The sequence below is a fragment of the Paraburkholderia sediminicola genome (genome assembly GCF_046027825.1).
Taxonomy (GTDB): Bacteria; Pseudomonadota; Gammaproteobacteria; order Burkholderiales; family Burkholderiaceae; genus Paraburkholderia; species Paraburkholderia sediminicola_D.
This window is the reverse complement of the sequence record NZ_JAQQDU010000041.1, coordinates 1-57671: the sequence shown is the minus strand read 5'-3', so window position 1 is coordinate 57671 and position 57671 is coordinate 1. Positions and strand designations below refer to the sequence as shown.

The window sequence follows — 57671 nt, the reverse complement described above, 5'->3', positions numbered from 1 at the left end:
ACGATAAACACCCGGCTGCTATCGATCTTGCCTTCGAAATACTGCTGCACCGCCTGCGCCCGTTGCTGCGCGAGCTGACGCAAACTGGCGTCGTCGATCGGCGCATTGGCGGCCATCGCGCTCTTCATCTCGTCGTCCGGCAGGCTCTTGGTCAAGCCGACAAAATTGCGCGGCTTCTTGAAGTCGGCTGCCTTGTAGGCCTTGGTCAGGTACTTGTCGTATTCCTTCGGATCAACGGTGACGGTTGACAGATCGACGCTCTCGCCGTTGCCCACCACGTCCTTGATCTTCTGCTGCTTGACCTCACGCTCGACGTATTGGGCACGCAGGCCCGGTCCGTCGACCGCCGGATCGACGCGGCCAATCAGATCGATCCGGATCGAACTCTTGTCGGCCAGCGCCTTCACAATGGTGTCGAGCTTCTTGTCGGCGGCATCCGAAAGCTTCGCTGAACCCGGGTCGAACTCAACATAGCCCAATTCCTCACCCCCGCCGCCGAATGCATTGGCGATCAGCGAGAACGGCGCGGTCACGGCCTTCTCCAGGAGGTTGAGCACGGCATGCCAGATGAGCCCGCCGATGCTGAACTCGGGATTCGACAACGAGCCCGACACCGGCAGATTCACATCGATTTCACCTTTTGAGTTCTTCAAGAGCGAGATCGCGAGACGCACCGGCAGCTTGGTCGCCGTATTGTTCTCGACGTGATCGCCGAACGTGAGCTGGTCGATGAAAATATGATTGTTCGCGTTCAACTGATCGTTATCGAGCTTGTAGTGCAGATCGACGTTCAGCTTGCCCTTGGTGATCGGATAGCCAGCGTATTTCGCCGAATAGGGCGTGAGGTTGGTGAGTTCGATATCGTGCGCGCTCGCGGTCAAATCAAGTGCCGGTTTCGCGATCAGCGGGTTGACCGTACCGCGAATCGACAGCGGACCATTGGCCGCCAGTTTCGCGGCGATGTCCACAGGCGCAGACGTGGTCGATTGCGTGCCGAACGCGCCGACCGTGCCTTGAATGCTGACCAGGTCCGCGGTGAAGTTCGGCTTGATAAAGTTATCGGTGTAGGTCACGCGGCCCTGTTGCAGCACCAGTTGACCGAAGTGCAGTTTGACGGGGCTTTGCGGCGGCGTAGCGGCCGTCACCGTCGCAGGCGTAGCGGACGACGCCGGCACCGGCGCGGACGCCACCTGGGGTGCCGATGCAGCTTGCGGCGTCAGCGGCACAGGTTCAGCGCCGCTCTTGTCGCGTGTCAGCGATTGTGCGGCGCCGCTTTCATGCGCGACCACGTCCTTGAGATTCAGCTTGCCTTGCGCGTCGAGCAGCACACGCCCATAGAACTTCGTGAACGTGACGCGGCCCGCGTCGACCACCGTGCCGTGTTCGTCGTAGTCGGCCTTCAGGTTGGTCAGCGCGAGTGAGCCCCAACCCGCGAACGGGTCAGACGTCGCCTTGTCGAGCATCCGCACGTCGACGAGCGCCACGTCGCCGCGGTATGTCGCTTTGAGCGCCTTCGTCTGACTCAGCGCGAGGTCGCCGTTCGCATTGAGCAACGCGCTCGCGATCAGCGCATTCAGCTTGCTGCCGAAGTACGGTTCGAAGGCCGCCGCATCCAGGCGGTTCGCGTTCACCTTGACGGCCACCTTGAGCGGCGTCGCCGTAACGTCGCCTTTTATGCCGAGGGTGCCCTTCTTGTTGAGCGTGGCTTGCAGATCGACCGGCAGCGGCTTACTCAAATCGTCGCTGATCTGCTGCACCTTCAGTTGCAGCGGCGTCACGCTCAGCTTCACGGGGTGCGGCGTGGTGTTGTCAGTGAAATTGGCGGTCGCGTCTTTCAGGTTGAGTTCGCCAATCCTGTAGTGCCACGCGGGCCCTTCCGCCTGCGCCTTCTTGACCGCGTGGATCGCCGTACGCTGCTGCTCGGTCTGGTGCGGACCGGCGAGCGCGGCGAGGTCGATGCTGCCGTCTTTCAGACGCTGCGCATTGATCACCAGGCCGGTCGTGTCGACGCCGGTGATATCGGCTGTGCGTCCCACGACGTCCACCTGCTTGACCGTCACCTGGCCTTGCGCGAGCGAAACCACCTGCGTCTTGCTGCCGCGCGCCGCGAGCTTGAGCGATTCGAGATCGAGTTGGGTGTCGGTGACCATCACAGCGGTCGGCGACTTCGACCAGTTCGCATCGACGTTCGCGTTGGCGGACAACGCGCCATCGACGACTTGCGCCGCGGTCGCGGTGTCAAGATACGGTTGCAGCAGCGGCAACTTCAATGACTTCAGATCGAGCTTTGCGGTGGCGGTCTTCGCGACAAGGCCGAACGCGCCGGCTACGCCGAGCGAGCCGCCGGCGTCCTTGAAGTCGCTATTGATCGTGTAATGCGCGGGGGCCGTAGCGAGCGTCGAGAAATCGGTCAGCGTGACGGCCAGTTTCTCCAGGCCAGCGTCGACCGGACGCGAAGCGGCTTCGTCGTGAACGTTGACGGTGCCGTCGTTAAGCGCGAAACGCTTGATCGACAGGTCCAGAGGCTGTGCGGTCTTTTCCGTGGCGGTTGCGCCGGATGCCGCCGCGGGTGCGCTCGCCGCGTTTTCAGCCGTTGTGGCCGCCGACGCGGCCGCAGGGGACGCCGGTGTGGATGCAGAAGCCTCCGCCGCGGGCGCAGTCGAGAACATCCGCTCGACACTCAACACGCCGTCTTTATCACGCGCGAGATTGGCGGTTGGCGCGTCAATGCGGATATCGTCGAAGTGATACAGGCTCTTCAACGGCTCCAGCGTCGCGGCAGCCACATGCACCGCGCGCGCCGCGAAGAACGGCGCCTTGCTCTGATCGCGCACGTCCACATCGTTCAAATCGACGGTGCCCGCCACGCGCAATGACGGCGCGTCGTTGGACATCACGAAGTTGAGCTTGAGATCGGTGGACAGCTTGCCGCTCTGCACAATCACGGGCAGCTTGGCCGGCGCGTAGGACAAGAGCTGGGGCACGTCGAGCCCGTCGAAGCGCAGCGACACTTCCGATTCGCGCGACGCAGCAAACGGCTTGGTCTTGCCGTCAATGGCAAGCGGACTGCCGTCGATGCGCGCACGCAGCAACGGCTCCACGAAGATATCGGTTTTCGAAGGCAGCGTGGCGATAAACGGAATGCCGAGCTTCCATTGATCGATCACGTGGGTTGCGCCGAGCAATTTGTCGTCGAACGTGATCTGACCGTTTTCCAGACGAATGTTCGACACCGAGAATAACGTCGGCTTGCTATCGGGCTTGGCCGGCTGCTTCGAGAACTTCTCGATCAGGTCGGTAAAATTAAAGCGCTGCGCATCGTAGCGAACGATATGAAAACGTGGCGAATCGAGTTGCACCTCGTCGATAATCGGCGCCCCGCGAAACAGCGAGCTCCATGACGGCTTCACAATAAGCCGCGCTATATCGACAAAATCGCCCGCACCGCCCCGCTCGCCGATATGCACGCTATCGGCTTCGAGTTTGAGCGTGTAGGGATTAAGCGCAATGCGGCCGATCGTGGCAGGCCGGTCGAGTTGCTTGCTGAGTTGCTGCTCGGCAATGTGGCGAATCAACGGCGGCGCCGCGAAAAAGCCCAGCAGACCGAACAATACGAGGAAAATCAGCAGACCCGTGATGACACGCCGGGTGCGGCGTGACTGCGCGACGTCGCGCACGGTCTGCATGGAAGAGGCGATTGATGCTTTATTGAGGCTTGCCATGCTCGGTCTTGGGTAATGCGGCGGCAAGCCCGCCGCGAAACGAAAATCCCGCAAGCGGCAGTATAAGTGGTGAATCTTACGCGGGATATAAATGTCAGTCGCGACTTACACATTGTTTCACGCTACAGCGCCCGATGTCCGCCAGCATGAAGCGGCGGACATGGGCTGATTTATGCGTGACTCATGTTTTGCTGTCACAGCAGTGACGCATATTACTCATGCGCTTTACAGGTGCACTTTACTGAAGCATTTCATTGGCGGACTTTACTGACGGATCACCGCCGGCGGTTGCCAGCTGCCATCGGTCGCTTCCGGCTTCGGTGCGTACAGACGCAGCATCAGTTGCAGATCGGTACGCGGCGCCGGCAACCAGTTGCCGCTCTTGCCGCGCGTCGACGACACCGTCACATCGAGCGAGCCATCGCGATTGCGGCGCGCGCCGTTACGATCGCCGACCGCCAGACGCGCTGGCGCGCTTTCCCCTAACGCGCCGTCTTTCGTATAAGCGGTGATCGACCAGAAGCCGCGCACCGGCGGCAACTGGTTCGGCGCGAAGTGAATCACGTAGCGGTTTGCGCCGTTGAGCGCATGACCGTCGCTGTCCTGGGTGACAACCGCGCGCACTTCATCGTCCTTCGTGCCGATGCCCGGTTGGGTCGCGGCGGCGTAAGCGCGCATTGCGTAGTCAGGACCGTAGCTGCCCACGCCGTCGCCGAACCAGCTCCAGCCGTTGCCGCTCAGCAGATTGGACGGCGGCGTGACGACACGCTGGTGGCCGTCTGCAAGACCCGCGGCGATCGCCTCGGGCGCGCTCGGCAGCTTCACCGGATCGCCAGGCGTCACGCCGAAGTCAGACAGGATTTTCAGTGCATGCGGATCGGCGGGCGTCGGCGGATTGTCCGGCAACGCCTGCGCGAGGCGGCTGAAGAAGTCATTCGCGTCGAGCGCGGCGACTCGCGCGGCCGGCGTGCCGGAAGCAGCCGCGGCGGCATCGGCGGCATTGCTGCGCGGCGGTGTAATCGATGCCGAGCGCGTGTCGCCGACAAAGACGCTCAGCGGCGCGACGCGGATAGCGTGCTGCAGTTTGCGCACCGCTGTCAGGTCGCGGGTGCCGTTCGACTGGATGCGCACGCTCACCCACGCGTTGCGGGTCGGCACGTCGACGCGCTTCACGCCCTTGGGCAGATCGCCCTGCCAGCCGGGGCCGACGAAGGCAATCGTTTGCGCTTTGATGCCCACTGCGCGGGTGGCGAACTGTGAGCTGATCGACCAGACGACATTGGTCCACATGTCGAGCACGCGGGCGTCGACGTAGCGGCCATGCGAGTCGGGCAGCGACACGATCACCGGCTCGCTGCCGACGTCCAGCCAGCCGGTCGAGTCGAACGTGTCGAGACTCGGTTGGAGCGGATTGGCTGCGCCGATCGGCGGCAAGGCCTGCGCGTGACGCAGTGTATTGATCGGCGCCTGGCCCGGATCCGTGCCGACCGCCGCGTCGCGCGCGACGCCCATCAGCACCAGCGGATAGCCGAACACATACGAATCGGCGACTTCGTCTTTGATCCAACCGGTGGTTTTTTGCGTCGTGGACGGTGTCGACGCGCAACCAGCCAGAAATGCGAGGCCTGCGAGCGATGCGCAGGTCCAGTGAAGCGAAAACAGTTCTTGGCGATTTTTTATCATTCGTTCAGGTGGCAGAACGTGCGGTCCCAGGGAAAACGTCGGTGCGCAGCGAAACCTGGTTGCGTGGCCTCCCTAAGCCGGGCGCAACCAGTCTGCGGCTCGCGATGCCGACAACATCGGGTTGTATCGTATCCTTGCTCACCAGGCAAGCGCAAAGGCAGGAATAGCGCGTTGTAGTGAGCGTACGGACACCATTTGCAGTACGGTTGGCGATTTTGATCCTTCGCGCGCGGGTTCTTGCCTTGCTGGCCGCCCTTCCCGATCACTCACCGCCCTTTTGTATCCGGAGCGTTTTATGTATATGCCCGCCCATTTTGAAGAGAACCGTCCAGAGGTTCTCCACCGACTGATCGCCGAGCAGCCGTTCGGCGCGCTGATTACCCACGGGCCGCATGGGCTCGATGCGAATCATTTGCCGTTCGAGTTCGACGCGAAGCCAGTCCCCGGAGCGGGCGACGCGAAGGCCGTGCATTCGCACGGCATCCTCCGCGCCCACGTCGCCCGGGCCAACCCTGTCTGGCAGGAAGTCGCCGCCAACCCGGAAACCCTCGTCATTTTCCAGGGCCCGGCCGCCTACATCTCGCCGACCTGGTATCCGAGCAAACACGAGACGCATCGTCAGGTGCCGACTTATAACTATATGGTGGTGCACGCGCACGGCCGGATCGTCGTGCGCGACGACGAGGCGTTCGTGCGCGGCCTGGTCGCACGGCTCACGCGCAAGATGGAAGCGGGCGAACCGGTGCCGTGGAAGATGGGCGACGCGCCGGCCGACTATATCGCCCAGATGCTAGGGGCGATCGTCGGGCTCGAGATCGAGGTCACGCGACTGGTCGGCAAGTGGAAACTCGGCCAGAACAAGGAAGCCGCCGACCGGCGCGGCGCGGCCGAAGCGCTGCTGGCGCGCTCCAGCGACGAACAGCAGGCAGTCGGCCAGGCCATGCTGGACGCGCCGCCGGCGTTCTGAGCCGGATTGCTCGACGGATTGCTCAACAACCGTAGCGTGTCACAAAAACATCCTTGACCTTCCCATCATGGGAAGGTCAATACTCGGTTCATGATGCGGCCCAATGCCGTTACGAGCCTTGCCTACCATGACCGAACTTGCCACGCCGCTGCGTCCCGCGGACGCTACGCCCCCCATAACCACCGAACTCGACATCGGCGGGATGACCTGCGCCTCGTGCGCGATGCGCGTCGAAAAGGCGCTGGCCAAAGTGCAGGGCGTCACGCGCGCGTCGGTCAATCTCGCCACCGAAAAAGCCAGCATCGACAGCGACGCTGCCGTCGACCGCGAAACGCTCGTCAACGCTGTACGCAAGGCGGGCTACGAAGCCACGCCTTCGGCGCGCCCGGACGTCCCGCCAGCGCAAACGTCGCACGCCACGGAACTCGCGATCGGCGGAATGACCTGCGCCTCCTGCGCGATGCGCGTGGAGAAGGCGCTCGCGAAGGTGCCGGGTGTCGCGAGCGTGTCGGTGAATCTGGCGACCGAAACGGCAACGGTCAATCCAGGAGACGCGGCCTCGGGTGCAGGCGCCGACACCGACGCGCTGATCGCAGCGGTCAAGAAGGCCGGTTACGAAGCGACGCTGATAGCGCCCCCGGACGCACCGGCGTCCGTCTCCGATACTGCCGCCCTGGCCACCGCCGCAGACAGCAAACGCAACCAGACCCGCCGCGAACTGGCGGCCGTCCTCGCCTCCGCCGTGCTGACGCTGCCGCTCGTCCTGCCGATGGTCGGTGAATGGTTCGGCTTGCACACAATGCTTGCACCGTGGCTACAGTTCGTTCTCGCCTCGATCGTGCAGTTCGTGTTCGGCGCGCGCTTCTATCGCGCGGCCTACCGTGCCGTGCGGGCCGGCGCCGGGAACATGGACTTGCTGGTGGCGCTCGGCACGTCGGCGGCTTATGGCATCAGCGTCTATGAACTGGCGAGCCATCCGGGCGACATGATGCATCTGTATTTCGAAGCGTCGGCGGTGGTGATTACGCTGGTGCGCTTCGGCAAATGGCTCGAGGCGCGCGCCAAGCGCCAGACCACGGATGCGATCCGCGCACTCAACGCGCTGCGTCCCGACCGCGCACGAATTCGCATCGGCGCGGACGAACGCGAAGTCCCGCTCGCGCAAGTGCGAGTCGGCACGGTGGTGATCGTGCGCCCCGGCGAACGCGTGCCGGTCGACGGCGCGGTGCTCGAAGGCCGCACTCATATCGACGAATCGCTGATTACCGGCGAGAGCCTGCCGGTAGCGAAGCAGGCAGCCGATCCGGTCACCGCCGGTTCGATCAACGGCGAAGGCGCGATTGCGGTAACGACCACTGCGACTGGCGCGGAAACGACCCTCGCACGAATCATCCGCCTGGTGGAAAGCGCGCAGGCCGAGAAGGCGCCGATCCAACGTCTGGTCGACCGCGTCAGCGAGATCTTCGTGCCCGCGATTCTGGCGATTGCCGCGCTCACGCTGGTGGGCTGGCTGATTGCCGGCGCGGGTGGCGAAACGGCCATTCTGAATGCGGTCGCCGTGCTGGTGATCGCCTGCCCGTGCGCGCTCGGACTGGCGACGCCCGCGGCCATCATGGCGGGCACCGGCGTCGCCGCGCGGCGCGGTGTGCTGATCAAGGACGCCGAGGCGCTGGAAACCGCGCATCGGGTGACTATCGTCGCGTTCGATAAGACCGGCACGCTGACGCTCGGGCAACCGTCGGTGACGGCTTTCGAGGCAATCGGCGACATCGGGCGCGATGAGGCCCTGGCGCTCGCCGCGGCCGTCCAGCGGCATAGTGATCATCCGTTGGCGCGGGCCGTGGTAAGGGCGTATAAAGCGGCACAAACGGGCAACCTTGGAGACGACACCGCAGTTGCGGACTCGTCGGCGAATGGCGGGATTGAAACGCTGGGGGAAAGCACGCCGGGCGCTTCAGCTTCAGCTTCAGCTGCAGTAGCGAAGGTTGCGACACTTGCAGCAAGCGCCGCCCGCGCGGTACCGGGGCGCGGCGTGGAAGCCGACGCGAATGGCCGTACCCTGGCGCTCGGCAGCACGCGCTGGCTCAACGAACTCGGCATTCAGTTATCGCCGCAACTCGCCGAGCGCGCAAAAGAACTCGAAGCGGCCGGCAACACGGTTTCCTGGCTGATGCAGCGCGCGCCGCTTGCAGCCACCGCGCTCGCACTGATCGCCTTCGGCGACACCGTCAAACCGACCGCCCGCGCGGCCGTCGAACGGCTCGCCCAGATGGGCATCAAAAGCGTGCTCGTCACCGGCGACAACCACGGCAGCGCAGCGAGCGTCGCCGAGGCGCTCGGCATCGCTGAATTCCATGCCGAAGTTCTGCCCGACGACAAAGCCCGCGTGATCCGCGATCTGAAAATCCGCAGCGCCGGTATCGTCGCGATGGTGGGCGACGGCATCAACGACGCCCCCGCGCTCGCTGCCGCCGATATCGGCATCGCCATGGCGACCGGCACCGATGTCGCGATGCAGGCGGCCGGCATCACGCTAATGCGTGGCGACCCGGCGCTGGTGGCCGACGCCATCGACATTTCGCGCAGAACCTGGCGCAAGATCCAGCAGAACCTGTTCTGGGCGTTCGTCTACAACCTGATCGGTATTCCGCTCGCGGCCTTCGGCTTGCTGAACCCGATGCTGGCCGGCGCGGCGATGGCGTTTTCGAGCGTCAGCGTCGTGACCAATGCGCTCCTGCTGCGCACCTGGCGAGGCGCGTCGACACGGTAACGATATATACGTCGTCATATTACGAAAAGCTTTCGAAAACGCTAAAGATATGGGCAAATCGGCCGTAATCCTGACATAGGTGTAAACCATGCATCCGCATGGTTTGCGCGTCACATGTCTCTCCTTACTCCGAACGCCCATGGAATTTCTCTCTTTGCGCCGCGCCAGCGTTGGCGCCCGGCTTGCCGTGCTCTCGTGCGTGCTGGTGGCATTGATTTTCGCCGCCTTTACATGGGCGCTCACACGCACCGCCGGCAAGCAGGTCAGCGATCAGGTGCTCGAGCGCATCGCCGATAAGGACCGCTCGATCGCCGCGATGATCACACTGTTCGACAAGGCGCTGTCGTCCGAAGTCGATCGCTCGATGTCCCTGTTTGCGAGCTTCATGCCCGCCGGCTACACACTCGACGAGACCCAGAACGTCGACATCAACGGCGTCGCCACCCCCACCATCAAGGCCGGCGACAAAGTCCTCAACATGGACTTCTCGGTTCCCGACCAGTTTCTCGAACGCAGCGGTGCGGTCGCCACCGTGTTCGCACGTAGCGGCGACGATTTCGTCCGCGTGACGACGTCGCTGAAGAAACAGGACGGCTCCCGCGCGATCGGCACGCTGCTCGACCGCAAGGCGCCGGCGTACGCGCTGATCCTCGCGAACAAATCCTATACGGGACTGGCTGCCCTCTTCGGCAAGCGTTTGATTACGCAATATCAACCGATCACGGACGCGAGCGGGCGCGTAATCGGCGCGCTGTTCGTGGGCGTGAACGTGGACAAGGAAATCCAGTCGGTCGAAGACGGCATCAGCAAACTGAAAATCAGCGACAGCGGTTACTACTTCGTACTTAACGCCTCGAAAGGCGCGGATCGCGGCAAGCTGATCGTGCATCCGGCCGCCGCCGGCCAGAAAGCGGACGACGCGAACGCGCCGTATCAGCAAATGCTCGACATGAAGGAAGGTCAGCTCGAATTCAGTTCCGCCGACGCGACGCTCGGCGAGCGCAACGCGCACGACAAATTCGTGTCGTTCATCACCGTGCCGCAGTGGCAATGGCTGGTGGGCGGCATCGCACCGCGCGACGAAGTGATGGCAGATGTCACCAGGACGCGCGATGAATTCCTGCTGATCGGTCTCGCGCTGGTCGGCGCGTTCGCGATCGTGTTCCTGATCGCCGTGCGCCGCCTTGTGAGCCGTCCGCTCGATGAAGCCGCAAAGGCGTCCGAGCGTTTCGCCTCAGGCGATCTGAGCGTACGCGTGGCCAGGGGTGGGCATGCACGTGCGGACGAAATTGGCCGCCTGATGCAGTCCATCGACGGCATCGGCGAAGGCCTCGCGCGCATTGTTTCGCAAGTGCGCAATGCGTCGACGGATATGTCGGAGGGCACCGAAAAGATCGCTACCGGCAGCGGCAACATCGCTGCGCGTATCGCCACCCAGGCGAGCAGCCTTGAAGAAACGGCGGCCAGCATGGAGCAGATCACGTCGACCGTGCAGCAGAACGCCGACCATGCCGCGCAGGCCAACACGCTCGTCACGCATGCCGCCGATGCCGCGCTCGAAGGCGGCCGCGCCGTCGAACGCGTGGTCTCGACGATGGGCGAGATCAGCCGCTCGTCGCAGAAGATCGCTGAGATCACCAGCGTGATCGAAGGCATCGCATTCCAGACCAATATCCTCGCGCTGAATGCCGCCGTCGAAGCGGCGCGCGCGGGCGAGCACGGCAAGGGTTTTGCCGTCGTGGCGTCGGAAGTGCGCGCGCTCGCGCAGCGCAGTGCGGCTTCGGTGAAGGAGATTGAAGGCGTGATCGCCGCCTCCACGGCGACCGTTCAAAGCGGTTTCCGGATCGCTGAGGAAGCCAGCGCGACGATGCAGGGCATCGTTCAACAGGTCGGCCAGGTGCGCGCGATCATGGCGGAAATCAGCGTTGCGTCGCGCGAGCAATCGGGCGGCATCGAGCAGGTCAACCTTGCGGTCACGCAGATTGGTGAAGCGACCCAGCAGAATGCGACGATCGTCGGCGAGGCGGAACTCGCCGCAGCCGAGTTGCGCGATCAGGCTGCGCGGCTTGCGCAGGTGGTGAGCGTGTTCAAGCTGGAGGCTGGGCGGGATTAACGCGCTGCCTTTGTAACGGCGCGGCGTCTTGCCGCGCCGTCACTGGAAGCGCCATCGTTGGTGGCGACGGTGATCGCACTAGCACTAGCACTAGCACTAGCACTAGCACTAGCAGTGGCAGTGGCAGTGGCAGTGGCAGTGGCAACGCTAAGGGCGCCGCCGTGCGCCGTCATCAAAACTCCACATCCAGTTCGTCGATCTCCTCCACTTCCTGCTGCGCGTCCGCGATCCACTGCTGCATTTCAGGCAGCGCCATGATGCGCTGCCCATACTCGACAATCTCAGGATCCAGTTTCACGTCGTAGGTCACGAAACGCGTCACCACCGGCGCGTACATCGCGTCTGCCGCGCTACGCTCGCCAAACAGAAATGGCCCGCCGTACTGCTTCAGGCACTCGCTCCAGATCGTCACGATGCGGTCGATATCCGATTGCGCCCGCGCCCACACCTTGAAGCCCGGGAAATGCGCTTTCAGGTTCATCGGCAATGCCGAGCGCAGCGAACTAAAACCCGAATGCATCTCACCGCAAATCGAACGGCAATGTGCGCGCGCGCGAATGTCTTTCGGCAACAACGCCGCTTCCGGTTTCAGCTCGTTCAGATATTCGGCAATCGCCATGGTGTCCCAGATCTTGATGTCGTCGTGAAAGAGACACGGCACCAGAATCGAGGGCGACAGCAGCAGCAATTCGGCGCGCGCGGCGGGATCGTCGATCGACGTCACGATCTCTTCGAACGGCAGGCCGCTGAATTTGGTCAGCAACCAGCCGCGCAGCGACCACGACGAATAATTCTTGCTGCTGATAGTGAGCGTGGTATTCGCCATACGATTCTCCTCCAGATGGGGCGTTCGTCCGACGCCTGGCGATGCGCATGCACGTTGCCGTGCGCGGGCGCACCAAAGCGCGGCAATTTCGGCCCGCTTCGATGACTCGCGCAAATGCTATGCCAACGTGCAGGGACGGCCGCGCCAGTGCGACGGCATGATTGGCACATGACTTGCCTCTATTCGGGTTCCTTCCTTTCCTGCCCTCGTGCGAAGGTTATGAACCTGTTCGCATATCCCACATACCAGGCTTTCGCCGACATGATGCTGCCGATGCGGCACGGCGCTGCGCTGGTGAATCATTCGCTCGACGCCTGGCCCGCGTTTGGCGACACGTCGCATGGACGCTCGATACGCGCCGCCTGCGAGTTGTTGACCCTCGCTGGACTCACGCCGGTGAGGCCGCCGTTCGGCATCGATAGCGTGGTGACGGAAGGCAATCCCGTGCGGATCGTCGAGGAAGTGGCAGCGCACACGCCGTTCTGTTCGCTGGTGCATTTCCGTAAGGACACCACGCTTTCGCATCCGCAGCCGCGCGTGCTGGTGATCGCGCCCATGTCCGGCCACTTCGCGACGCTGCTGCGCGGCACCGTGTGCACGATGCTGGCCGAGCACGACGTCTACATCACCGATTGGCACAACCCGCGCGACGTGCCGCTGAGCCAGGGCCGTTTCGGCTTCAATGAATTCGTGCAGCATGTGATCGACTTCACCGAAACAATCGGACCGGGTGCACACCTGCTGGCGGTATGTCAGCCGACGGTCGCCGCTTTGGCCGCGGTCGCGCTGATGGCCGCCGACGATAACCCCGCGCAGCCCGCCAGCATGACGCTGATGGCGGGTCCGATCGACACGCGCATCAACCCGACGCGCGTCAACGAACTGGCGAAGAGCAAGCCGATCGAGTGGTTCGAGCAGAACCTGATCAGTGCGGTGCCGTTTGGTTTTGCGGGCGCGCACCGTCGCGTGTATCCCGGCTTCGTGCAGTTGACCGCGTTCATGTCGATGAACCTCAGCCGCCATCTCGACTCGTTCGAGACGATGTATTACGAGCGTGCCAAAGGCGATCCGGCGAAGGCCGACACGATCCACACTTTCTACGAAGAATACTTCGCGACGATGGACCTGACGGCCGATTTCTATCTGGAGACCGTCGATACGGTTTTTCAGCGGCATGCGCTGCCCTTGCATGAGCTCGAGGTGGAGGGGCGTCTTGTGGAGCCTTCGAAGATTCGCCGCACTGCGCTGCTGACCGTGGAGGGTGAAAAGGACGATATCTGCGCCGTGGGGCAGACGCTCGCCGCGCAGGACATGTGCGACAAGTTACGGCCCTATCTGAAGACGCATCATGTGCAAACCGGTGTGGGGCACTATGGCGTGTTCAACGGACATCGGTGGGAGCGGCAGATTTATCCGCGCGTGCGGGCCGTGATTTACGACAACGAACCGCGCGCGGTGCTGGTGAGTTCGCGGGCGCAGACGATCAAGCCGGGTGTCGGTCGCTGCGGCAACGGAGGTGGTGGCGGCAGCGCCGGCCGCGTCGGCGGTCGTTGATGTCGAGATAGATACCAACGTGACGACTGGCTCGCCGAACGGAGCCGGCTCCGGCGGCGTCGCCAAGCCTCAGCCGGCGTCACGGGCGCCGCGCAGGCGGCCCCCGGCGACGCAATAAGCGGGTCGTTCAGGCGAGTTCATCGCGCGAAAAACTCAGTCGTTTCTTCAGATAGCAGCATGCGCGAACGGCGCGACTTCTTCTTTAGACAGTCGCATGCACCGATGATGACTCGGCCGCTCTCTGTGCGAGCCGCAGGCGGCCCCGTTATGCGGGCGCCTTGGCGCAGATCCGCTTATTAAGCCGCGACACTTTTCCACGGCTGTACCGCCGGCACTTCGCATGGACCTTCGACTTCGATCGATTTGAAATCGGCCGGTGACACGATTTCGATGTACTCCATATCTTCAGAGTAATCGAACAGATAGTGGACGATGCCCGGCGCCTGATGCACACAATCGCCGGCGGCGACGAGCGTCTCCTTGTCGCCGTACATGAAGCGCGCCCAGCCCTTCAACATGATCACAATGTGGAAATCGGCCTCATGACGGTGCCAACCGGTGCCTTGCTCTGGTGCGTGATTCGCCTTGACGAGTTGCGCGAGCACCTTGCCGCCGGTTGCTTGGGCGATGCCTAAATCACGGTAGAGAAAAAAGTCGCGTAGGCCCTGATCCACGTAGGACGTGTCTTGCGGACGGACATGGCTGAACTGCGTGGCGAATTCGGTGGACATGATCGCGCTCCTGGAGAGTGAGCCGGCAGTTGAAAACGACGCGTTGGAGCGTCGGTTGCAAGCATCAAGCGGGCCAGTTTGCGCGAGCAACGTTGCGTTGCCTGCAGGCGATCAGGCTAAGGACGCACCACGCATTACGCGGCGCGTCTTGCTTCAAACGTTTCGGCTAATGTGGACTTTTATGCGGTCGGGCGGAACATCTGGAACATCTCGCCGATTCCCGCGTAGTCGGCGCGGTAGCCGGCACGCATGATTGGCTGCGCGGCGTGGGTGTCGAACAGACCGTCTTTCAGATAGGCCTCGTTGATATGGACGCCGACCACTTGTCCGAGCGACAGGTAGTTGTCCATCGGCTTGCCGTCGAGGGTATGCAAACGGACCACTTGCAGCAGTTTGCATTCGAGCGCGGCCGGCGATTCGGCAACGTGCGGTACAGCGACGTTGCGACCCGGCGCAGGCGTGAGGCCAGCGAGTTCGAATTCGTCGACGTGGGACGGGACTGGTGCGGAGGAACGGTTCATCTGCTCGGCGAGCGGCTTGCTGGACAGATTCCAGACGAATTCGCCGGTGGCCTCGATGTTGGCGATGCTGTCTTTACGGCCTTCGCTGCAGAAGCCGATGATCGGCGGAAAGCTGGCGAACGCGCCAAAGAAGCTGTAGGGCGCGAGGTTCAAAGTGCCATCGGTGGCACGTGAGGAAATCCAGCCGATCAGACGCGGGGCGACGATGGCCTTGAACGGATCATGCGGGAGACCGTGACCGGCAGCGGGATCGTAGAAGTAGTGGGACATGGTTTGTGTTGGGCGTTTGCGGGTGAGGCGGGAGGTATTTATACCGCAGACTCGCTGGGGCTGCTGGAAGCGGGATTGGCGGGGTTGCTGTTGTTGGCCCTTCCGTGGATTCCGTTTGATCGATTGGCTTCGCGGTCCGACTTAACAGGCTTGAGGCTGTTAATACAAATTACAGCCTATAACCTGTTTAATTAATTTACAGCTTATTGCCTGTATTTGTGTGTTACAGTCCAAAGACTGTACGAGCCTGAAGAAAATCCGATGGATTACGCTATCAAGACGCTGAGTCAGCTCCGCCCCATTCTCCTGGGCTTCCGCAAGTCAGCAGGGCTCACACAGGCTGCCGTGGCCGAACTGTTAGGCATCACCCAGCAAAGCTACGCGCAACTGGAAGCCAATCCAGCAACAGCAAGCGTCGAGCGGCTTTTTAAGGTCATGCGTTTGCTGAACGTGGAACTGCGCATGAGCCAGGCGTCGTCCGCGCCAAGCAGTCAACCAGCGCAGGCCGACACGCCGAGGCTTCAACGGCACGTCCCCGCTGCCAGGAAAGCGGACCCTCCGTCTACGACCAACCGCGCAGGACGAACCCAGCAGGCGCCGAGTTCAAAACAGCCTCGCGGGGCAATCACGACCAAAAAGAAAAGGGAAAACTGGTAATCATGGCGCGCCGCTCTCAGACGCAACGACTCGACATCTGGATGAACGGCCTGCCCGTCGGCTACTGGGAAAAAGCACGGGAAGGTGATCGCCTGAGCTATCTCGACGAGTGGATCGAAGATGAACAGGGGCGTCCCCTTTCACTGTCGATGCCGTTCACGCCCGGGAATCAACCGTACCGCGGGGACGTGGTCAGCGCATTCTTCGACAATTTGCTTCCCGATAGCGATGCGATCCGCCGACGATTAGCTCAACGGCATCGCACGGGCAGCACGAATGCTTTTGACCTGCTGGTAGCGCTTGGCCGTGACTGCGTCGGTGCAATCCAACTACTCCCGCCTGACGAGCAGCCCACCGATCTTTACGACATCTCTGGGACGCCTTTATCCGAGTTGCAGATTGCGCAGTTACTGCGCAATGCCACCTCAGCGGCGCCGCTCGGCCAATACGATAGCGGTGCGGATTTAAGGTTATCGATTGCCGGCGCGCAGGAGAAAACGGCGCTGCTACGCCACGATGAGCAGTGGATCTACCCGACAGGTAGCACGCCGACCACGCATATCTTCAAGCTCCCGCTCGGCCTGGTCGGGAACATGCAGGCGGACATGCGGACCTCGATTGAGAACGAATGGCTGTGCTCAAAAATCGTATCGGCGTATGGACTCCCCGCAGCGAACTGCGAGATTGCAACGTTCGAGGATCAGAAAGCGCTCGTGGTCGAGCGTTTCGACCGTAGGCTGTCGAGCGATGCGAGCTGGATCGTGCGTCTTCCGCAGGAAGACATGTGCCAGGCCACCGGAAGGCCCTCCCATCTGAAGTACCAAGCCGACGGCGGCCCGGGCATCACCGAGATCATGGACGTATTGCTCGGATCCGACAACGCGGATCAGGATCGGCGACACTTCTTCAAGACCCAACTCGTGTTCTGGCTACTGGCCGCAACGGATGGGCATGCGAAGAACTTCAGTATTTTTCATCTGCCCGGTGGGTTGTACCGGTCGACGCCGCTTTACGACGTGCTATCCGCGCATCCGATCATCGGCCCGGGGAGAAATCAGATTGCGCGTCAGAAGGCAAAAATGGCGATGGCTGTTCGCGGTAGTACCAATCACTATCTAATCGACAAGATTCAACGGCGGCACTGGATCGAACAGGCTCGCCTGGTTGGGCTGGGAAGTGAGACGGCGCAGGACATTATTGGCGAAGTAGTTGATGCGACTGATCATGTGATCAGCACGGTGGATGCACTGGTGCCCTCGGGATTTCCGGACGGGCTGGCGGAATCGCTTCTGGGTGGGATTGGGAGGCAGCGGGATAGATTGATCGCGGCGTCGAGACCCAGGAAAGATGCCCTGTCGCCGCGCATCTGATAGATAGCCTTACCCGCGACTAATCACCCGCTTGCGGCCTTCCTTAACTCGCGCCAAATGCGCCTCGTCCCAATCATAAAAACCCGCACCACTGCGCACCCCCACCCGCCCCGCGTTCACCTGCTCTCGCAACAGCTCAAGGACATCTTCGTCCTTAGCAAGTTCCGGCATCAGATGCGTAGAGATGTCGAGGAAAGTGTCCAGCCCACCCATGTCCGCGCCCTCGAGCGGCCCGACGATTCCCCACCGGCGCCCGAGCGACGCCTTCATGACCCGATCGACCACATCTGGTGTCGCCGCGCCCGAGCGCACGATGTTCAACGCCTCGCGCAGCACCGCGAACTGCAACCGGTTGCCGACAAAACCCGGAATCGCCTTCGCCAGCACCACCGGCTCCATGCCGATCGCGCTCATCAACGCAGCGGTCTGCTCAGTGACTTCCGGCGCGGTCGCGGTACCCGGCACGACTTCGACGAGCGGGATCATGTGCGGCGGATTCCAGAAATGCGCGATCAGAAAACGCTCCTTCGCGCGCAGCGGAGCAACCAGTTGATCGGGCGGAAAACCGCTGGTGTTGCTCGCGAGAATCGCATCGTCTGCCATCAACCCGGCCAGTGACGCATACAGGCGATGCTTCAGTTCGAGTACTTCGGGAATGGCCTCGATCACGAATTGCGCCGACGCCATGACGTCGAGCTGCGCATGCGTCTCGATGCGCGCGAGCGCCGCCTGCCTGGCAGTGTGGTCGATACGTCCGGCGTCGATCAGTTCATCGAGTACCGCTTCCGCCTTCGGCACAACGCTCGTGAGGCGCGCCGGGTCGACGTCGTGAACGATCGTCCGGTGCCCGTGCAATGCACTTTGCGTCGCAATACCGACGCCCATCAATCCCGTGCCCACTACGCCTATGACTGCCTTGTCCACGCCGCTCCCCTGCTACCGTCGATGAAAGCTTCGAAGCATAGCGCAGCGTGCCGTTTTCCCAGGCCGAACGTGACAAAGCCGGTCTTCCGTGAGGAAGGACCGGCTTTGTGGACTTCACGCCGCGTCATGCGGCGCCGTCATGTGCGCATTAATAGCGCGGGGGCGGCGGGCGATGGTCGTCGCCGTGGTGATGCGGATCGTAGTCGTGCGGGTGATGACGCATCCAGTCGTCATGAGCCCAGTAACGATGGCCGTCCCAGTAACGATCGCCATGCCAGCCGATGTTGATCGATATGTCCACCGGCATCATATGCGGCTGACCGTAAACCACCGGTCCCGGACCACCCTCGATGACCACCCGTTCCTGGGCGAAAGCGCTGCCGGCTGCGAGCAACGCGCCGCCCGCCAGCAAGGTTGCAATAATCGACCGCGATGTCTTGTTAAAGGTTTTCATAGTGACCTCCCGTGCAAAGTTTTGTGTCAAGCCAGCGCCCGTGTTCGGTCAGCATCGAACCGCGATTTTGGGTTCGGACCAGACGCCGTACGCTTGAGACCAACTTTAGCGGCGCGAACCGCTTGAAGACGTGAGCACTTGTAAGCACACGTTTCGTAGAAAGGGACTGATGATTAGCTGCATTTTCGGCGTTCGCCGCCCGTCTGCAGCGCACGCGCGGTAGATCGACGGAATGGCGCGAAAGCACCGTGTCAGCCGCCGTTACATTCATTTCGGCCTGGAAATATTCGGAAAGACGGGGAATTGGGCGGTAACAGTCCAGGACGGCACCAAAAACAAAAGCCACGGCACGCGTTTCGCGGGCGGTGGCTTCAATGATGCGAGGCGCACTCGACGTGCGCGCCCATGCGCGGCGGTCCGCGCTCAGGCCATACAACTTTGCTTTTTAGTCAATCAGCTTGATGCCGAAAAACGTAGCTTGCGCTTTGCGCTGACGCTCGGCTTCGCTGCAGCGTGCTGCATACGAATAGTCCAAATCCATTTCCAGATGGGGCGACGCAAAGAGGCCCCGGGCCTTTTGGAACAATGCAAGAATGAAGCTCATGGCGACTCCCGGTTGGTTACTGTGCTTGCTAGGGTTTTCCCTTAAGAAGAATTATAGGGTTTTCCCTATGCAAAAGCTAGTGCAATGCAGCAATTTCTCGGGTGTGGTGTGTTGTCACAGGATTTTTGTCCATGGTGCGTCGCATCACGACAACGTCCCTGTTTTTCATATTTCAGGGTCAAAAGCCTCCGCTTACTGAAGCGTAGTCGACTGCGGCTTCCTGCTGCGCGTGGGTTTCGGGCTCGTCATGTTTTTGCGAGGGTTGACCACGGCGGCATCGACAGCGCCTGCCGCGGCGCTCTCCGCCCGCACCAGCGTCGCGCTGTTGACAGACACGATCAGCCCCGGCAGCGTGCGCGCCGGATTCTCTTGCGGTTTGACGGACGCGCCCGTCGCCGAAAACTCCACATTCAATGCCCAGTGCCCTTCGTGTATGCCCTGATCGCGCAAAAGCGCGCCAAGCAGTTCCTCGATGGAGTATTTGTGCTCGCTGGTCGGCATGGTGGCTCCCGCCAGAAGATGCGCTGGCGTATCCGGTCCGGCTTCGCAACAGCAACGGGAGTGTAGAACGCGAGGTTTGGCTTGCGACGGGGCAGCGCCGGGAGGTGCCTTACGGCGCCTATCCGGGGGAGGCGGGGGGACGGGAGGCAGCCTCGGAGCCGGGAGCCGGGAGCCGGGAGCCGGGAGCCGGGAAGCGGGAAGCGGGAAGCGGGAAGCGGGAAGTATGCACCCGGTCGTTTGCGCCGGCGAAACGCGCCGCCGCGGCCGGCTAACGCCGGCGCGGCGGTCGCTGAAGATCAGTGCGAGGTGGCTGCTTTCGGCTTGTGCGCGTGCTGTGCGCGCGCGCCACGTTTGGCATGGGCGGGCGTCGCCGCGGCTGGCTGAGGCGCTGCGCTTGCGGTTGCGCCAGAAGCCGCAGTGGCTGCCGCCGCGTTCGCCATCGCGAGGTGAGTGTCGAGCAAGCTGGCCATGGCGGCCTGCTGGTTCTGCATCATCTGTTCGATGCGGTGCTGCTGGGCGGTGGTTTCACGCGTCAGGCGCATCAGGAGCACGGTCTGCGTGATGCCGATCGCGACCGTCATCAACAACGCGCCCACCACGATCGACAGCATCCATTTCATGCGGCGTGAATGGTCAGTCGCGGCAAGGCGTTGATCGGAGATCACGCCATATAAAGCGTCGACCGTATCGGCGAAGGCCGTCGCTCGCGCGCGGTCGAGTTCAGGCGCGGCACGCAGCGCTGCCGCGGCAGCCTCGGCGCGCTGGGCTTCGCGGAAGGAGGGCGTAGCGAAAGCGGCGTGCGCGGATGCGGATGCAGGTGCGGACTCAGACGCAGGTGCAGGTGCAGGTGCAGGCGCGGACGCAGAAGCAGACGCATTCCCTGACGGCTTCAGCTCAGAAGCCGCCACCCCGGTCCCAGATTCCGACGAAGCCGACCCGCGCTCCGCTCCCGCACCCACGCCTTCGGCGCCGGCCGCTTCTCGCGAAGCCGTCGTCGCCTTCACGAAGGTCGCCGCGAAGCGCTGCGGCGGCATAGGCGGCTTGGCACCGCCCGAGGTCGAAACAGCCGTTGTCTCTGTCGTCGTGGCACCCGGCTCAGCCGCCTGGCGCAGCGCGGTCACGCTGCGCGCCACGGTCGCCGCCGCCATCGCAGGCGTGAGCGGCACTGCCGCGTCACGTGCCGATGCCGCCGGCTTCTCTTCGGCCGGCGCCTCTGCTGCCACGCTCACGTCCTCGAAAGCCAGCTCACCAACGGGCGATGCCGCCACCTCCACGGCCTCCGTCTCCAACCCGCTCAATTGCGCGTTCACCGGCGCCGGTTCATCGGACTTCGTGGCACGAGGCGCGCGGCGCGCCGCCCTTGCCTCCAGCGGCACGCCATCGGCATCAATCGCGCCAACCGCGGCCAGCACGACATCGGGTAATTCAAAACCATGCAGCGTGCCTTGCCGAACGTCGATATTCATCGCTTCCAGCGTAGCGCGGGTGGGATCGTCGGGGAACAGGTCGAGCGTGCTGTCGTCGCGTGAGGCATCGCTCAGTTGCGCGAGACGTTGTGCCGAGCGCGCGGCGCGCGCCAGCTTGTTTTCAGTTTCGGTCGAGACGGTGGCCTGACGCCGCTTCTTCGAAGCGGCGCGCTGAGGCCGGGACTGCGTGGATGCTGCGGAATCTGCCATAGAGAAAAAAGCGGTCGTCGCCGGAAAGCGGGCGCCGAGCACCGCTCGTCAAAGCCATTGGAATTTTTCGAGACCGCATTGTCGCATGGCCGCCCGCCCCTGCCGAAGCCATTCGCCGACGTTTTTCCGTTTTTAAGACGACACCTCGTCCTGCCGGAACTGCCTGACGCCACGCAGCTGACGCAAGCGTGCGCAGATCGCTTCATATTCGGCAGTCGACACGCGACTCAACGTGATCACCACTTCATCGCACTCCGGCGCGTCATCGCTTTGCTGCATCACGAACTGCTTGACGCGCGGGCTCGCAACGCCGAGTTCGTCGTGTAGCGAATGGAATGTCATGGCACCGCGCTCGACGATCATCGTCAGTTGGCGCCGTTGCTTCGTCGTGATGAAGCGGCGCTCAAGCGGCTTGATCCCGGCGAGGATGATCAGAATGATGATGGTCGCGGCGATCGATGCCGTATACAGCCCACCGCCGACCGCGAGCCCAATCGCTGCGACCGACCAGAGGCTTGCCGCCGTCGTCAGCCCGCGCACGATTTCGCCGCGCAGCAGAATCGAGCCCGCACCGAGAAAGCCGATGCCGGAGACCACCTGGGCGGCCATCCGCGACGGATCGAGCACAACGTGTTCGCCCGACAGCACTTCGGCAAAACCGTAGGCCGACACGATCATGATCAGCGTCGAACCGACGCAGACCAGCATATGCGTGCGCAACCCCGCGGCCCATGAAAGCCGTTCGCGCTCGAAGCCGATCACGCTGCCGAGCGCAGCGGCCAGCACCAGACGGGAAATGAGTTCAAGGTTTCCCAACATTGTTTTTCCTCCTTATCTGAAATGATTTGAAGCGTATTCCGCACCTGTGACGCAGTGCCAGCAGCAGCCATTTGCTTTATCCTTGGCCGCACGCCGCAACCATAGCCAAAGTCCGCAGGCGTTTCGACTGACCGCATTTGACCAACCGAACTATGCAGAGCATGCCCCCTTCCGCCGCTTCGACGACCACTCTCGCTACCACACTGCGTGATCACTTCACTGATGTGGTGCTGCCGCTATGGCGCGGGCCCGGTTTCAATACGGCGCTGAAGCTGCCATACGAAGCGGTGAGCGCCGAGGGTCCCGAGCCGATGCCTGCGGAACGCTATCGGGCGATGGCGTGCGCGCGGCAACTGTTCGTGTTCTCGCAAGCAGGCGATGCGGCGCATGCCCAGGTGCTATTCGATTCGCTGATGCACACCTTTCAGGACACGCGCCACGGCGGATGGTTCTATAGCGTCGATGCGGAGGGCGCACCGCTCGACACCACCAAAGACCTGTACACGCATGCATTCGTGGTGTTCGCCTGCGCCGAATACGGTGGCCGTTCCGGCAATCGTGACGCGCTGGACGTCGTGCATCGCACGTCGGCGCTGATCCAGTCGCAGTTCGCGGCCGACGGTGATCTGTTCAACGCCGCGCTCACCGCGGACTTCGCTGGCGTGACCGGCACGCCGATCCAGAATCCCCTGATGCACCTGACGGAAGCCTGGCTGGCCGCCCGCGACGCCACGCGCGACAACAGCTTCGACGCCGCGTTGCGCCGTCTTGCCGGCGCGATCGCCCATCACTTCGTGCATGCGCCGACCGGCTGCATCGCCGAATTGCCGATCGGCGCGGACGACAACCGTCTGGAACCCGGGCACCAGTTCGAATGGTTCTGGCTGGTCAAGCAGGCGGGCGCATTGTTCGAAGCCACGGGGCTCGACGAATCGCTGGGGCGCGCGTTCAACTTCGCGCAAGAATACGGCGTGGACCCGCAAACGGGCGGCGTGTGCGCCTCGCTCGACGAAACCGGACGCATCAAGGACGCCACCCAGCGGATCTGGGCTCAGACCGAATATCTGCGCGCCCTGGCAAGCCACGACGACCCCGCTGCGCTTGCCGCGCTGCCGCGCCAAATCGAGCTTTTCCGGCAACGCTTCCTGCGTCCGCAAGGCTGGTTCGAATGCAAAACGGCCGCTGGGGACGTGGCGCGCGCCGACATGCCGTCGACCACCCCCTATCACCTCGCGACCGCCTATGACGCGTTGCCGGGCTAAGCGCCGGCCACCGTCTCCCCGGCATCGGCGTTAAAAGCCGACTGACCGGTCATTCAATATGCTTCGCGTTGCCAAGGGCCCCAATCGGCGTCGGCAGTTTTAAATCGCGTGTAGGTCGCGCTTTGTCCGGTGGGGGTGTCCGATGTGTCGCCATGCGGCTTTTTATCGGTGGTGTGAAGGGCGAAAGCCTGGTGGTCGTCGGTATCGACCGTAATACGGCCGACCGGGTCCGGAGCGTCTTCTTGAGGTAATTTCGACTCCAGTATCGCGAGATAGGGGGTCAAACGACTCCAGAACGAGGTGAGTTCTTCTTGCTGATAATGTGTCAATGTTTTTCCTGGACGTGTAATACAAGCAGTTTACCCTACCGGCTGGGGCACCCCTCCAAAATGCTTTCTAGGCCCCAAAAGGGCCCTATCAGGGGAATACCCGAATACTTGTTGATTGGCGTCCATCATAAAGACGTGATACAACTCGTACTTCGCGCTCGATCTCGTGTTGAGAAATAGCGGTCGCGAATGCAACACACAACATTTACTGGATTAAAAATGGCAACAGGTACTGTGAAGTGGTTTAACGATGCAAAGGGCTTTGGCTTCATCACCCCGGACGACGGCGGCGAAGACCTGTTTGCACACTTTTCGGAAGTTCAAGGCAGCGGCTTCAAGTCCCTGCAGGAAAACCAAAAAGTGACGTTCGAAGTCAAGCAAGGCCCGAAGGGCAAGCAAGCTGCGAACATCCAGCCGGCCTAAGTACCAACAGGTACTTTGAGGCACGCTTAGGCGCTTGCGTCTGATGCAAAATGGCCCGCTTTGGCGGGCCATTTTCTTTTGCAGATGCCCTATTTTGGGGCACCCACGCGGTGTCTGTGCGGGTTAAATGGCACGCATCGCCGACTGCCCAAACCCCGCCGTTTGCCCTTGCGTGTCGTCCATTTGTTGCATCCGCAACACAGTTTCCGAAATTTCGAACACGGAAACAGCCTCCTTCAGTTGCTGCGTCTGCTGATGCAGTGAGGCTGCCGCTGCGGCGGCTTCCTCGACCAGCGCCGCGTTCTGCTGCGTCATCTCGTCCATCTGCACCACCGCCTGGTTGACCTGCTCGATGCCCGTGCTCTGCTCGAGCGACGACGCGCTGATTTCCGCCATCATCTGCGTGACCCGCGAAATCGACGCGGAAACGTTGCGCATCGCCTCGCCGGCATGCTCGACCAGCGTCGAGCCGCCCTGAATCTCGGCGACCGATTCGCTGATCAGCGTCTTGATTTCCTTCGCCGACTGCGCGCTGCGCTGGGCGAGGCCGCGCACTTCGCCCGCCACCACGGCGAAGCCGCGGCCCTGTTCGCCTGCGCGCGCCGCTTCGACGGCCGCATTCAGCGCGAGGATATTGGTCTGGAACGCGATGCCGTCGATCACCGAAATGATCTCGGCGATCTTGTCCGAGCTTTGCGCGATGCCGCGCATCTTGTCCACCACCTCGTTGACCACCTCGCTGCCGCGCGAGGTCGCCTCCAGAGCGGTTTCGGCGAGGGCATTGGCCTCCCGGGCATGATCGGCGTTCTGGCGTACCGTAGCGGTCAGCTCCTCCATGCTCGAGGCGGTTTCTTCGAGCGACGCCGCCTGGTTCTCGGTGCGAGCCGACAGATCGGCATTGCCGGTGGCGATTTCGTCCGCGCCGAGGTGGATCGAGTCGGCGGATTCACGCACGGTCTGCACGGTGCGCGCCACGCTCGCCTGCATTTTTGCGAGGCCCGAGAACAGGCGACCGATTTCGTTGGTACCGCGCGAGGCGATCGGCTGGTCGAGACGCCCCAGCGCAATACGGTCGAAGTGACGGCCGGCTTCTTCGAGCGGCGCCACCACGCCCCGGCGCAGTGCCGCATACACCGCAAACGTCCCGACGACCAGCAGCAACAGGATTGCGATACTGACGCCACGGAACAGGGTCATGCGGGCATCGATCGAATCGAGCGACGCACGGCTCGCGGCGTCGCCGAATTGCACGAAGTTGTGCGACTCGGTGAGGTACGCGTCCTGGAAGCCCTGGGTCGGCTGGTCGAGGAAGGCCTGGATATTGTTCGAATCGAGAAACTGCACCAGTTCCGCAAGCGCGTCGTGCAACTTTTTATAGCGCTCAGCGAGCGCCGCAGCGCGGGTGCTGTTTTCGTCGCTGGTCTTCTCCGCGCTCATGAACGCGCCGAATGACTGATCGGCCGCCGTCAGCTGTTCGCGGGCGTGCTGCACGATGTCGGTCGGCTCAGCGCCGCCGCGCACCATGCGCGTACCGGCGCGCGACAGGTTGATGCGCGCGTCCATCAGATGCTGGGTCGTTTCATTGACCGCATCGACCTGCTTCAAGGCGATGTTCGACAGATCGCCCACGTCGTCGTGAGTCCGCGTAAGCGACCAGAACCCCAAACCCACCGTAACAAGCTGGAAAACGCAGAACGCGGCCAGAACACACAACAGGCCGGATGCGACCTTGATCTTGCTGAACATCGTGAACACCTGAATGCAAAGAATGACGGAAGCTACGTCAGGGTTAACGGCAAGGCTGAACTTTGCTTGAGATCAAAGTCGGTAAAGATCGTCTTACATCCCCTTTTCATCGGCCAACTCCTCAATTCCCTGCAAATTGCGCAACAATGCCGCGCAGATATTTTGGATTCACCTTGACGTGATGCATCGGTGCTTCCTAGAGTGGGTAGGGACTGCACACCGCACGCCAGTGCAGATGCCACTGCGGGCCACGCCCGAAGGACTCACGATGACAGACATCCTCGACCGGGCGCGCGGCGCACTGCATGCCCAGCCGTTCAGCATGCTGCTAGGCGCCGAGCTGATGCACACGGGCCCCGACGAACTGACGCTATGCCTGCCGATCCGCGATGAGCTGCGCCAACAGCATGGCTTTGTGCATGGCGGCGTCATCAGTTATCTCGCCGACAATGCGCTGACGTTCGCCGGCGCGCTGTCGCTCGGGCCGAAAGTCGTGACCGGTGAGTACAAGATCAACTATCTGCGGCCGGTGGTGAACGGCACGCTGATCGCGCGGGCGAAGGTCGTCTACGCGGGCCGGCTTCAAGCCACCTGCCAGTGCAACGTGTATGTGATGGAGGGGAATCGCGAGAAGCTCGTCGCGGTTGCACAAGGCACGATCAATCGCATCCAGGACAACGGCGAGCACGAACAGGCGAGCTGAATGAGCGCGTTTCGTGTCAGCGCGTAGTGACGGCATACCGAAGGCAGGCATCTCTATCAACAGGTCGCCCGCGGACTCCTGCGCCTGGATACCTATTGAGACTGCCGCATAAAAAAAGGCCGTTCCCGCATCAAGCAGGAACGGCCTCTTCACTTTTCACGTCAACAACGCCTTTCTTTCAACCAGCCCGGCGAATCATTCCGCCGCGTAAGTCTTCTGCGTCTGCTCGCCTAGACCTTCGATACCGAGACGTATCGTCTGGCCCGGCTTCAGGAACACCGGATTCGGCTTCACGCCCATGCCGACGCCCGGTGGCGTGCCGGTCGAAATCACGTCGCCCGGCTGCAGGCTCATGCACTGCGACACATACGACACCAGCTTCGCGACGCCGAACACCATGGTCTTCGTGCTGCCGTTCTGATAGCGGTGGCCGTCCACTTCGAGCCACAGGCTCAGGTTCTGCGGATCGGCGACTTCGTCGCGCGTCACGACCCACGGGCCGATCGGACCGAACGTATCGAAGCCTTTGCCCTTGTCCCACGTGCCGCCGCGTTCGATCTGCCATTCGCGTTCCGACACGTCGTTGATCACACAGTAACCGGCGACGTAATCGAGCGCGTTGGCTTCGTCGATATATTTCGCGGGCTTGCCGATCACCACGCCGAGTTCGACTTCCCAGTCAGTCTTCTTCGAGCCGCGCGGAATTTCGACGTCGTCGTTCGGGCCACAGATCGCGCTCGTCCACTTGTTGAAAATCACCGGTTCCGACGGCACCGGCAGATTCGATTCGGCGGCGTGGTCCGCGTAGTTCAGCCCGATGCAGATGAACTTGCCGATCTTGCCGACGCACGGACCAATGCGCGGATTGCCTTCCACGACCGGCAGCGAGGCCGGATCGATCGCGCGCAGTTTGGCGAGGCTGTCGTCGCTCAGCGTGGCGCCGTCGATATCGCCCACCACTTTCGACAGATCGCGAATCTTGCCTTGCGCGTCGAGCAAGCCCGGTTTTTCCTGGCCTTTCGGGCCGTAACGAAGCAGTTTCATCTTGCACTTCCCTTTACGTTCAGTGGTATTCGGTTCGTGTTTCAGCGTTTATCTGTGTGTCAGTTCGACCAGCCGCCGTCGATCACATGCGCGTGACCGGTGGTAAACGACGATTCGTCAGACGCGAGATACAGCGCCAACGCGGCGATCTCTTCCGGCTTGCCGATGCGGCCCATCGGCTGACGCGCGACAAAGGCCGCCTGCACGGCCTCGAGCGTCGCGCCTTGCGCCTTGGCTTGCTCGACGATCCGCTGTTCGAGCGAGGGCGAAGCTACCGTACCCGGGCAGATCGCGTTACAGCGTACACCACGCGTGATGAAGTCTGCAGCAACGGACTTGGTCAGCCCGATCACTGCGGCTTTCGACGCGCTATACGCAAAGCGGTTCGGCACGCCCTTCACGCTCGACGCCGCCGACGACATATTGATGATCGACCCGCCGCCCTTCTCCAGCATGGCCGGCAAAAACGCGCGGATCATGCGGTACATCGCTTTCGCGTTCAGATCGAAGGCGAAGTCCCAATCTTCTTCGCTGCATTCCAGGATGTTACCGGCGTGCACGAAGCCCGCGCAGTTGAACAGCACGTCGATCGCACCGACCTCGGCGGCCAGCGCCTTGATCGCCGCGCCGTCGCGCACGTCGAGCTTGCGCGCTTCGACCGGCTTGCCGGCGAGTCCGTCGATGCGGATATCGGTGGCGATCACGCGGGCGCCTTCGCGCGCGAACAGTTCCGCGGTGGCGAGACCAATACCTTGTCCTGCCGCGGTGATCAGGGCCGTCTTGCCGGCCAGTCTTTGTGTCATCTCAACTCCAGTTGAATGGGCTTTCGCTTGTGTTCGTCATTCGTCTTCGTCATTCGTGTTCGTCACGCGTCTTCGTCACATCAAAGTCGATAAAACGCAGCGGCGTTGCCGCCGAAAACCGCCTCACGCTCGGCGTCGCTCAAGGACGCGAGCAAGGTGTTCGCCACTGAGTGCCAGAGCAGGTAGTCGCCGTTCAGATCGAGCACCGGCCAGTCGCTGCCCCACATCAAGCGCGCCGGACCGAATGACTTCAGCAGATGCCCGACATACGGATGAAGCGTTGTTTCAGTCCAGCCAGGCGACGCTTCCGTGACGAGCCCCGACAGCTTGCAGTGCACTTGCGGTAACTTGGCGAGCCGCGTGATCGCATCGGCCCAGGTGGGCCAACCCGCGCGACCGTAACGGATCGGCGGCTTCGCGCCGTGATCGACAACAATGCGCAGCGCAGGAAACCGCGCGGCGAATGTTTCGATATGTTCAACGTGCCGCGCGTAAATCAACGCGTCGAACGCGAGGTCGTGCGCGATCAGCGCTTCGATCGCGGGTGCGAGATCCGGGTTGGCAATCCACGAGTCGTCCGGTAAATCCTGCAGCATCGGCCGCACGCCTTTGAATTTCGGCTCATGCGCGAGCGCCTCGATCACAGCCGGCGCCGTGGGCAACAGCAACGGCACCCAGCCGACCACACCGGCGATCGACGGCTCATGCCGCGCGACGTCCAGCAAATAACGTGTTTCGTCGATCGTCGCCGCCGCCTGCACCACCACCGTCCGCTCGATGCCCGCTCTTTCGCGCAGCGGTTTGAGATCGGCGGGACCGAACGGCCGGTACAGGATTTTCAGTTCCGGCGTGAGCCACCCGTAGTCGCCGCGAGCGGGGTCCCAATAGTGCTGGTGGGCGTCGATAGGCATCGTCAAATCAATCCTCTGGCACGGGCGCGCGGCTGTCGAGCAAGCCTTTATCACGCAACGCGGACCACAGGTCCGCGGGGATCGGCAACTCGAACGACGCGGCGTTCTCACGCAATTCGTCGGCACTGCGCGCGCCGGTCAACACGGTTGCGACCGCCGGATGCGCATACGGAAACTGCAAAGCCGCGGCGGCAAGCGGCACGCCATGCACCCGGCACACCGTTTCGAGCCGCGCGACACGCTCGATGATTTCACGCGGCGCGTCGCCATAGTTGAACTTCAGATCGCCTTCGACGCCGCGCGCCAGAATGCCCGAATTGAACGCGCCGCCTAACAGGAGGCTGACGCCGCGTTGTTCACATGCTGGGAGCAGGTCGTCGAGCGTGGTCTGTTCGAGCAGCGTATAACGGCCCGCGAGCAACGCGCAATCGATATCGAATTCGGCCATCGTGTCGAGTATGGCCGCGCCTTCATTGACGCCGAGCCCAACCGCCTTGACCGCGCCCGAGGAGCGCAAATCGTCGAGCGCACGAAAGCCGCCGCCTTCGGTCAGTTGCTGCCAGTAATGGGAGTTCTTGTCACCATGGGTGACGCGGCCGATGTCGTGTATGAGAAGAATATCGATATCGATGATGCCAAGACGCTGCTGGCTGTCTTCGAACGAACGCAGAATGCCGTCACGCGTGTAGTCGTAGATCGCCTGGAACGGCAGCGGGTCTTGCCAGCCTTCGCTGCCGTCGTAGGGCGTGGTGCGCGGTACGAAACGGCGCCCGACCTTGGTGGAGAGCACGTATTCACTGCGCGGATAGCCGCGCAACGCATCGCCCAGACGGTGCTCGGCTTTCGTGTGACCGTAATGCGGCGCGGTATCGAAGTAGCGCACGCCAGCGTCCCACGCGGCGGCAATGGTCGCGTGCGCTTCTTCTTCGGACAGATCGTGGTAGAGGCCGCCCAGGGGCGCAGTACCGAGCCCCAATCCGGTCACTTTTAATGCGCTGCGGCCGATGCCGCGCCGCTGTTCGATCTTGGAACCAACCCTTGCCGTCATGGACCGCGTCTCCTTTGTCGATCCGAGTTAGCGCTTTAGCGGTTACTCGGATCCCATGCAAAGCTGTCAATCCGAGTTAGCACTTTAGCTGTCGAGCGGGGTTAGCGCTTCACGCTTATTCCGGTCCCATGCAAAGCGCTTACCCCGATCCCATTTATGTTTTTAGCACGTGCTGACGATGTTTGCCCGCCGCATTGATGCCGCGCCACTATCCGCCGAATCGATCACGGATTCACCGATGATAGACCCCTCAACGCGGCTCGATCGCGACAACCCGATGCGGCGGTGCAGCGTTCGACGGCAAACAAGCCGGGCCCACCGGCTCAAAGGTCTTGTACGTCAGGATGAACTCCTGATGACCAAGCGTTTCCGATTTCGACGCCGCACCGAGCGACACCGCCACCGTTTGCTCGAACACTTCGCGGCCGACTTCATCCAGCGTGCCGCGGCCTTCGAGAATGCGGCCTGCATCGACGTCCATATCGCCGGCGAGATTGCGGTACGTCGCCGGATTCGCGCACACCTTGATGACCGGCGAAATCGCCGAGCCGACCACCGATCCGCGCCCGGTCGTGAACAGAATCACATGCGCGCCGCAGGCGATCAGTTCGCCGATTTCCGCGTTGTCGCTGATGTTCGGAAAGCCGAAGCGCGGTTCACCGTCAGGTACGACGTCGAGGAGATAGAGGCCACCGGTCGGCGGAACGTCACCGGGTTTGATAATGCCGACAATCGGCGATGCACCGCTTTTCGCATACGCGCCCAGAGATTTCTCTTCCTGCGTGGTGAGGCCACCATCCGCATTGCCGACGGCAAAACTGCCATGCCCGAGGATCGAGTAATAACGCGCCGCCTTCGCCACGCACGCGACAATTTCATCCCCGAGTTCCGGTCTCGCGGCGCGCGTTTTCATATGAAACTCGCAACCCACCAGCTCACCGGTTTCTTCGAAGATGCAAGTTGCACCCGCATCGATCAGATGATCGAACGCGCGGCCCACCGCGGGATTCGCCGTGATGCCGCTGGTGCCGTCCGAGCCGCCGCAAATCGTGCCGATCACCAGCTCGCTCAGCGCCATCGGCACTTTCTGCTGTGCGGCAAGTTGCTGGCGTGCACCACGAATCCAGTCGACGCCGTATTGAATCGTGCTGCGTGTGCCGCCTTTCTCCTGGATCGTCAGGACTTCGACGGGACGGCCGCTCGCGCGCACGACGTCGACGAGGTAATGTTTGTTCATGCTCTCGCATCCGAGCGACACGAACAGCACCGCGCCCACATTGGGATGCGTGGTGAGCCGCTCAAGCATCTTTTCGGCATACCCATTCGGATAGCAACCGGGGAAGCCGATCAGATGCACCGGCGGCTCGCGCTCGGCTGAAGGATCGTCGAACGCATCGAGCGGTTCGCGAAACTGCGTGACGATCTCGCGCGCGACGTGATGCGCGCACTCGACCAGATACGCTACCGCGACCACATTGCGGATGCCTTTGCGGCCATCGCGGCGCAGATAGCCTTGCAGCATGGGCTGCTGCGCGACGGCGGATGCTGCGGAAGTGTCAGTCATGATCAATCCAGCGCGGCGCGAGGCCACGTCATTGTGCTCAACTCAGTGATGGACGAACTCGTGGCCCGCGTCGTGCGTATAAGTGGGCAGATAATCGCTTTCGAGGTTATGCGTATGCAGATGCGCACCGCGCGTCACCGCCCCGGTCACGTGACCGATCACCGCGCCGTAACGCAGCACCTTGTCGTCTTTCGCGAGTTCATGGCGCGCGACCTTATGGCCGAGGTCGATGGTTTTGGTGAGCGTCACGCGCTCACCTTCGATCTCGACTTGCGTACCCGCATCGAGACGCGCCGCCGCGATCAGGCAGTTATCCGCGGGGCTAAGCAGGATCAGGCGTGAGTCGGTTTGCGATGTTTCGGGCATTTGCAACGGGCGGCTGGTCAAGTGAGTTCTCCGTGATGCGTGTGCATCAGTTCTGGCCTTCACCGCTGGCGAGCCGTGCCACCATCAGCGAGCCGAGGATGATCGCGCCGTAGATCGCCTGAATCCAGAACGACGGCACCTGGGCCAGCGTCAGCAGGTTCTGCACGACGCCGAGCAGCAGCACGCCGGTGAGGGCGCCGAGCATCGAGCCCTTGCCTCCATCGAGCGAAATACCGCCGATCACCGCGGCTGCAAACACCGTAAAAATCATGCCGTTGCCCTGGTTCGCGTTGATCGCGCCGACATAACCGGTCACGATCAGGCCACCCACCGAGGCCAGCATGCTGCCAAGCACGAACACGCCCCACGTGATGCGCTCCACGCGAATCCCCGCCGCACGTGCCGCTTCCGGATTGCCACCAATCGCGTACAACGCGCGGCCCAAACGGTGATAGCGCAGCACGAACGCAGCGATCGCGAACGCGGCCGCCGCGAGCCACACAGACAACGGCAAGCCAAACACGATGGTGGTGGCGAGCGAGAAGAACGACGGCGGCATATCGAACAGCGTGCCGCCTTTGGTCGCGCCGACCAGCATGCCGCGCAACACGATCAGCATCGCCAGCGTGACGATGAAGGCGTTCAGCCGCAGACGCACCACCAGGAAACCGTTGACGAAGCCGATTACCGCGCCAACCACGAGAATGGCCAGCAGGCCCGTCGCAGCCGGCCATTGCATGCCGAAGCCCGCGGACGCCGCCGGCATCACCAGCATCGCCCCGATAGCGGGCGCGATGCCCACCGTCGATTCCAGCGACAAATCGAACTTGCCGGTCAACACGATCAGCGATTCGGCGAGCACCACCAAGGCCAACGCCGCGGACGCACCCAACACACTGATCAGATTCGCCTTCGTCAGAAAGCTCGGGCTGACAAACGCGCCTATCACGAGCAACAAGGCAAGCGCGGGCAGCAAAGCCAGTTCGCGCAGCCGGGCGAGTTCGCTGCGAGCGCGTTTGCCGCGCGTCGCCTGGGCGACGGGCTGGGGTTGCGCTTGACCTTGCGCGGTGCCGAATGCAGGGCTGGGCACACTATTCTTCATGGAGACTGACTCCTTCAACGGATGCGATCAGGTCGTGGTCCTGCCAACCCGCGGGAAATTCGGCCGCGACACGGCCACGGAACATGACCAGAACACGGTCACAGGTGCGCAGATCGTCGAGTTCGCCGGACACGACCAGCACGGCTTTGCCGTCTTCGCGCACACGATCCACGACTGACAGCAACGCTTCTTTCGATTTCACATCGACGCCTGCTGTAGGGTCGATCAGTACGAGCACATTGGGATCGGTGGCGAGCGCGCGCGCCATCACGACCTTTTGCTGGTTGCCGCCCGATAGCCCTGACACGATATGCTCGGGGCCTTGCGCGACGATGCCAAGCGCGTCGATCATCTTCTGACCGAAGGCGTTTTTCTTCGCCGGTGGCGCGATGCCGAATTTGCCGAGCAGACGCGTGATCGTCATCGAGGCGTTTTCGGCAACCGATTGCGTCAGCACCAGCCCTTCGTGATGGCGATCCTTCGGCACGCAGCCAATGCCATGCGCCAGCGCAGCGGGTACGTCACCAGGTGGCAACGTTGTGCCATCCACGCTGATCGAGCCATGTTTAGCCGCGCGCAAACCGGCAATCGCTTCGGCCACGCTCGTGCGGCCGCTGCTCGTTGCGCCAGTCAGCCCCACGACTTCGCCACGCTTCACCGTGAACGACACGCCTTCATAATCGGCGCCGCCCAGTTCCTTGACTTCAAGCGCGATAGCCGTGTCCGCAGGCAACGCAGCGCGCGCCGCCGCATCGGCGACGGCAAGGCCGCCGCGCTCGCCGGTCATCGCTTCGATCAGTTGCTCGCGCGGCAAGGCGGAAACCGGCGCACTGACGATATGCCGCGCGTCACGCAGCACCGTCACGGCCTGGCAGATTTCATAGACCTCCTGCAGATGATGAGAAATAAAGAGGAACGTCACCCCTTCGCGCTGCAACTCGCTGATGCGGCGAAACAGGCGCTTGATCTCGTCACCATCGAGCTGCGCGGTGGGTTCGTCGAGAATGATGAAGCGCGCGCCGTACGACAGCGCCCGCGCGATCTCCACGAGTTGCCGCGCTTCCACGGACAGATCGCCGGCGCGCGCGTCCTCTCGCACGTCGATCTTCCAGTGATCGAGCAACTCACGCGCGTCGCGGCGCATCGCGCGCCAATCAATCACGCCGCCGCGCGACGGTTGCCGGTTGATGAACAGATTCTCCGCGACGCTCAGATCGCGGATGATCGTCGAATGCTGATAAACGCAGGCGACGCGCTCGCGCCACGCATCGCGATCGGCGATCGACGGCGCCGCCGCGCCGCCGAAACGCACCTCGCCTGTATCGGGCTTGCGCAGGCCGGTGAGGATCGACACCAGCGTCGATTTACCCGCCCCGTTGCGCCCGACGAGCGCATGCGACTCGCCGGGCATCACGCGGATGCTCACGTCTTTCAGCGCGGGTGTGGAACCGAAGCGTTTGGTGACCTCAAACGCTTCGACCACCGGCACGGAGGGCGTCGGCTCGCTCATTTAACGGTGTTGCCCCACAAGGCCTTGTCGTCGACATTCGCCTTCGTGACGAGCGGCGCGGGCAATTGATCTTCAAGAACGCCCGGCGACAACTGGACGATGGTGCTGCCATGATCCGTCGGACCCGGCTTGAAGGTTTGCCCCGCCAACGCGGCCTTGATATAGAACAGACCGTATTTCGCGTAGGAATCGGCCGGCTGCGAAATGGTCGCGTCGATATCACCGCGGCGGATTGCGTCGAACTCCTGAGGAATGCCATCGTTACTGACGATCACGACATGCTTCGCGTTGCCGGCAGGAAACAGCATCTGCTTGCGACGCAGCGTTTGCAGCGTGGGCGACAGATAGACGCCGCCTGCCTGCATGTAGATTGCCTTCACGTCAGGATTTGCGGTGAGCAGACTGTCGAGCGCGGTAGCAGCGACATCGCCCTTCCAGGCGGCCGGAATCTCCAGCAGCGACAAACCCGGAAAGCCCTTCAAACACGAGCGGAACGCTTCGGACCGGTCACGCCCGTTCACCGACGCCAGATCGCCCATGATCTGCACGACTTTGCCCGACTTCACATGCTCGCCGATGTACTTGCACGCTTTCTCGCCGTAGGCGCGATTGTCGGCGCGCACCACCATCGCCACCTTGCCTTGCGTCGGCGCGACGTCGACGGCGACCACCGGCACGTTCTTCGCGGCGGCGGCATCGAGCGCACGGCTGATAGCGGCCGAATCCAACGGGCCGACCACGATGCCCTTCGCACCGAGGTTCAGCAGGTTGTTCATGTCGGTGATCTGCTGGGCCGGATCGCCGTTCGAATTGACCGGCGCGAGGATATCGATGCCCATGTCCTTCGCGTATTTGGGCAGATAGTTGTTGTACGACTGCCAGAACGGCGAGGTGAGGAGCGGCAGACCGAGGCCGACCTTGCCGGCGTCAGCGGCTTGTGCTGCACCACTGACGGCTAGGCCGGCGACGCAAGCTGCCGCCGCAACGGCAAATAGCGAACTCTGGAAGATACGGCGAGCCGCGTGCGGCCCTTTAGCGAACGACATGGTTGTTGTCTCCATACATGCGTTGTGGGAACTGCGTGAACCCGCCATGCGAGTGGCGGGCACTTCGTCCTGCGCTTTCTTATCGAGTATTGGCGTGCGATCATTCACCAATGAACGTATTATTCATATACGAACTTTCCGAAGTCAAGGAATGTGCACTGCACCATGCGTCGGTGTTTCCCCTGGACCCGCGCCCTCTCGCACCAGATTCACCACGCACTTACACTCATGCGCCAGATAATGAGAACAACACTCGGAACCTCGCCCACGATGGACGCAGACGACAAAGACGACGACCGCTACCGCGCCCCCGCGCTGGACAAGGGCCTCGACATCCTCGAACTGCTCGCCGAGCAGAAGGAAGGGCTGACGCGCGCCGAAATCACCAAGCTGCTGGGACGCAATGCGAGCGAGATGTACCGGATGCTGGAGCGGCTGGTCGCGCGGCAGTACGTGGTGCGCTCGGCGGCGGGCGACCGTTACTCGCTGAGTCTGAAGCTGTATGCGCTCGCGCATCGTCATCCGCCGATGCACCGGCTGATCTCCGAGGCGCTGCCCCTGATGCAGCGCTTTGCCGATGCTGCCGAGCAATCGTGTCATCTGGTGGTGTATGACCGCGGCAATCTGCTGGTGATCGCGCAGGTGGATGGACCCGGCACGTGGGGGATGTCCGTGCGGCTCGGTTCACGGGTGGGTCTGATCGACACGGGTTCAGGCCGCGTGATCCTGGCGTTCCAAAGCATCGAGCAGCGCGAACAGATGCTGGCCGAGCACACCAAGGTGAAGGGCGAAGTCACGATCGATCGTGATGCGCTGGAACAGGCCTGCGAGCGGATTCGCGCCGCCGGATTTTCGCAGAAGGACAGTCAGCAGACGTTTGGTGTGACCGACGTCACGGTTCCGATCCAGGGACCGTCAGGCCAGGCGATCGCGGTGCTGACCTGCCCGTACCTGCGGCGCATCGACGAGTACGTTGCACCGACGCTGGAAGCGGCGACGGCGCTACTGCGCGAGACGGTGGAGGCGTTGTCGATGTTTCGGGAAGAGGCCGTCTAGCGCGCCGTTGCCGGAGAGCGAATGTGTGCGGCAGACCGCTGCACAAATCGTCCGGTTCCGCGCATGGTTTAGAATGGCGACCCTCTCAAAAATCACGCCGCATGGGGTCACTCATGCGCGCTCATCGACAAGCAATGGCGAAACTTCTGACCGATTCCGAATTCCTGCGTTTTTCCGAACTCCAGCAGAAGCAGTCGAGCTTCACGATCACGCCTGAAGAAGCCGACGAACTGCGCGACATCGTCGCTCATGCGCAAAAGCGCCGCGACGACCGAGCCGCGGCGATGCACAGCATCGAGACCTTCATTCAGCAATTCGACATCAGCCCGGACGAGCTGTTTTCGGCCGAGCAGATCGGCGACGCCGCGCGCACCTTCGGCCTGATTCCGGCCGCGAAGAAAGAGCGCGTGCTGCCGCCATCGTTCACCTACAACGGCAAGCCGTATCAATGGGCGGCGCGTCCGCTGCCGGACGACATCCGCGTGCCGCTGTTCGACGCCTTCAAGGCGGGTGAATCGGTGAAGTCGTTCATCGCGACGCTGAAGGACGCCAACCGTTGCGCCGCGACCATCGCGCGTCTGGAACGCGAGACTGGTGCTGTCTACGCTGAAGCCTTGCTGGAAGAGTTGTCGGTGACCCGTACCCAGGTCGACGAAGCCGCGACGAAGCTGCCGGCTTAACGCTCAAGTCTTAACGCCCCGGTTTGGCCGATCGTTTTGCCGCGTAAGCGGCACAGGCGCTCGGCCTCTTGCGCGATGGCCGCCATCTAGCCGGTGGCGGCTGCGCGCAGCGCGCTATAGCTTCACCGTGGCCGCACGTACTTCTGCCTCAAGCACCCATATTCGCCGCACCCGCCAGATTGGGCCGCTTCGACAAACGCCCGTCCCGTCGCTTAACCCTGCGCCGGTTCATCCAGCGCCATTCTGAAACCGACCACGCCCGGATCTTCCGTCGGCGTGATGGTGAAGCCGCAGGATCTGGCCAGCGCGATCATGGGCGTATTTTCCCGCAACGCCTCGCCGACCAGCCAATGGGTGCCGCGCGCCCGCGCGTACTTGATGATCCGATCCATCAGCAAATGCCCAAGGTGCCGGCCTTTCTGGTCGGAACGCACCGCGGCGGCAAACTCCGCTGTCTCGTTATCCGGATCGGCCACTGCACGCACCACGCCGAGCGTCCGCGTGAAACCCTCCTCGCTCGTCACCGTCGCAATCAGCGCCATTTCGCGGTCGTAGTCGATCTGCGTCATGCGCGCGAGTTGCGAGTGGTCGAAGCTGCCCACCGCGCCGAAGAAACGCAGACGTAGATCTTCGGGCGTCATCGCTTCGACGAAATCGTGATGCGCGGCTTCGTCTTCCGGCCGGATCGGCCGCACTGTGACGCGCAGGCCCTGCCAGTCGAGCGTCTCTTCGAAGCGTCGTGGATAGGGCACGATCGCGAGCCGGCTGCGCTTCGATGCGATCTTCAGGGTGGGCGCGACAACCACCACATGGTCCCTGAACACCCTCAGCGTCAGCGAGAGGCCGACGATCTCCTTGACGTCGCAGACCGCCTGCGAAAGCGCCGTCAAGGCGGCCAGCGCGGGCTCCGGGCTAACGAGGCGCGCGTAACGCGAACGCGTGACGATGTCGCGTGCGAGCATGGGGTTGAGCGGCGGCAAACCGTAGACGCGCAGCGGGTCAGACACGCCGTCCACCGATGGCGCGGTAAAGCAGAAGACCGGGCCGAAGTTGTCATCGTCATGGAGTTCGACGGCGATGTCGACAACCGGTTTTTGCGACTGCGCGGCGGCCTGGTCCGCGCATGGGTCGGTTGCCCGTTCTGCACCCTGTTTCGCATCTTTTGCGGCCTGTTGTCCCTGTTCTTGCGGCTCGACGCGCAGCCCGAATCGTTCGAGAAGCCGTGCCGCCGCTTCGCCGGTTAGTTGGTGCTCACCTGCAGCGAGCGCGTCGCGTGCCTGCGCCTGGGCCGCGTCGATCTCTTCGGGAATCTGCCCCGGCAGGTCTTCAGGCGTCTGCATCAGCAATTCACGGCCCATCCGGTAGTCGACCAGCCGGGCGAACCCGCGGGCGAGCCGCTGGGGCGTCGTATGAACCGGAATACCTTGCGCGTGCAGTGCGTCGCGCGTCGCCGCATCCACGCCGCCGAAGAAACACGCCAGCAAGCCGCGATACGCAAAGCGCTGATTGGCGATCAACGCTTGCGCGACTTCGCCGACCGGCGCGCCATGTGTCGACGCGTGGACCACGAAGGCCGTACCGGTACTGCGATGCTCGGCAAGCAGCTTGAGCGCGATGCCGAAATGCTCGGGCCGCGCGTCGTCGCCGAGTTGCAGCGGATTGCCGGGCACCGCGTGCGGCAAGGTTTGCTTGAGCGCGTCGCTGGCTTCGTCGGGCCATGGCGCCAGCGTGTCACCCGCGGCGGCGAAGGCGTCGCAGGCGAGCGTGGCGAGGCCACTGTCGCTGGTGATCAACGTCGCTGTCGCGCCCGCCGCCACCCGGCCCACGCCGAGCGTTTCGATTTCATCGAGCAGATCGTCGAGCGAATCGACGCGCACCATGCCCGCGCGACGGAACGCGGCGGTGTACAACGCATCGGCGGGATCGGCGCGGCCCGAGCGAAGCGCCAGCACCGGCTTGTTGCGCGCCGCCGCGCGGGCCGCCGACATGAATTTGCGCGCCGCGCGCACCGTATCCAGTTCAAGCAGGATCGCGCGCGTGCCGGGATCGCTCGCCAGATAGTCGAGCACGTCGCCGGCATCCACGTCGGCCTCGCCGCCCAGCGCCACCGCGTGCGAGAAGCCGAGCCCGCGCGCGTGCGCCCACCCGAGCACGGCATTGGTCAGCGCATTCGACTGCGACACCCACGCCACACCGCCCGCCTTCACCGTGCACGACGGCGCACCCAGATGCGCGTGCAACGCCGGCGACACCACGCCCAGGCTCCCGGGGCCGACGATGCGCAACAGATGCGGCCGCGCCGCCGAGAGCGCGTGCCGCATCGCCAGCCGGTCTTCGTCGCTGCGCACCTCGCCGACGATGATCGCCGCCCGTGTGCCCAGTCCACCGAGCTTGTGGATGATGCCCGGCCAGGTGTCGGGCGGCGTGCAGATTAGCGCGACGGTGGGCGCCTGCGGCAAATCGCCTGCATCGCCGAACACTGCGCGGCCGTCGAGCGTTTGGTACTTCGGATTGACTGGCCAGACGGGGCCCTCGAAGCCGCCTTCCAGCACGCGCGACCACACCATCTCGCCAGTGCTGCCCGGCCGCTTGGAAGCGCCGATCACGGCGACGGATTTGGGACGGAACAAGGCGTCGAGATTACGTACGGTCACGGGTTCTCCGCAGATCGAAGGGGGGGGCAAGCGGTCAGGCGCGTCTTCGTCAGGATAGGCGAAGTCGAGGTCTTACGCGGCGCTTAAGAATCCGCGACGTGACAGGCGCGAGATTCCGCTTGATCCGCGCCAACGCGCACCAGAATTTTTTTAGCTTGCGCAGGAAAAATATCGAGCCGGAGTGCGACAATCCTCGAGACGCCAAACGGCGTCTTTGCATTGAAAATGCCGGCCGATTTCGGCTAACAACGCGCGTCGGAGACAACGCGCGGCAGCACCAGCATCCATTCGGCCCAGGCACGCCACCCATCGCGCCTGTACCGGATGATCAAAAGAGACAGAAGGTGATTTATGCGGCGCTTGCCATCGCTGATCGCGTTGCGTTTTTTCGAAGAGACGGCCCGTCACATGAGCTTCAATCGCGCGGCCACCGCACTGTGCGTGACACAAGGCGCGGTCAGCCGCCAGATCAAGCTGCTCGAGGAGTCGCTTGGCGCCAAACTGTTCGAGCGCGATCACAAGGGTATCCGGCTGACACCTGTCGGGGTTCAATTGCTGCCCTGCCTCACTGACGCCTTCGACACGATCGAAAGCGGCTTCCGTCAGATCACCGCGATCAAAGGCCGACGCCGCCTCGTGCTCGCCGTCCCGCCCACTTTCGCGACGCAATGGTTCTCGCCGCGGCTCAATTCGCTGGCGGTGGAATTGCCGGACGTCGAACTGTCGATCCGTACCGGGCAGACTGACGACTGTCATTGCAACATCCGCTTCGGTCGTCACGCATTGCCCGATGCACATTCCGAATTGTTGATGATCGAGCGGCACATCCTGGTCGGTGCACCGCGTCTGCTCGCCCAGCCGCTCGACACGCTGCTTGAGCATATGCCCGCGCTGCATGTGCTGCATAACGACGCCAGGCTCGATCTATGGCCGAACTGGCTCGCGAAGGCCGGCAAGCCCGCGCACTATGCGGAGAACGGCATCGAATTTTCGACACTGGAGCAGGCGATTCGCGCGGCACGCAAGGGCGCGGGGCTGGCGATCGTCGACAGGAATATGATCGTCGAAGAGCTCGCGGATGGGAGTCTTGCGCAGTTCTCCGATATCGAAGTGACCGGGCCTTTCGGCTATTGGCTCGACGTGGCGCAACGCCACGCGGCGCTTGAGCATGTGCAGGCGTTTGCCGGATGGATGCGGGAAGAAGTGTTGACGATGGGGTGAAGGGGGCGGCTGTATCAAAGATGCAGTCCGGCCGTGTAATGCTACGCCCCCCCTACACAACGATGAGCGCACCACTTGTCACTCTAAAAAAACGTGCCTTCTTAGCATCGCCCTTCCTGGACGCGAGTCACGGCTGCAATCCGCTCGCCCCGGATCAGATTTTCTTTCAGTCCAAGTAGGCGTATTCCGAGCGAATTAAGAATGCTCCGATTCTTTCTGAGATGCCGTTCGGCGAACATTTCATCTGTGCCATCACGCGTTAGTGCCCATCCAGGCGCTCGTCGTCATTCTGCTATTCGTTTCACCGGCAATGTTGATTGCGCGTAGCGACACAGTGAATCGTCGTGCCACGGTGGCTTACATCTCGAAGCTCACCGTTTTGCGCGAGGCCAAAACGGATGAATGAATCATGAATCGATTAATCAAACTCTTTCGCGCCAAGATGCGTCGAGACGCGAGTAAGGTCAACGCTCCACGCAGACAGATAACGCGTGTGCTCGTGATCGTCACGTGCGCCTTGGGAATATCCGCAGCAATGCCAGCCAACGCAGCCTGCTGGTTCACTTCGGGTTCATTCAATACAGGCAGCGTGGACATGGGCAGCATCATGGTGCGCCCGAACACGCCGGTCGGGACCGTCCTTGCGACCAAACAGCTAACTTCCGATAGCGTCATCGGGCAGATGAGTTTCACGTGCGGACAAAGCGTGACCTCGACCATTTCCCTCGCCATGTCGGAATCCGGTGCGTCGGGTCTTTACCCGACAAATATCCCCGGTATCGGCATCCGCATTTACGACTGGTCCAGCCAGGGCTACTACAATTCACCGAAGACGCCCACGTTGGCGCCCAATTCGTGGACTTTTTTCTATTCGTCGAGCGGCGCCTACGGATTCGGTTATCAACGGTTTCAATTCGACCTTGTTGTTACCGGGCCGCTCGACATCAGTGCGACCAACGCGCTGTCCTACAACGTCGCACCGTGGATCTCGGTCGCAGCCAATGACGGCTCAGGTCAGATGGTCATCGCGAACCTCGCGCTGACCGCAACGGTGACTACGCCCACCGGCACTGTGAGCACCCCTTCGGTTTCCGTGACGCTGCCAACAGTCGCCGTGGGCAGCCTCAACAGCGGGTCAGCCGGGGCAACTTCTTTCCGCCTCGGCCTCAATTGTACGAAGGGTACAAACGTTAACGTGACGCTCACCGACGCATCGGACATTTCCAACACTTCGACCACGTTGAGCCTTTCGCCCGACGAGGAAAGACGACGTCAACAGACGATGCTTGAATTGCTTGTCGACACGGCAGAGCAATATCAGCAGGAGCCTGAATGTGACCGCCAACTGTACCAGGTGATTGCGCTCGATGCGAAGGGCGTCGCTCAAAGCCGCATCACCGCGAGCCGTGCGGCACGCCTTCTTGAAGAAGCGTCAAAAGCGGCTGAGAAAGCGTCGCCCACGGCAAACGCCGCAGAGGGCAAAGATGCATCCACTGAAAGCGCAACAAGTGAAGACGAGGACGCGCAGGAGGAAGGTGTGGTGCGGCACTGAACCATCAAGGGCCATCACGGTCCTGCATAAGCTTCTGTTTGCCCAGATGATCAGTGACAACCCAACCCTCGACGAAAAAAGGCCCTGTGTTTTCCACAGGGCCTTTTGCTTGATGGGTTGCATCGACATGCCAGCCGGGCCGCACCCAGCCCCCGGCTATTCTAAGAACGGTTGGCATCCCCGCCCGCCTAACTTACATAAAGACCCTCATATGGGCCGCTATATCCGTTAGTGGCCCATATGAGGGCTGTTAAACCTCCCGGCCTGGAGAACCGTTGCCTACATCGACTTCTTAAACGGTGCGCCCGAATGCTCGCGCAGTTCGTTAAAGACAATCTTCGGCCACGCCTTCTGCGCGACTTCGATTTCGGACACATGCGATGCCAGATAAGTCGGCGCATCCGATGCATCGAGCGCGATCCGCGCCGCATACGAATCGGTGAAACGGCGCAGTTCGGCCGCATCGTCGCAGGTCACCCAACGCGACATCCGATAGCGTGCCGGCGCCATCCGCACGTCGACCTTGTATTCCGTCGACAACCGGTGCGAGACCACTTCGAACTGCAGTTGGCCGACCGCGCCGAGAATCATCAAGCCGCCGACTTCCGGACGGAACACCTGAATCGCCCCTTCCTCGCCGAGCTGCTTCAGCGCTTCGCCGAGCTGCTTGGCGCGCATCGGATCGACCACTTCGACGGTCTGGAAAATTTCCGGTGCAAAGAACGGCAGGCCGACGAATTGCAGCAATTCGCCTTCGGTCAGCGTATCGCCGAGACTCAACGTGCCGTGATTGGGAATACCGATGATGTCGCCCGGATACGCCTCGCTCACCGTCTCACGACGCTGTGACAGGAACGTCACCACGTTGTTCGCGCGGAACGTCTTGTTCGTGCGCGTCACCTTGACCGCCATGCCGCGTTCGAAATGCCCCGAGCACACACGGATGAACGCCACGCGGTCGCGGTGCGCCAGATCCATGTTCGCCTGCACCTTGAACACGACGCCGGTGAATTTCGGCTCGTCCGGCATCACCGGACGCTGCACGGTCATCCGCATCGACGGCGGCGGCGCCAGGTCGACCAGCGCGTCGAGAATTTCCTTCACGCCGAAGTTATTGATCGCCGAGCCGAACAGCACCGGCGATTGCTGGCCGGCGAGGAACTGCTCACGATCGAAATCGGGCGAGGCGCCAGTGATCAGGTCGATCTCTTCCTTCGCCTTGACCCAGGCATGACCGAAGCGGCGTTCGCCTTCTTCGTTGCTAAGTGCGTGCAGCGTTTCGACCTCGCCGCCAGCCTTATCCTGCCCGGCGCGGAACAGGCGCACCTGGTCGCGCTGGATGTCGTAGACGCCCTGGAAGTCCTTGCCCATACCGATCGGCCACGTGAACGGCACGGCGGCCACACCCAGATGCTGTTCGATTTCATCGAGCAGTTCCAGCGGCTCGCGCACTTCGCGGTCGAGCTTGTTGATGAAGGTGACGATCGGCGTCTTGCGGCTGCGGCAGACTTCGAGCAGCTTGAGCGTTTGCGCTTCGACGCCGTTCGCGCCGTCGATCACCATCACCGCGGCGTCAACCGCGGTCAACACACGGTAGGTATCTTCGGAGAAGTCTTCGTGGCCCGGGGTGTCGAGCAGATTGATGACGGCGTTGCCGTACTCGAACTGCATGACCGAGCTGGCCACCGAAATACCGCGCTGCTTTTCGATCTCCATCCAGTCGGACGTCGCGTAACGATTGCTCTTGCGGCCCTTCACGGTACCGGCGATCTGGATCGCGCCGGAGAACAGCAGCAGCTTTTCAGTAAGCGTGGTCTTGCCCGCGTCCGGGTGGGAAATGACCGCGAACGTGCGGCGGCGGTTGAGTTCGGAGACTGACATCGGGTCGGGCGGTCACAGATAGAGGTTCGGGCGATCTCCGGAGGCTTGTGGCTTCCGGCCTGCCACGTCGGGCGCGGCGGCGTCGAGCTGCGGGAGTTGGGTCGGAAACCCGCATCACAATGGCAACTCGACCGCGTCGGAACCAGGTCACGAACGAGCGTTCGACAATACGGGAATCGCCAGCGCAGAACAGCGCAGGGAACGAATGATACACGTCATGGGGACGGACGTATGGAAATGGGGGATTTGGGGGGCAGATGAAGCAGGCAAGCAACGATCGCCCGCCTGCGTGGGGAAGATAAGTCAGCGTTTGCCGAGCGCTACTGATACGACATCGTGAAAGTAGTCATGCCTTTCACCGTCCCAGGGCTGACGGTGCCCGTCGCGGACGAACCCGGTGCGAGACTCAGTTCGGGTTGGGCGCAACCAGAGACGACTTGTCCGCTGCCTGCTCCAGCATTCCGCCCACGCAATGCCCTTCCACTGACAGATACGCAGTCCCAGCCTTCCCCGTCGACTTCGGCATCACATAGTCAATCCGGCACTGCTCAGCCGCCGCCGCGCCCCATTTAACGACCAACGAACCCTGGTCTTCCAGACCGCGCGCAAAAATCCGGCTGTCCTGCGCCACGACGCCGACCGTACGGCCATTTCCATCGGTCACATCGGCGCCGAACAGCAACGCCTTATCGCCGAGTTGCGGCGCACGAATCAATGCAGCACGTCCGTTCACCGTCTTGTACTTCAGCATCACCACCGAACCGAGCCGCGGCACAGCCTGCTCCGAAGTCGATTCGAATTCGACGTCGGTCGACGTGCCCTTCGGGTCGATACCGACGGTGTTCATGCCGTAAGGCGTCAGGTACGGCACCACGGCATAGCCGCGGCTGTTGAGCTTGACGCCCCGCGCACTGGTCACACTTGCGCCGGCTGCACCCGGCGCTTCGACGATGCCGAACGTATCGCCGACCGTCTGCGAGAACGTCACGCCGCCAGGATGCGCGACGACCGATCCGCTGATACCGGCAGACACCTGGCGCGAACCCGAGCCCGCGCTTGCCGACGTCGTTATCTGCGCATACGGCGCGCGCCATGTCCCGCTCACGCCGGTGTTCGACGAACTGCTGCCGTTGCCGCTGCCATACGCGCCGTACGCGTTGTACGAGTACTGGTTGTTATCGCCAAGCGAGCCGCTCAGGCTGGCCTGCAGGTTCGTCGAGCCGCTCCCGGACGACAGGTTCGTCGACATCAGCGGCGCATGCTGGCTGTGGCCCAGCGGAAGCGTCGTGCTGAGCATGAACTGGTTCGACATCGAGCCATCCGAGTTACGCGTGCGACCTGCAGTAACGCTGTACGTGCCGTATTTGAAGCTGTTGGTATAGCCGGCCTGATAAAACATGTCGCTGCCGTCGTGATTCCAGTACTGCTGCGACGATGCGCTCAGAAACACGGTGCCGTGTTCCTTGAAGTTCTGGTTGACCGTGAGCTGAAAACGGTTGCGCTGCCGATAAACCGAGTTCGTGTCGCCACCATGCATTGCCAGATCACGCACTGAAGCCGCATCAGAAAGACTCATGAAACCAGCCGTCGAATAACGGTACGCAGCAACCGAAATGCTGGTATCGGTCGGATCGAAGAACTTGCTATAGCCGACGCGCAAGCTGGTGCCACGCATCGCGCTCTGTCCCGGCACCTGTGTCTGCGCACCCGTCACGTCGGCGGAAAATGCGCCGTATTTCGTGTTGAGCGCAGCGCCCACGTCGGCTGCCACATAGCCGTTTGCGGCCACACCGCCGCCGTAGGGCGTCACCAGGTTCGTGAGACCGCGTTGCAACGTGAACTGAGCAAAGTTCGGCTTCGTTTCGAGCGAGTCGTTACGCAATTGCCCGGCGGTCACCGAGAAGCGTGTCGTGCCCGCGCGCAGTGACTGCGCCACCGAGGCGTACGGCACGGTAAAGGTCTTGGTGCGGCCGTCGGCTTCGGTGACGGTCACATCAAGATTGCCACCGTAGCCAGTCGCATACAGGTCGTTGATTTCGAACGGACCCGGCGACACGCTGGTTTCATAGATCACCTGATTGTTCTGCCGGACCGTGACGCGCGCATTCGAGTCCGCCGTGCCACGCACCACCGGCGCATAGCCTCGCAGCGACTCTGGCAGCATGCGGTCGTCGGTGGCGATCTGCGCACCGCGGAACGACACGCTGTCGAACACATCACCGGTCGTGTAGCCGTCGCCCAACGTCACCTGCGATTTCAGCCTGGTCAAATCGTGCTGAACATAAGTGGCGATGTTGTCGAACTGCGTGCCCTGGCCGGTCGTCTGCGAGATCGACGATTGATGGCGGAAATGCCAACTGCCCACATTCACGCCAGCGTTCAGACCCAGATAGCTCTGGGTCGACTGCGAGCCCGAGCCGGACGTGTGATACGTATTCGCGTTGTAGCTGATAAAGCCCGCGTTCACGCCTTGTCGCCACATTTCCGGCGGCACATAGCCGCGCGCCGCATTGCGCAGGTATTTCTGCGGGACGGAGAGCGTGAGCTTCTGTTCAGTGAAGTCGAACTCGACGCTAGCGCCCGGTACGACTGCGCCCAGGTCGACACATTCGTCGGCAGGCGCGGGGGCGCCCGCTGATTCGGCGGATGGTTTGCTTCCTGCAGCTTCACCGTTCGCGGCTGCGTCGGCATGCGCCCGCTCCGGCACCTTCGCACCAGTATCCGCAGCCACCTTGGCGAAATCGACACCGAGGCTTTCCAGCATCTGGTGACTGAAGCACGGGCGCGCAGTATCGCCTTCGCGAGCGGCCACGAAGCGCACATCCTGACGTGCCACACGCAGATCGTTCAACCAGATATCTACCGAATACACGCCCGACGACACCATGTTGCCGCGCGCGAAACGCGTGACGTCCACGGTCTGCTTGGGGTCGGTGCGCAGAAAGGTTGAGTCGAACTGGACGGTGTCGCCAGTGCTACTGACTTCTGCCGCATTCACGCTCGCCGGCTCGAGCCCGCCCAACACCGCGAAAACCGACAGTACGACGGCGGTTACGGGGTTCAGGCCGAACGGACCAGAGGAAACGCTGGTGCGAACATGCGACTGATGACGAGGTGAAGTTTTCATGATCTGATCGATTTAAAAAAGTCCTGCAAAAAGGCGTGCGTCATCCCTGTGCGTTGCTTGTGCAACGCACGCCATGTACAGGGAATGAGTGATGGGCGGGAAGCTGCCGCCCGAGCGGCGAACGACTGCGGTCTATTGGCCCAGCGTCGCGTCGCCGGTAATGGCGCCGCCGTAATCGCTGATTGCGGTGTAGTGAACCTTCGCGCCTGCCGGTACTGCATTCATCTGTGCGACGGGCAGCACTTCCGTCGCGTGGGGCGCCACCATGCCGCCCCGTTCGTTCTTGAACGTGTGACCACCGCTTTCCACATCGACTTCGCTAAACGACACGTAGTACGGCGTCGGATTCGATACGCTCACCGCCTGACCGTTGCCACTCGGCGACGCGGCAATCTTCCAGCTCAGTTGCGCCGGTGCGTCTTCGGCCTTGCCCGGCAACTTGGCCGGCCGCACAAACACCTTGATGCGGGTGCGGTAGGCAAGCTGCAACACATTGGTGTCGGGCGTGGCGTTGGCCTTCGGCGGAATATCCAGTACGTTGAGCTCGGTAGACCGACTCGCGATCCTGCGGCAACGCTTCGCCGCTATACATCACCCGCAGCGTCTGCGCTTTCTTCGGATCCATACGGAAGATCGGCGGCGTAATCACAAACGGCACCTTGATCTCGCCGGGTTTCGCGTCCGCGTTACCGTCGTCCATCCATACCTGCGCGAGCGACGGATTCTTGCTGTCGTTATCCAGCTTGACTGTGACTTCGCGTTGCTCGAGCGGATACACCACTCGCGTACCGCCGATCGTCACGCTTGCATGTGCGCTGCCAGCGAGCAGCGCACATGCAAAACCGATTTCCATCGTCATTTTGTTTAGCAACTTCATCACAATCACCTTTGAAAATAATCTCGAAAAATGGCCGTTAAAAAGGCGTTCGCCTGAGCGAACGCCTCGGCTTATTGCTTACTGATACTGCATCGTGTATTGCACAGACGTGTTCACCGAACCCGCTTGCGCTGCGCCGGTCGAGTAGTACTGCGAGTAGTACTGCAGATCGCCCGTACCCGCGTCGATAGCCGTACCGTCAGTGGCAATATCGTTGTTAGCGGCCGTCACGACGTTGATCGGCATACGCTTTGCGTTCAACAGTTGAACCTGAACGTTTTTCGCGGTACCGGCGGTGTTCGTCAGATTGCCGGTGGTTTGATCAACCGTCGGGCCGTTTTCGAAATTGGCGATAGCCTTGGTCGCGCCACCCGTGCAGTTCGTCAACTTGAAATTGAACGGCGTGGACGCCGCACCGCCCGTTGCACCTGCAGCCGCCAGCGAGCTTGCGGTGACTTCCTTCATGGGTACGGCCACGTCGGCCGACGAGCCCGATGCCACGCCATTGATCGAGCACGTGGTGTTCGACACAGAGCCGGTGAACGTGATCGTGCCGTCCGCCGCGTTGGCGCCAAACGATGCGAGACCCAACAGACCGCCGGTTGCGATCGCGATTGCGGGGAAAATTGATTTCATGTTTGCTGCTCCAGTGAGTTAAGAAATTTGTTGCATCAACGACGAATCGGAATCCGGTAAGACTCGCCATTCGCCCCTGGGCGCTCCAATGTTCATCGCCGGGAAATGGCGGTCTTTGTTTTGAACTATTGGCCTATCGTTCAGGCGCAAAACAATGTTATTGCTCGGCGAAACGTAAGTACCTAGGACAACTCTTATTTAGATAGGACTTTCCCTACGCTGCTGTCGGAGTGATTCAGACAAAGCTGCATCTAGCAGGACAGTCGGTTCGGATTTTTCTTAAATTCGGTAAATGCGCAGCGAGCGCGTTGCGCCGTTCCGGCTCACTCTTCCCGCCGAGGCCAGCTCATCTCGAATCCGTTGCCCAAAAGAAAACCCCGCCGCATCGTTGCCGATGCGGCGGGGTTTCTAAACAGCGTTAAATGCGGACTACGCGCCGCTAGCTTCGTTCAAGGTCAGGTGCTTCGTTTCCGGCGCCCAGGCAATCGACACCACCATGCCAACCAGCAACACGGCGGCCAGCACCATCATGGTCGCGTGGAAGCCCAGATGAAGAATGCCGAGCGGTAACAGGAACGTACCGACCGCCGATCCGAGCCGACTACACGCAATCGCCAACCCAACGCCGCACGCGCGCACTTCCGTTGGAAAGCATTCCGGCGGGAACACGCCGACGAGATTCGAGAACGCCGACATCGTCAGCGTAAAAATTGCGAACGCAACGATCGTCGCCAGCATTGCCGACTCGGGCAACACGCTCAGCGCAATCAAGGACACGCACGTCACCGCGAACGACCCAATCAGAAACACACGGCGCGGCAGCTTGATCGTGAACCAGATACCGATCAACGCACCGAGCACGAGGAATCCGTTCAACAGAAAATCCGCGCCCGAACCGTCGTTAAGATGGATCGCCTTCAGGATCGTCGGCAAGAACGTGTAAATGGCGAAATACGGAATGACGAGGCACACGAAGAACCCGCAGTTGAAAATCGTCCGCCGAATCAGATCCTTTTTGAACAGGCGCGCGAAACCGCCGGGCATGCGCGCATGCTCGTCTTCGCCGTTGTCGAGTGTGACGTTCGGACCGAAGTACTTGAGCACGATCGCCTTCGCCTCGGCGACACGCCCTTTGCTATGCAGCCAGCGCGGCGACTCCGGCGTGCCCATGCGCAGCACCAGCACGATCAGCGCTGGAATCCCCGCCGAGGCGAGCAGCCACCGCCAGGCATCCGGCGAACTATCCGCGTATTGCATGCCGAGCAGGTTCGCCACCACGTAGCCGATCGTCCATACGACGCTGAACGATCCCAGCAGCGTGCCGCGATGTTTGCGCGGCGAGAACTCCGCGAGAATCGCATGCCCGACCGCGAAATCGCCGCCCATGCCGAAACCGATGAGCACGCGCAAGAGGCACAACTCCATCGGCGACGTCACATAGAACTGCGCGAACGCCGCCGCGGTAATGATCAGGAAGCTCAGCAGAAAGATCTTCTGCCGGCCCAGACGATCCGACAGCCAGCCAAACACAAGGCTGCCGACAAAGATGCCCATCAGCGCGGAACTGCCGATCATGCCCATCCAGAACGCGTCGAGCGGCATCTGGCGGTTCAGCGAGGCGAGCGCGTAGCCGATCGTGCCGAGCGCGAACCCTTCGGTGAAGTGCGCGCCGAACGTCAGCCCGGCGATCTTGACGTGAAACGCATTGAGCGGAACATCGTCGAGAGGAACGGGGCCGCGCATGGCTGCAGTAGCCGCGGACGGCAATACGGGTGCGAGGCCGAGAGGGGTGGCCTGAATATCCTGATTGCTCACGCTGTCTCCTTCTTGGTGTGGGCAGTGTGTTGCGCATCCAAGCGCCGGCGCATAGCCCGGCCCTAGATGCGTAACACTGCTTCGTGCGCCCCGTCTAGCAGATGCAACGCGGGGCGCACGCATAAACTGGCGATTCGGGGGGCTAGCGCCCGAGGCCGCCCATCATCATGTATTTCAGTTCGGTGTATTCATCGAGCCCGTACTTCGAGCCTTCGCGGCCGAGACCCGATTGCTTGACACCGCCGAACGGCGCGACTTCGGTCGACAGGATGCCCTCGTTGATCGCGACCATGCCGCTCTCCAGTGCCTCAGCGACGCGCCATGCACGTGCGAGATCACGTGTGTAGAAGTACGCGGAGAGGCCGAAGGGCGTGTCGTTGGCCGCGGCGACCGCTTCGTCTTCAGTCTTGAAGCGAAAACACGCTGCCACCGGCCCGAAGGTTTCTTCTTCGGCAATCAGCATCGACTCCGAGGCGTCGATCAGCACCGTCGGCTCATAGAACGTTCCGCCGAGTGCATGCGGCTTGCCGCCCGTGAGCACCTTCGCGCCTTTTTGCAGCGCGTCGGCGACATGGGTTTCCACTTTCTTCAGCGCTGCGGGATTGATCAGCGGACCCTGTTCGACTTCACCTTGCAACGCGTTGCCTACGCGCATCTTCCGCACGGCTTGTGTCAGCGCCTGGGTGAACGCGTCGTAGATGCCGTCCTGCACGTAGAAGCGGTTCACGCACACGCAGGTCTGCCCGGTATTACGAAACTTCGAGGCCATCGCGCCTTGCACAGCGGCTTCGAGGTCAGCGTCGTCGAACACGATGAACGGCGCGTTGCCACCCAGTTCAAGCGACACCTTCTTCAGCGTATCCGCCGACTGCTTTGCGAGCAGCTTGCCGACGCGCGTCGAGCCGGTGAACGAGAGCTTGCGCACCACGTCCGACGCGGTCAGCACACTGCCGATCGCCACCGCGTCGCCGGAGACGATGTTGAACACGCCCGGCGGAATGCCCGCCTGCTCTGCCAGCACGGCTAGTGCAAAAGCCGACAACGGTGTTTCCTCCGACGGCTTGAGCACCATCGTGCAACCGGCTGCAAGCGCGGGACCGGCCTTGCGCGTGATCATCGCGAGCGGGAAATTCCACGGCGTAATGGCCGCGACCACGCCGACCGGTTCGCGTGTCACGATGATCTTCGCGTTCGGATTCGGACTTGGAATCACGTCGCCGTAACTGCGCTTGGCTTCCTCGGCAAACCATTCGAAGAAGCTCGCCGCATAGCCGACTTCACCACGCGCTTCGGCAAGCGGCTTGCCTTGCTCGCGCGAGAGCAGTTCGGCGAGCGCGTCGCGGTTCTCGAGCATCAGTTCGCCCCAGCGTTTGACGCGCGCGCCGCGCTCTTTCGCTGTCAATCTGCGCCATGCCGGAAAAGCGCGCTCCGCGGCGGCAACGGCCCGCGTCGTCTCCGCTGCGCCGCCCTTGGCCACTTGAGCGATAACTTCGCCGGTTGCAGGATTCAGAACGGCATACGTACTCGCGCTTTCATACCACTCGCCGCCGATGTAATGCCCGGTTCGAAGCAATGCGTTCATGCTGCCTTCTCCAGGTTGTCGACGAACAGGCCCTGGGCGAGCCGCGGTTCGCGGGCAATGCGCTTGCCCGCGGTGTAGTCGTTGATCAGATCGCAGGGCGTGTAATTGCGCTCGAGCTCGAACAGTTCGTCGGCGGAAAGCTTTGTGCCGAGCGCGGCGAGCGCGCTGTCGAATTGCGCGGGCGTATCGGCGCCGACCAGCATGCTCGCCACCCCGCCGTGATTGAGGACCCACGCTTGCGCGATCTGCGCAGCCGACACACCACGCCGCGCCGCCACGCGCGCCACCGAAGCAGCAATCTCACGCGACGCCACGTCGCCATACATCTGCGCGGTAAAGAAATCGGTCTGGTTGCGCGTCGAGTTCGGATCGCAGGTCAAGAGACCACGAGCGAGCGGGCTGAACACGGAAACGCCCACGCCCTGATCCTGGCAATACGGGATCATTTCGCGCTCTTCCTCCCGGTACGCCAGGTTCAACTGCAACTGCATGTTGATGGGCTTGTGCCAGCCGTTGCGCTCGCAGACCTGCATGATCTTCGCGAACTGCCACGTGTACATCGTCGATACGCCGATGTAGCGAGCCTTACCCGCGCACACGATATCGTTCAGCGCGCCCATGGTTTCTTCGACCGGCGTATTCACGTCGAAGAAATGCAGCATGTAGATGTCGACGTAGTCCATGCCGAGACGTTTAAGCGAAGCGTCGATGCCATCCATGATGTGCTTGCGCGAGTGACCGCCGGCGTTCTGATACGCGCCCATGTCGTAGCCGACCTTGGTCGTTACGACGATTTCCTCGCGGCGCGCGATGCGCTTGAGAATCCGTCCCACCACTTCTTCGCCGACGCCGGTCGAATAGAAATCGGCGAGGTCGATGAAATTGACACCGGCGTCCAGCGCGTGGCGCACGATCGGCTCGCTTTGCGCTTCGTCGAAAATCCAGGGCTTCCATTGCGGCGTGCCCATGTTCATCGTGCCGAGGCACAGACGCGATACCTTCAGGCCCGATTGGCCGAGGCGAATGTATTCCATAGTGTTTGTCTCCTTCCTGATCGCATCCAGTTGCGCGCGCGGTGGCGTCGGCCTGATAACACGTCACGCACGCGAACTGCCTTGCGCGTGATTAACGTTGTTTGGGGGTGTAGAACGGGTTCGAGACATCGCGCGCCGCGGCAAACACCTCGTCGCGATGCGGCAAGCCCTTCATCGCCGCGAGGATCGCGTTCTTGCACGCGCGGTAGTTGTTCTCGAACACGGCGTCGAGATCGTCGGTGCCCGGGTTGACCCAGTTCGCCGACACTACGACCCAATCGTTTTCCGCTTCGGGCGGCAGCGTGCCGTTCTCCAGCGACTCGGCCACCGCCCTGGCGATGCCGGCTTGCGAAGCGCCCCACGTCGCGTTGCCGTGGAAGTCGCTGCCGATCTGCGCCTTGTTCACGTACAGCGTGAGCGGCTTGGTCGGCACGCCGGGACGCGCGATCACGACAAACGGCGCATGGCCCGCTGACGGCGTCGCCAACGCTGTCGCGAAGGCCTGACCCGCCGGACCGTTGCGCGGACCGACCAGTACGTTGATATGGGCGAGGTTGACGCCGGGGCCTTCGAATCCTTCACCGATAAAGAGTTGTTTGTCCGTCGATACGCTCATGGTCTTTCCGTCGGGGTTGAGTGGATGACCGATTGTGCTGTCCGGCATCCGCGACCCTGTATCGATGAGTTTTGATGCGGGGTATGACGCGAACTCAACTCCGGGTTTGTCCCGAGCGGATCGACCGGAACGGAGGGAAGCGCGTAAAGGTGAGCGTTTTCGGGACTCGCGATTGCCGACGCCGAATCGCGGCGAAAGGTGATCACGCCCAACGTGACGCACGCACCGAGACGGTGGCGCTCAGCGGTGAGTCAATGTCCGTAGAAAAGGGGCGGTGAGCACCGGCTGGCGGGCTCAGCGATTCTTCGTAGAGCCTGGGAACGCCCGCCAGCTAAGGCTGGCGCGGGTTTCACGAGAGATTGGGCACGCGTGATGGGGAGTAGAGACAATCGCACCGTTCGGTGCGTCATGCGACGAAACCAGGCTCACCGAAACAACGAAGTCCGGCGCAAGGTGCTCAGCAAAACCCACGGTCCGCGCAGCGCGTCCACACGAAAGGTGAGCGTTTTCGGGACCCCGCAGCGGTGCGTGAAAAACCGGGCAAGGCTTCACTTCAGCAGAAAGTTCGCGCGCGTGGCGAGCGAAAGCACCGCTGCACAGCGGGGTTTCAGACTTCGATCAGAAACCGCTCGCGATTCTTACCAGCCAGCCAGCCGGGCGAGCGGCCACGGCCGCTCCACGTCTCACCGGTTTTCGGGTTGCGATACTTGGCGACAGAGACGGTTTTGCGCCCAGCGGGGCGCTTGCTCGAAAAACCCAACTCTTCCGCAGTCAGGTCATATTCAGCGATCTTGTGTTTGATGTCAGTGATCGCCTGCGCAATTTCCTTCTCGCGCGCCACCGCAACTTCCTTGTGGAGTTTTTCGAGCTGGGCAGTTAACTGCTTGTATGAGGGCATGACGGGTGCTCCGATCGATTTCACGAACTTACAGTGCGGACGACTCAGAGGAAGTCCCACGCCCCGAAGGAAGTCCCTTTGGGGGATTGCGGGACAGTATCAGACGAATAAAGTGCCGAATAGGGCGGCCTGAGCTGGGCTGCCCCAACTGCCCAGAGCTTAATCGGGCGTTTGACAAGCCAACTTAAGGCTGCCAATCGCCTCGGCATCACACTCAATCATCAATTGCATCGTACACGCGGCGCTCAAATTCGACTGCCATCGGAAAGGGTTCGACAGCACGTCGCTGAATCAGCATCAGACCGATCAGGTCTTCCACTGGATCGGCGAACCAACTGGTGCCATACGCGCCCGGCCAGCCGAACGACCCCATCGAGCGATAGCCGAGCGGCAGTTGCTGCGCCGGATCGTCGACGATGGACAGGCCGAGGCCGAAGCCCTGGCCTGCCCATAGAACCTGGCCGAACGCCGGCACGCGGCGCTGGTCGCGGGTCAGAAAATTCGACCGCATCAAATCGACCGAGCGACGCGACAACAAACGCGTCGAGCCGACACGTCCACGCCCGAGCAGCAGTTGCGCGAACTGCAGATAGTCTTGCGCCGTCGAAACGAGGCCACCGCCGCCGCTCTGAAATCGATCGGGTCTCGCCCACCGGCTCGCCGACGGATGATCCTCGACCACGCGCCGCCCCGTGCCCGGCTCAACGCCATAAGCGGTGGCCAGGCGCTCGAGTTGCGCGTCAGGCACCCAGAAAGCGGTGTCATGCATGCCGAGCGGCTCGAAAATCCGTGTCCTGAAGAACTCGCCGAGTGGCATGCCGCTGACGCGTTCGATCAGCACACCGAGCACGTCCGTCGCAATGCCGTAATGCCAGCGCGAGCCGGGCTGGAACATCAGCGGCAAGCCCGCCATGCGACCCAGCCACGAGTTTGCATCGGTGCGCGCTTCAATGCCGTTGAAAGCCGCCGCATACGCTTCGGCCAATGGCCCGGTGGCCGTGAAGTGATAAGCAAAACCCGCACGATGCGTGAGCAGATCGAGCACGGTTAGCGGCGCCCGGAGCGGGTCGGTCTCGTCGAGCGGGCCGGCGGGATCGCGCAGCACGCGTGGCGCGGCCAGTTCCGGCAGCCACAATGAGATCGGCGTGTCGAGCGCGAGCCGATCCTCTTCGATCAGCATCAGGATCGCGGCGCTGGTAACCGGCTTGGTCATCGACGCGATGCGAAACAGGGTGTCGCGCGCCATGGGCAACTGCCCGGCTTCGTCGCGCAAGCCGAGCGGCTCGAAATAACCAATTTCACCGCGCCGCCAGACCAGCGAAACGACGCCCGCCACGTCGCCTCGTTCCACATAGCCTTGCAAGGCGTTCGTCAACGCCGTCAGCCGAGTCGCTGAAAGTCCTGCTGGTTGCATGATTGTCCTGAGCGTCTGCGCGCGTTACGTTCCGTCACTTTTTCAGAAAATGTTACCCGATCAGACGGTACACGTAGCCACGCGCCATGGCGAGCGATCACGCTTTCTGCCGTTGCTCCAATGCCAGCAGGGCGGCATTGAGCCGTTTGACGCGACTAGCCTGGGCCGGCACCAGTGCCGCGCCGGACACCGAGTCGATACGGTTGCGCCAATATGACAGCGGGATGCGGTCCTCAGCGGAAATATGCGAAATTACATGTTCCAGATGTTCAATATCTTTTTCGAGTTGGTGATGATTCATTGCCGTCCCCGGAATTACTTGTTGAACTCGATCAGAGAGCATAAAACGTGCCGCAATTACTTTCTGCACTTGATCTAAACGGAAAATTTTTCTTAAGCGTTAATTTCAGTACTTTGAAACCAGCAAAACCTGCGCGTTGTTTTTATCTGTATGACCGCCAGATGAGGATACTGCGGTGAATCTTCGCGTTCCGTTAGGTGGCGCACCGACGCGGCTTATCAGCAAAAACCGGGGGACCAGATTATTGGCTTGAACGGCAAGAGAAATAATCTGTAAACAACGCGTTTAAAACCCAAAATGCATCATAA

At 62.2% G+C, this 57671-nt stretch carries 47 protein-coding genes and 2 pseudogenes (1 of these 49 running past the window's edge); 13 read left to right on the top strand and 36 right to left on the bottom strand.

The genetic code is table 11. The annotated features are described in order from the left end of the window. On the bottom strand, positions 1 to 3722 hold the 5' portion of the coding sequence (locus PQQ96_RS22265) for a DUF748 domain-containing protein (protein ID WP_408296609.1). It extends 73 nt beyond the left edge of the window; only the first 3722 of its 3795 coding nucleotides appear in the window; the start codon lies at positions 3720 to 3722; the stop codon falls past the left edge of the window. Positions 3723 to 3986: 264 nt separating this feature from the next. Then, entirely contained in the window at positions 3987 to 5405 is a 1419-nt protein-coding gene (locus PQQ96_RS22260) for a DUF1254 domain-containing protein (RefSeq protein WP_408296606.1), read from the bottom strand. A gap of 295 nt (positions 5406 to 5700) precedes the next feature. Here PQQ96_RS22260 and PQQ96_RS22255 point away from each other — a divergent pair, with 295 nt between their 5' ends. From PQQ96_RS22255 to PQQ96_RS22245, 3 genes are all read left to right on the top strand, one after another. Further along, a complete protein-coding gene (locus PQQ96_RS22255) occupies positions 5701 to 6372 on the top strand; it encodes an FMN-binding negative transcriptional regulator (protein ID WP_408296603.1) in 672 nt (223 codons plus the stop codon). A 127-nt stretch (positions 6373 to 6499) separates the two neighbouring features. After that, on the top strand, positions 6500 to 9142 hold the full coding sequence (locus PQQ96_RS22250) for a heavy metal translocating P-type ATPase (protein WP_408296600.1): 2643 nt from the start codon (positions 6500 to 6502) through the stop codon (positions 9140 to 9142). Positions 9143 to 9281: 139 nt separating this feature from the next. Next, a complete protein-coding gene (locus PQQ96_RS22245; RefSeq protein ID WP_408296597.1) occupies positions 9282 to 11255 on the top strand; it encodes a methyl-accepting chemotaxis protein in 1974 nt (657 codons plus the stop codon). Positions 11256 to 11427: 172 nt separating this feature from the next. Here PQQ96_RS22245 and PQQ96_RS22240 read toward each other — a convergent pair whose 3' ends face one another. Continuing rightward, positions 11428 to 12081 carry a glutathione S-transferase family protein gene (locus PQQ96_RS22240; protein WP_408296594.1) on the bottom strand — a complete coding sequence of 218 codons (654 nt, stop codon included), beginning with the start codon at positions 12079 to 12081 and terminating at the stop codon, positions 11428 to 11430. Between the two features lie 219 nt (positions 12082 to 12300). Between PQQ96_RS22240 and PQQ96_RS22235 the strand changes: the two are divergent. Then, positions 12301 to 13753: pseudogene (locus tag PQQ96_RS22235) on the top strand (polyhydroxyalkanoate depolymerase). Positions 13754 to 13931: 178 nt separating this feature from the next. On the opposite strand, the gene PQQ96_RS22230 reads toward PQQ96_RS22235, so the two are convergent. Continuing rightward, positions 13932 to 14366, bottom strand: a complete 435-nt coding sequence (locus PQQ96_RS22230) for a cupin domain-containing protein (RefSeq protein ID WP_074289073.1) — start codon at positions 14364 to 14366, stop codon at positions 13932 to 13934. Positions 14367 to 14545: 179 nt separating this feature from the next. Next, positions 14546 to 15157 carry a flavin reductase family protein gene (locus PQQ96_RS22225; RefSeq protein ID WP_408296591.1) on the bottom strand — a complete coding sequence of 204 codons (612 nt, stop codon included), beginning with the start codon at positions 15155 to 15157 and terminating at the stop codon, positions 14546 to 14548. A gap of 261 nt (positions 15158 to 15418) precedes the next feature. On the opposite strand from PQQ96_RS22225, the gene PQQ96_RS22220 reads away from it, so the two are divergent. Together PQQ96_RS22220 and PQQ96_RS22215 are read left to right on the top strand one after the other, a co-directional pair. Next, a complete protein-coding gene (locus tag PQQ96_RS22220) occupies positions 15419 to 15814 on the top strand; it encodes a helix-turn-helix transcriptional regulator (protein WP_408296588.1) in 396 nt (131 codons plus the stop codon). 2 nt (positions 15815 to 15816) lie between these two features. Further along, positions 15817 to 17184 (top strand): type II toxin-antitoxin system HipA family toxin, encoded by a 1368-nt coding sequence (locus PQQ96_RS22215; RefSeq protein WP_408296585.1) that lies wholly within the window; start codon positions 15817 to 15819, stop codon positions 17182 to 17184. A 9-nt stretch (positions 17185 to 17193) separates the two neighbouring features. Here the strand turns inward: PQQ96_RS22215 and PQQ96_RS22210 are convergent, their stop codons facing one another. From PQQ96_RS22210 to PQQ96_RS22185, 6 genes are all read right to left on the bottom strand, one after another. Continuing rightward, the gene (locus PQQ96_RS22210; RefSeq protein ID WP_408296582.1) at positions 17194 to 18108 is read right to left on the bottom strand and encodes a 3-hydroxyacyl-CoA dehydrogenase family protein; all 915 of its coding nucleotides are present in this window, start codon (positions 18106 to 18108) and stop codon (positions 17194 to 17196) included. A gap of 148 nt (positions 18109 to 18256) precedes the next feature. After that, positions 18257 to 18562, bottom strand: coding sequence for a hypothetical protein (locus tag PQQ96_RS22205; RefSeq protein ID WP_408296579.1), 306 nt, complete (start codon positions 18560 to 18562; stop codon positions 18257 to 18259). A gap of 445 nt (positions 18563 to 19007) precedes the next feature. Beyond that, positions 19008 to 19166: a hypothetical protein gene (locus tag PQQ96_RS22200; protein WP_172308624.1), complete on the bottom strand. Its 159-nt coding sequence runs from the start codon at positions 19164 to 19166 to the stop codon at positions 19008 to 19010. A 192-nt stretch (positions 19167 to 19358) separates the two neighbouring features. Continuing rightward, entirely contained in the window at positions 19359 to 19667 is a 309-nt protein-coding gene (locus tag PQQ96_RS22195) for a hypothetical protein (RefSeq protein ID WP_408296577.1), read from the bottom strand. A 296-nt stretch (positions 19668 to 19963) separates the two neighbouring features. Next, the gene (locus PQQ96_RS22190) at positions 19964 to 21343 is read right to left on the bottom strand and encodes a hypothetical protein (protein ID WP_408296574.1); all 1380 of its coding nucleotides are present in this window, start codon (positions 21341 to 21343) and stop codon (positions 19964 to 19966) included. 132 nt (positions 21344 to 21475) lie between these two features. Further along, positions 21476 to 22162, bottom strand: coding sequence for an MgtC/SapB family protein (locus tag PQQ96_RS22185; RefSeq protein WP_408296572.1), 687 nt, complete (start codon positions 22160 to 22162; stop codon positions 21476 to 21478). 152 nt (positions 22163 to 22314) lie between these two features. Here PQQ96_RS22185 and PQQ96_RS22180 point away from each other — a divergent pair, with 152 nt between their 5' ends. Next, a complete protein-coding gene (locus PQQ96_RS22180) occupies positions 22315 to 23424 on the top strand; it encodes an AGE family epimerase/isomerase (RefSeq protein WP_408296569.1) in 1110 nt (369 codons plus the stop codon). 53 nt (positions 23425 to 23477) lie between these two features. On the opposite strand, the gene PQQ96_RS22175 is transcribed toward PQQ96_RS22180, so the two are convergent. Further along, complete coding sequence (locus PQQ96_RS22175) at positions 23478 to 23753, bottom strand: hypothetical protein (protein ID WP_408296567.1); 276 nt, start codon at positions 23751 to 23753, stop codon at positions 23478 to 23480. A 219-nt stretch (positions 23754 to 23972) separates the two neighbouring features. Here PQQ96_RS22175 and PQQ96_RS22170 point away from each other — a divergent pair, with 219 nt between their 5' ends. Then, the gene (locus PQQ96_RS22170; RefSeq protein WP_007178724.1) at positions 23973 to 24176 is read left to right on the top strand and encodes a cold-shock protein; all 204 of its coding nucleotides are present in this window, start codon (positions 23973 to 23975) and stop codon (positions 24174 to 24176) included. Between the two features lie 123 nt (positions 24177 to 24299). Here the strand turns inward: PQQ96_RS22170 and PQQ96_RS22165 are convergent, their stop codons facing one another. Next, entirely contained in the window at positions 24300 to 25922 is a 1623-nt protein-coding gene (locus tag PQQ96_RS22165) for a methyl-accepting chemotaxis protein (protein ID WP_408296564.1), read from the bottom strand. Between the two features lie 268 nt (positions 25923 to 26190). Between PQQ96_RS22165 and PQQ96_RS22160 the strand changes: the two genes are divergently transcribed. Beyond that, positions 26191 to 26625 (top strand): PaaI family thioesterase, encoded by a 435-nt coding sequence (locus tag PQQ96_RS22160; protein ID WP_408296561.1) that lies wholly within the window; start codon positions 26191 to 26193, stop codon positions 26623 to 26625. A 195-nt stretch (positions 26626 to 26820) separates the two neighbouring features. Here PQQ96_RS22160 and PQQ96_RS22155 read toward each other — a convergent pair whose 3' ends face one another. The 9 genes from PQQ96_RS22155 to PQQ96_RS22115 form a co-directional block, all read right to left on the bottom strand. Continuing rightward, complete coding sequence (locus PQQ96_RS22155; protein ID WP_408296558.1) at positions 26821 to 27669, bottom strand: ureidoglycolate lyase; 849 nt, start codon at positions 27667 to 27669, stop codon at positions 26821 to 26823. A 59-nt stretch (positions 27670 to 27728) separates the two neighbouring features. Continuing rightward, on the bottom strand, positions 27729 to 28472 hold the full coding sequence (locus tag PQQ96_RS22150; protein ID WP_408296555.1) for an SDR family oxidoreductase: 744 nt from the start codon (positions 28470 to 28472) through the stop codon (positions 27729 to 27731). An 80-nt stretch (positions 28473 to 28552) separates the two neighbouring features. Beyond that, entirely contained in the window at positions 28553 to 29383 is an 831-nt protein-coding gene (locus PQQ96_RS22145; protein ID WP_408296552.1) for an amidohydrolase family protein, read from the bottom strand. A 7-nt stretch (positions 29384 to 29390) separates the two neighbouring features. Continuing rightward, positions 29391 to 30431: an aldo/keto reductase gene (locus PQQ96_RS22140; protein ID WP_408296549.1), complete on the bottom strand. Its 1041-nt coding sequence runs from the start codon at positions 30429 to 30431 to the stop codon at positions 29391 to 29393. Positions 30432 to 30681: 250 nt separating this feature from the next. After that, positions 30682 to 31995, bottom strand: coding sequence for a UxaA family hydrolase (locus PQQ96_RS22135; RefSeq protein WP_408296547.1), 1314 nt, complete (start codon positions 31993 to 31995; stop codon positions 30682 to 30684). 42 nt (positions 31996 to 32037) lie between these two features. Then, positions 32038 to 32361, bottom strand: coding sequence for a UxaA family hydrolase (locus PQQ96_RS22130; RefSeq protein WP_408296649.1), 324 nt, complete (start codon positions 32359 to 32361; stop codon positions 32038 to 32040). Positions 32362 to 32407: 46 nt separating this feature from the next. Then, a complete protein-coding gene (locus tag PQQ96_RS22125) occupies positions 32408 to 33463 on the bottom strand; it encodes an ABC transporter permease (protein ID WP_408296544.1) in 1056 nt (351 codons plus the stop codon). Beyond that, entirely contained in the window at positions 33453 to 34973 is a 1521-nt protein-coding gene (locus PQQ96_RS22120; protein WP_408296542.1) for a sugar ABC transporter ATP-binding protein, read from the bottom strand. The genes PQQ96_RS22125 and PQQ96_RS22120 overlap by 11 nt, the downstream gene beginning before the upstream one ends. Continuing rightward, complete coding sequence (locus PQQ96_RS22115; protein ID WP_408296539.1) at positions 34970 to 36019, bottom strand: sugar ABC transporter substrate-binding protein; 1050 nt, start codon at positions 36017 to 36019, stop codon at positions 34970 to 34972. Before PQQ96_RS22115 ends, PQQ96_RS22120 begins: the two co-directional genes overlap by 4 nt. Before the next feature lie 270 nt (positions 36020 to 36289). Here PQQ96_RS22115 and PQQ96_RS22110 point away from each other — a divergent pair, with 270 nt between their 5' ends. Both PQQ96_RS22110 and PQQ96_RS22105 read left to right on the top strand, forming a co-directional pair. Continuing rightward, complete coding sequence (locus PQQ96_RS22110; RefSeq protein ID WP_408296647.1) at positions 36290 to 37075, top strand: IclR family transcriptional regulator; 786 nt, start codon at positions 36290 to 36292, stop codon at positions 37073 to 37075. Positions 37076 to 37209: 134 nt separating this feature from the next. After that, positions 37210 to 37755, top strand: a complete 546-nt coding sequence (locus PQQ96_RS22105) for a hypothetical protein (protein ID WP_408296536.1) — start codon at positions 37210 to 37212, stop codon at positions 37753 to 37755. Between the two features lie 212 nt (positions 37756 to 37967). Here the strand turns inward: PQQ96_RS22105 and PQQ96_RS22100 are convergent, their stop codons facing one another. Then, positions 37968 to 40409, bottom strand: a complete 2442-nt coding sequence (locus PQQ96_RS22100; protein WP_408296534.1) for a bifunctional acetate--CoA ligase family protein/GNAT family N-acetyltransferase — start codon at positions 40407 to 40409, stop codon at positions 37968 to 37970. 351 nt (positions 40410 to 40760) lie between these two features. Between PQQ96_RS22100 and PQQ96_RS22095 the strand changes: the two genes are divergently transcribed. Further along, positions 40761 to 41630 carry a LysR family transcriptional regulator gene (locus PQQ96_RS22095; protein ID WP_408296531.1) on the top strand — a complete coding sequence of 290 codons (870 nt, stop codon included), beginning with the start codon at positions 40761 to 40763 and terminating at the stop codon, positions 41628 to 41630. 357 nt (positions 41631 to 41987) lie between these two features. On the opposite strand, the gene PQQ96_RS22090 is transcribed toward PQQ96_RS22095, so the two are convergent. Continuing rightward, positions 41988 to 42227, bottom strand: a complete 240-nt coding sequence (locus PQQ96_RS22090) for a hypothetical protein (RefSeq protein ID WP_408296528.1) — start codon at positions 42225 to 42227, stop codon at positions 41988 to 41990. Between PQQ96_RS22090 and PQQ96_RS22085 the strand changes: the two genes are divergently transcribed. Continuing rightward, on the top strand, positions 42226 to 43182 hold the full coding sequence (locus PQQ96_RS22085) for a hypothetical protein (RefSeq protein WP_408296525.1): 957 nt from the start codon (positions 42226 to 42228) through the stop codon (positions 43180 to 43182). The two genes, PQQ96_RS22090 and PQQ96_RS22085, sit on opposite strands and share 2 nt — an antisense overlap. A gap of 279 nt (positions 43183 to 43461) precedes the next feature. Here PQQ96_RS22085 and PQQ96_RS22080 read toward each other — a convergent pair whose 3' ends face one another. The 12 genes and pseudogenes from PQQ96_RS22080 to PQQ96_RS22025 form a co-directional block, all read right to left on the bottom strand. After that, positions 43462 to 45063: a peptide chain release factor 3 gene (locus PQQ96_RS22080; protein WP_408296523.1), complete on the bottom strand. Its 1602-nt coding sequence runs from the start codon at positions 45061 to 45063 to the stop codon at positions 43462 to 43464. A 406-nt stretch (positions 45064 to 45469) separates the two neighbouring features. Next, positions 45470 to 48190, bottom strand: coding sequence for a fimbria/pilus outer membrane usher protein (locus PQQ96_RS22075; RefSeq protein WP_408296520.1), 2721 nt, complete (start codon positions 48188 to 48190; stop codon positions 45470 to 45472). 132 nt (positions 48191 to 48322) lie between these two features. Next, the gene (locus PQQ96_RS42395) at positions 48323 to 48718 is read right to left on the bottom strand and encodes a fimbrial biogenesis chaperone (protein WP_507028596.1); all 396 of its coding nucleotides are present in this window, start codon (positions 48716 to 48718) and stop codon (positions 48323 to 48325) included. A gap of 79 nt (positions 48719 to 48797) precedes the next feature. Further along, positions 48798 to 49043: pseudogene (locus PQQ96_RS22065) on the bottom strand (fimbrial biogenesis chaperone); the annotation flags it as partial. Between the two features lie 102 nt (positions 49044 to 49145). Then, the gene (locus tag PQQ96_RS22060) at positions 49146 to 49703 is read right to left on the bottom strand and encodes a fimbrial protein (RefSeq protein WP_408296514.1); all 558 of its coding nucleotides are present in this window, start codon (positions 49701 to 49703) and stop codon (positions 49146 to 49148) included. A 429-nt stretch (positions 49704 to 50132) separates the two neighbouring features. Then, positions 50133 to 51518 (bottom strand): MFS transporter, encoded by a 1386-nt coding sequence (locus PQQ96_RS22055; RefSeq protein WP_408296512.1) that lies wholly within the window; start codon positions 51516 to 51518, stop codon positions 50133 to 50135. Positions 51519 to 51660: 142 nt separating this feature from the next. After that, on the bottom strand, positions 51661 to 53100 hold the full coding sequence (locus PQQ96_RS22050; RefSeq protein ID WP_408296509.1) for an NAD-dependent succinate-semialdehyde dehydrogenase: 1440 nt from the start codon (positions 53098 to 53100) through the stop codon (positions 51661 to 51663). After that, positions 53097 to 54134, bottom strand: coding sequence for an aldo/keto reductase (locus PQQ96_RS22045; RefSeq protein WP_408296506.1), 1038 nt, complete (start codon positions 54132 to 54134; stop codon positions 53097 to 53099). Before PQQ96_RS22045 ends, PQQ96_RS22050 begins: the two co-directional genes overlap by 4 nt. Before the next feature lie 91 nt (positions 54135 to 54225). Beyond that, positions 54226 to 54750 (bottom strand): formaldehyde-activating enzyme, encoded by a 525-nt coding sequence (gene fae, locus PQQ96_RS22040; protein ID WP_408296503.1) that lies wholly within the window; start codon positions 54748 to 54750, stop codon positions 54226 to 54228. 607 nt (positions 54751 to 55357) lie between these two features. After that, a complete protein-coding gene (locus tag PQQ96_RS22035) occupies positions 55358 to 55648 on the bottom strand; it encodes an H-NS histone family protein (protein ID WP_408296501.1) in 291 nt (96 codons plus the stop codon). 214 nt (positions 55649 to 55862) lie between these two features. Beyond that, a complete protein-coding gene (locus PQQ96_RS22030) occupies positions 55863 to 57062 on the bottom strand; it encodes a serine hydrolase domain-containing protein (protein ID WP_408296499.1) in 1200 nt (399 codons plus the stop codon). 97 nt (positions 57063 to 57159) lie between these two features. Next, positions 57160 to 57363, bottom strand: a complete 204-nt coding sequence (locus PQQ96_RS22025; protein ID WP_408296644.1) for a hypothetical protein — start codon at positions 57361 to 57363, stop codon at positions 57160 to 57162. Positions 57364 to 57671: the final 308 nt, after the last annotated feature.

Bases quoted from the DNA above. Each gene is read 5' to 3' on its own strand.
- PQQ96_RS22130 (WP_408296649.1), bottom strand. From the start codon at position 32,361: ATGCCCGAAACATCGCAAACCGACTCACGCCTGATCCTGCTTAGCCCC.
- PQQ96_RS22165 (WP_408296564.1), bottom strand. From the start codon at position 25,922: ATGTTCAGCAAGATCAAGGTCGCATCCGGCCTGTTGTGTGTTCTGGCC.
- PQQ96_RS22095 (WP_408296531.1), top strand. From the start codon at position 40,761: ATGCGGCGCTTGCCATCGCTGATCGCGTTGCGTTTTTTCGAAGAGACG.
- PQQ96_RS22145 (WP_408296552.1), bottom strand. From the start codon at position 29,383: ATGCCTATCGACGCCCACCAGCACTATTGGGACCCCGCTCGCGGCGAC.
- PQQ96_RS22045 (WP_408296506.1), bottom strand. From the start codon at position 54,134: ATGGAATACATTCGCCTCGGCCAATCGGGCCTGAAGGTATCGCGTCTG.
- fae (WP_408296503.1), bottom strand. From the start codon at position 54,750: ATGAGCGTATCGACGGACAAACAACTCTTTATCGGTGAAGGATTCGAA.
- PQQ96_RS22085 (WP_408296525.1), top strand. From the start codon at position 42,226: ATGGGCAGCATCATGGTGCGCCCGAACACGCCGGTCGGGACCGTCCTT.
- PQQ96_RS22220 (WP_408296588.1), top strand. From the start codon at position 15,419: ATGGATTACGCTATCAAGACGCTGAGTCAGCTCCGCCCCATTCTCCTG.
- PQQ96_RS22135 (WP_408296547.1), bottom strand. From the start codon at position 31,995: ATGACTGACACTTCCGCAGCATCCGCCGTCGCGCAGCAGCCCATGCTG.
- PQQ96_RS22170 (WP_007178724.1), top strand. From the start codon at position 23,973: ATGGCAACAGGTACTGTGAAGTGGTTTAACGATGCAAAGGGCTTTGGC.
- PQQ96_RS22060 (WP_408296514.1), bottom strand. From the start codon at position 49,703: ATGAAATCAATTTTCCCCGCAATCGCGATCGCAACCGGCGGTCTGTTG.
- PQQ96_RS22050 (WP_408296509.1), bottom strand. From the start codon at position 53,100: ATGAACGCATTGCTTCGAACCGGGCATTACATCGGCGGCGAGTGGTAT.
- PQQ96_RS22120 (WP_408296542.1), bottom strand. From the start codon at position 34,973: ATGAGCGAGCCGACGCCCTCCGTGCCGGTGGTCGAAGCGTTTGAGGTC.
- PQQ96_RS22260 (WP_408296606.1), bottom strand. From the start codon at position 5,405: ATGATAAAAAATCGCCAAGAACTGTTTTCGCTTCACTGGACCTGCGCA.
- PQQ96_RS22250 (WP_408296600.1), top strand. From the start codon at position 6,500: ATGACCGAACTTGCCACGCCGCTGCGTCCCGCGGACGCTACGCCCCCC.
- PQQ96_RS22160 (WP_408296561.1), top strand. From the start codon at position 26,191: ATGACAGACATCCTCGACCGGGCGCGCGGCGCACTGCATGCCCAGCCG.
- PQQ96_RS22150 (WP_408296555.1), bottom strand. From the start codon at position 28,472: ATGACACAAAGACTGGCCGGCAAGACGGCCCTGATCACCGCGGCAGGA.
- PQQ96_RS22140 (WP_408296549.1), bottom strand. From the start codon at position 30,431: ATGACGGCAAGGGTTGGTTCCAAGATCGAACAGCGGCGCGGCATCGGC.
- PQQ96_RS22255 (WP_408296603.1), top strand. From the start codon at position 5,701: ATGTATATGCCCGCCCATTTTGAAGAGAACCGTCCAGAGGTTCTCCAC.
- PQQ96_RS22225 (WP_408296591.1), bottom strand. From the start codon at position 15,157: ATGTCCCACTACTTCTACGATCCCGCTGCCGGTCACGGTCTCCCGCAT.
- PQQ96_RS22215 (WP_408296585.1), top strand. From the start codon at position 15,817: ATGGCGCGCCGCTCTCAGACGCAACGACTCGACATCTGGATGAACGGC.
- PQQ96_RS22205 (WP_408296579.1), bottom strand. From the start codon at position 18,562: ATGAAAACCTTTAACAAGACATCGCGGTCGATTATTGCAACCTTGCTG.
- PQQ96_RS22185 (WP_408296572.1), bottom strand. From the start codon at position 22,162: ATGTTGGGAAACCTTGAACTCATTTCCCGTCTGGTGCTGGCCGCTGCG.
- PQQ96_RS22035 (WP_408296501.1), bottom strand. From the start codon at position 55,648: ATGCCCTCATACAAGCAGTTAACTGCCCAGCTCGAAAAACTCCACAAG.
- PQQ96_RS22025 (WP_408296644.1), bottom strand. From the start codon at position 57,363: ATGAATCATCACCAACTCGAAAAAGATATTGAACATCTGGAACATGTA.
- PQQ96_RS22200 (WP_172308624.1), bottom strand. From the start codon at position 19,166: ATGAGCTTCATTCTTGCATTGTTCCAAAAGGCCCGGGGCCTCTTTGCG.
- PQQ96_RS22240 (WP_408296594.1), bottom strand. From the start codon at position 12,081: ATGGCGAATACCACGCTCACTATCAGCAGCAAGAATTATTCGTCGTGG.
- PQQ96_RS22080 (WP_408296523.1), bottom strand. From the start codon at position 45,063: ATGTCAGTCTCCGAACTCAACCGCCGCCGCACGTTCGCGGTCATTTCC.
- PQQ96_RS22195 (WP_408296577.1), bottom strand. From the start codon at position 19,667: ATGCCGACCAGCGAGCACAAATACTCCATCGAGGAACTGCTTGGCGCG.
- PQQ96_RS22180 (WP_408296569.1), top strand. From the start codon at position 22,315: ATGCAGAGCATGCCCCCTTCCGCCGCTTCGACGACCACTCTCGCTACC.
- PQQ96_RS22105 (WP_408296536.1), top strand. From the start codon at position 37,210: ATGGCGAAACTTCTGACCGATTCCGAATTCCTGCGTTTTTCCGAACTC.
- PQQ96_RS22155 (WP_408296558.1), bottom strand. From the start codon at position 27,669: ATGAAACTGCTTCGTTACGGCCCGAAAGGCCAGGAAAAACCGGGCTTG.
- PQQ96_RS22245 (WP_408296597.1), top strand. From the start codon at position 9,282: ATGGAATTTCTCTCTTTGCGCCGCGCCAGCGTTGGCGCCCGGCTTGCC.
- PQQ96_RS22110 (WP_408296647.1), top strand. From the start codon at position 36,290: ATGGACGCAGACGACAAAGACGACGACCGCTACCGCGCCCCCGCGCTG.
- PQQ96_RS22115 (WP_408296539.1), bottom strand. From the start codon at position 36,019: ATGTCGTTCGCTAAAGGGCCGCACGCGGCTCGCCGTATCTTCCAGAGT.
- PQQ96_RS22190 (WP_408296574.1), bottom strand. From the start codon at position 21,343: ATGGCAGATTCCGCAGCATCCACGCAGTCCCGGCCTCAGCGCGCCGCT.
- PQQ96_RS22090 (WP_408296528.1), bottom strand. From the start codon at position 42,227: ATGTCCACGCTGCCTGTATTGAATGAACCCGAAGTGAACCAGCAGGCT.
- PQQ96_RS22030 (WP_408296499.1), bottom strand. From the start codon at position 57,062: ATGCAACCAGCAGGACTTTCAGCGACTCGGCTGACGGCGTTGACGAAC.
- PQQ96_RS22075 (WP_408296520.1), bottom strand. From the start codon at position 48,190: ATGAAAACTTCACCTCGTCATCAGTCGCATGTTCGCACCAGCGTTTCC.
- PQQ96_RS22125 (WP_408296544.1), bottom strand. From the start codon at position 33,463: ATGAAGAATAGTGTGCCCAGCCCTGCATTCGGCACCGCGCAAGGTCAA.
- PQQ96_RS22230 (WP_074289073.1), bottom strand. From the start codon at position 14,366: ATGTCCACCGAATTCGCCACGCAGTTCAGCCATGTCCGTCCGCAAGAC.